Below are 57,043 nucleotides of genomic sequence, written 5' to 3'. Positions count from 1 at the left end.
GGCTCCGGGAGGCGTCCGGCCTCGGCGAGCTCGCGGTGCCGCTGCTCGTCGTCGTGGTCGCGGTCGCCCTGGCCACGCCGTTGACGGCCGTCGCCTCCGCCGTCGAGGAACGCGCCATGTTGAGCACCGAACTGCGGCTGCAGTCGATGCTGGCCGAGGCCGTCGCCCGGCTGGCGCCGTCCCGGCTCGCCGATCCCGCGGTGGCCGCCGAGGTGGAAGGTCACACCCACTCCGTCATCGACGCGGTCTCGCACGTCTACGGCCGGGTGGTCTCCGGGCTCGGTTCGGCGGCGGCCGCGGTCGCGGTGGTGATCACCGTCGCCTCGATGAGTCCGGTGGCGGCGTTGCTCGTCGTCCTGGCCACCGTGCCGGTGATCTTGGCCGGCCGGTACGTGAGCCGGGCGGCCGAACGGATGTGGGCGCTGCTCGGGCCCGCCTATCAGCGCGACCGGTATCTGCGCGAGACGATGAGCCGGCAGCGGTCGATCACCGAGCTGGCCAGCCTCGGCACGAGCCACCGGCTGGCCGCCATGGTGATCGCCCAACAGACCCGCACCATCGAGGCCCGGAACCTGACCGTACGGGCCCGGATCCGGTCCCAGCTGCTGGTCGGGCTGAGCGGCATCGTGCTGCTCGGCGCCGCCGTGCTGGCGATCATCGTCGGGCTCGATTACGGCCCGGACGCCGTCGCGGGCATCTACGGCGTGATCGCCGCGATGGGCGCGAGCGCGGCGGGCAGCGTGAGCCTGGCCGAGGTGCTGCAGTTCCTGCCCAGGACGACCGCCGTCCGCACCTTCCTGGCCGACGCCCCGCCGGCGCGGCCGCATCCCATCGCGACGTCGGCCCGGACGCTCCGGGTCACCGGACTGCGGCACCGCTACGCCGACCGGGACACCGACGCGGTCGCCGGGATCGGCTTCGAGGCCCACCGCGGCGAGATGATCGCGCTGGTCGGCGTCAACGGGGCCGGCAAGACGACCACCGTGCAGGCGATCCTCGGCCTGATCGAACCCACCGCCGGACTCGTCACGGTCGACGGGCGGACCCGGGTGGACCTCGGCGAGGCCGCCTGGCTCGGGCAGTTCGGCCTGCTGACCCAGGAATTCGGCCGGTACGAGTTCACGGTGCGCGACGCCGTCGCCCTCGGCCGGCCCGACGAGGACTTCACCGACGACGAGCTCTGGGCGGCCCTCGACGCCGCCCGGGCCGGCGACTTCGTCCGGACCATGCCGGACGGGTTGGACACCCAACTCGGCGAGCAGTGGGGCGGCGTCGGCATCTCCGGCGGGCAGTGGCAGCGCCTCGCCCTGGCCCGGATCCAGTTGCGCGCGGCGCCGATCTGGATCCTCGACGAACCCACCTCGGCGATCGACGCCGAGGCCGAGCAGGAGGTGTTCGCCGAACTCGGCCGCAACCGGGACGACCGGATCACCATCGTCGTGTCCCATCGAGCCTGGACCCTGCGGGCGATGGACCGGATCAACGTGATCGACAACGGCGAGATCGTCGAAGCCGGCAGCTACGCCGACCTGGTCGCCGCCGGCGGCAGGTTCGCGGCCATTTTCGCTGAGCAGGCCTGACCGCCCAGACGGTCAGGAATCGGCGGGTTCGATGTCGGTGTGGCCGAAGTCGTTGCCCTTGAACAGCAGTGGACGTTTCCGGCACTTGGCCAGGGCGTAACTGAAGCAATCGGCGTAATCGAGGCGGGCCGGTGACCCGGACCGCCGGCCATAGGTCAGGTAGGCCAGGCGCGCCGCGGCCAACTGATCTTCGTCGACCGATGCCACCGATGCACCCACCAGCCCGAGGAGTTTGTCCAGGGCGTTCTGCCGGGTTGGGCCGAGCACGATCGACGCCTCGAGGACGGTGGCCGCGGAGATCTCGATGCCCGCCGCCGAAGCCATCAGGTTGGCGAACCGCTCAGCCTCCGGCTCTAGTTGCAGGACGGCGACGACCGCCGAGGTGTCGAGGATCACCGCGGCAGCCCGTGCTCGTCATAGAGGTCGGCATCGGTCAGGATGTCGTCGGCGCGGGGGGTCAGCCGCGCGAGGGCCAGGATCTCCTGAGCGGTGGCCGCACTGGCACTCCGCTCCCGGCCGAGTGCTTCGGTGGGTCAGCCCTTCGTCGCGCCTGCGGTCATGCCGGCCACGATGTAGCGCTGGGTGAACAGGGCGATGATCATGATCGGTACGGTGATGATCACCGAGGCCGCCATCAGGCCGCCCCAGTCGATGCTGGCGTACGCGATGAAGTTGAAGATCGCCACCGGCAGGGTGCGGGTGTTCTCGCCGGACAGCACCAGGGCGAACATGAAGTTGTTCCAGGAGAAGATGAAGGCCAGGATGCTCGCGGTCGCGATGCCCGGGGTGGACAGCGGCAGCGTGATCCGGGCGAACGCGGCCAGCGGGGTCAGGCCGTCGACCTGCGCCGATTCCTCGAGCTCCTCGGGGATCTGGTCGTAGTAGCCGATCATGATCCAGACGATCAGCGGCAGCGTGACGAACATGTGCGACAGCACCAGGGCCGAGTAGTTGCCGACCAGCCGCAGGTTGGCGAACACGTAGAACCACGGCACCAGCAGGCTGACCCCGGGGATGATCCGGGCCAGCAGCACGACCCCGGCCGAGCCACCCATCCGGAACCGGCTCATCGCGTACGCGGCGGGCACGCCGAGCAGCAGCGACAGCAGGGTGGACAGGGCACCGACGACCAGGCTGTTGCCGATGAACGGCAGGAAGTTCTGCTGGCCGAACACGGTCCGGAAGTTGTCCAGCGTCGGCGTGAAGATCAACGTCTTGGACGGGTCGGTGATGTCGAGGCTGCTCTTGAACGCGGCCAGCACCATCCACAGCAGCGGTACGGCGAAGCCGATCACGATCACCGCCAGCGCAACGCCGCGGCCGATCCCGAGCCAACGCTTCCGGGTCATGGTGCCGCCTTTCCTCGCCGCAGCACGAGCACGGCGACCACCGCCACGATCATCAGGAAGAAGATGATCAACACCGCCGACGAGAGGCCGTACTCGTTGTAGTCGAAGCTGAGCCCGTACGCGTAGATGTTCAGGGTCTCCACCTCGTGCGCCGAACCGCCGCCCTTGCCCTTGGTGGCGTACAGGATGTCGAACGTCTTCAGGGCGTCGATGCTGCGCAACAGCACGGCGGCGATCACCGTCGGCGCGAGCAGCGGCAGCGTGACGAACCAGAACCGCTGCCAACCCGACGCCCCGTCCACCCGGGCCGCCTCGTCCGGTTCACCGGGCAGCGCGGTCAGTCCGGCCATCAAGATCAGCGTCACCATCGGCGTCCACTGCCAGACGTCGACGAAGATCAACGTCGGTAGGGCCTGGTCCGGATCGGAGATCCAGCCCTGGGCCGGGATCCGGATCAGCTCCAGGAACTGGTTCGCCGCGCCGATGGTCGGCTCGAAGATCAACAACCACATCATGCCGACCGCGACGGGTGTCGCTACCAGCGGCAGCAGGATCGCCACCCGGACCAGGCCCTGGCCGCGGAACGGCCGCCACAGCAGCAGCGCGATGATCATGCCGAAGATCACCTCGAGCGCGATCGCGCCGACCGTGAACAGCACCGTCCGGCCGACCGCCGGCCAGAACCGCTCCACGTCGGTCAGCACCTCGGCGTAGTTGGCCAGCCCGATGAACGTCTTGTCGGCCCGCACCGAGCCGGACGCGTCGGTGACACTGAGATAGAGCGTCCAGGCCAACGGGAACGCCAGCATCGCCACCACGAAGATCAACGCCGGACCGGCCAGCACCCACTTCCGGTGCCGGTTCAGGAACGCCGACAATCCGCCCACGCGCCCCGAGCTGCCGCCGCCCACGCGCCCTGAGCTGTCGCCGCCCACGCGCCCTGAGCTTGTCGAAGGGCGGTTCGACAGGCTCACCGCACGTTGATCACTCATCGGCGCTCCTTCGCCAGCAGTTCGTCGTACTCCTCGGCCGCCTTGGTCGCGGCGGCCGCGATGTCGCCGCCCTGCTGGCCGACGACCAGCGGGCCGCCGACGATGTCGCGGGCCTGCGGCACCTTCATCACCCGCGGCCGGTCATGGCCGACCGAGCCGTTGAAGCTGTCCTTGATCACCGAGACCAGCTCGGGCGGCAGGTCGGCGGTCGCGGACGGGTCGTCCCAGACCGAGGTCCGGGCGCTCGGCGTACCGGCCTGCTGCATCCGCAGCGTGATCTCCGGCGAGGTCGCCCACTGGATGAACCGCCAGGCGTTCTCCTGATGCTCCGAGACGTCGTTGATCCCGAGCGCCCAGGACGTCACGTTGTACGGCTTCGATCCGGCGCTGCCGGCCGGGAAGCGGGCGAACCCGACCTGGTCGGCGACCCGCGACTTCTCCGGGTCGGTCACGTTGGCGAACAGGCTGTCGGCGTCGGTGAGGAACGCCGCCCGGCCCTGCTGGAACACGGCGAACGCGTCCGGCCAGTTCATGTTGGAGGTGCCCGGCGGGCCGGATTCGCGGAGCAGGTCGGTGTAGACCTGGTAGGCCTTGACGGCCTCCGGCGAGTCGAGCGTCGAGGTCGTACCGTCGTCGAAATCGCCGCCGCAGGAGAACAGGTAGCTGGAGAACTGGGTCACCGCCGGCGACCGCTGGCCGCGGCTGACGAACCCGAACGTGTCCGGCACCCGCGCCTTGACCTGAGCAGCATCGGCGACCAGCTCGTCCAGCGTCTCCGGCGGACCGTCGATCCCGGCCCGCTGCAGCAGGTCCGCGTTGTAGTAGAGGATCTCCCGCTCGGTGATCAACGGCGCCCCGTAGGAGCGGTCGCCGTCGCTGACCGCGCCCCGGGCCGACTCCATGAAGTCGTCCCACCGGTAGGCCGGGTCGCCGGTCCGGTCGGTCACGTCGGCCAACCACTTGTTGTGGATGAACTGGCGGCCCTCCTGCAGCGGCCGGAACATCATCACGTCGATGTCGTCGGTGCCGGCGTTGAGCTTCACGTTGTACTGGTCGGACAACTGGCTCTCACCGAGGGTGCTCACCGTGACGTCCAGCCCGGTCTCCGCCTCGAACTCGCCGATCAGCTCCTGGATCGCCGTACTCCAGACGTGGTTGGCCAGCGTCACCTTGACCTGCTTGGCCCGGGCGGCGTCCTCGCCGCAGCCGGCCAGCGCAGTGATCAGCAGCAGCACCCCGAACAGGGCGGAAATGCGTGTCGTGGTCCGGCCCACAGTGCTCCGATCCTCGTCGATTCGGAAATTCCGGCCCCCGTACGGAATTCTTCTCGGATTCCTTACGTTCAACTAGCCTAGTGCCCTTGCCCCGATGGGGTACGCTCACGCCCGCGCCGCATCCGGCGCCCAGGGAATCCGGCATTCAGGAGCGAACCTTCCGCATGAGTGTTTCGTCCGCCCAGTCAGACCTCACCCAGTCCGAGATCACGCAATCCGAGATCGTCCAGGCCGAGATCGCCGCCGAACAGGCCCACGTCAGCACGCTCTACGACCGCCTCGATCACCTGCGCCGGCAGGCCGAGGAGCAGCTCGCCGGCACCATCCGCGCCGCGACCTCCGACACCGATCAAGGGGTACGGGAGCGCCAGCACTTCGCCGAGCGGCTGGCCCAGCGCGCCGCCGGCCTGACCGCCGCCGAGCGCGGCCTGGTGATCGGCCGGCTCGACACCGACACCGACGACCGCTTCTACCTGGGCCGGATCGGGCTCGCCGACGACGACGCCGAACCGATGCTGATCGACTGGCGGGCGCCGGTCGCCGCCGCTTTCTACCGGGCCACCCCGGCCGAGCGGCTCGGCATCCGGCGGCGCCGGCACCTCCACCTGCGGCAGCGCGAGGTGGTCGGGATCGACGACGACGTCCTGGACTTCACGGCCGTTGACGGCGACGGGCAGCTGGCCGGTGAGGCGGCGTTGCTGAACGCGCTGCGGCAGGCCCGGACCGGCCGGATGGCCGACATCGTCGCGACCATCCAGGCCGAGCAGGACAAGATCATCAGGTCCGGGCTGTCCGGCATCCTGGTGGTCGAGGGCGGGCCCGGCACCGGTAAGACGGTGGTGGCCCTGCACCGCGCCGCGTACCTGCTCTACACGCACCGGGATCGCCTTGCCGACAAGGGAATCCTGGTGATCGGCCCGAACCGTACCTTCCTCCGCTACGTCGAGCAGGTGCTGCCCGGGCTCGGCGAGACCGACGTCGTCCTCGGTTCGATCGGCGACCTCTACCCGCCGCTGCGGACCGCCGCGACCGACCCGCCGGCCACCGCCGTGATCAAGGGTGACCCGCGGATGGTCGACCTGGTCGCGGCCGCCGTCGTTGATCATCAGCGCTATTCCGAGGACGGGCTGACGGTCCGGGTCGGCGACGAGGAGCACAGCCTGGACGCGGACTTCTGCCGCACACTGCGGGACCGGGCCCGGGAGCGCGCCGAGCATCTGCAGCTGTCGCACAACCGGATCCGGCCGTTCGTGGTCGAGCGGCTGCTCGACGAACTCGTCGGCCGCGAGCTCGACCGGCTCGAGAAGATGATCGACGAGGTCGACGTACCGGAACTGATCGAGGGCGAGGAGGACCTGGACCTGCGCGGTTTCCTCGACCCGAAGGGCATGCGCGCCAACCTGGCCCAGTCCGAGGCATTCTCCCGCGCCGCCGACCTGATCTGGCCGGAGCTGACGCCGGAGCGGCTGCTGACCGAGCTCTACACCGACCCCGACTTCCGCAACCGGGTCGCGACCGTCCTCACCGATCCCGAACGCGCGGCCCTCGCCCGCCCGGAACCGACGCCTTCCCCGCGCACCGAGCCGACTTCTTCCGCGCGCACCGAGCCGACTTCTTCCACACGCACCGAGCCGATCTCTTCCACGCGCCCTGAGCCGACCGCTTCCACGCGCCCTGAGCCTGTCGAAGGGCCCGAGCCCGATTCCCTGCCGCACCCCGAGCCCGACTCGCCCACGCGCCCTGAGCTTGTCGAAGGGCCCTGGACCATCTCCGACGTACCCCTCCTGGACGAGCTCGCCGAACTCCTCGGCCCAGCCCAGGAACTGCTCGATCGCGAGGCGGCCGAGCGGCGCCGGGTCCAGGCGCAGCGCGACTCGGAGAGCCTCGAGCTGGACCTGGCCGCCGCCGAGGCCGCCGAGCTCGCCCTCGAATACGCCGACGAGGACCACGGCGAGATCATGATCGAGGGCTCCGAGGTGCTGTCTCGCTACTACGACGAGGGCATCATGGAGCCGCTCGCCGACCGTGCCCGCCGGGACCGCGAGTGGGCCTACGGCCACGTGATCGTCGACGAGGCCCAGGAACTGTCCCCGATGGCCTGGCGGATGCTGGCCCGGCGCTGCCCGACCGGCTCGATGACCGCGGTCGGCGACCTGGCCCAGGCCGCCGCCCCGGACAGCCCGCAGTCCTGGGCCGCCGCCCTGGACCCGGTCGCCGCCGGCCGCTGGCGCCGCGAGGCCCTCACGGTCAGTTACCGCTCGACCGGCCCGATCCTGGAGTACGCGAACGGCATCCTGGCCGCCGCCGGCTCCGACGCGACGGCCCCACGAGCCGCCCGCCCCGACGGCGACGAGCCGTGGACGTGGGCCTCCAGCGGCGATCGGCTCGGCCGAGATTTGCCGAACCTGCTCGCTCAGGAACAAGATCAACTTGGTGAGGGCACCATCGCGGTGATCACCACGGCGGACCGGATCGAGGAGTGCCGGGACCACTGTGGGGGAGCCGCGACGTTCGCCGATGAAGAGTTCCTCGACGCTCCGGTCGCGGTGCTCACCCCGGAGCAGGCGAAGGGCCTGGAATTCGACGGCGTCATCATCGTCGCCCCGGAAGAGATCCTGGTCGCCGACCGCCGCGGTGTCGCCGATCTCTACGTCGCCACCACCCGCCCAACCCGCCGCCTGGGCCTCCTTTCTCTTGCCGCTTTTTCCTTGTGAGGGTCCTGGGGAAGATTCGGCCGGGACTAACCGGCCGGATCTTCCCCACTGAGGGCGTGCGTCTCCGTTGTCGGAGCATATGGGCGCGGCTCTCCCTCGTTGAGTCCAGCCGCTGGCTTATCCGGTATAGCTGCAGCCGCTGCAGATCCGGCGAGAATCGGATAAGTACGACCCAGGCAATGGCCGCAGTGAGCCACATCAGACCGCCGTAGAGTGCGATGGCGATCATCAGTTCCACGCTGTCGCCTGCGGCGAAGGCGACGGGATATCCGGTGATCAAGCCAGCAGTCGCTACCGGGAGCAGCAGATTAGAGGCGATGCTGAGGACCTTCACGCCGCCGCTGGTACTGGCCTTGATCACTGCCATATCGACTGCGGCGGTGATCAGAACGACGAATGCAAGACCCTCGCCTAGCCCAGACAGGATGAGGAGTGCCGCCACCGGCCTTGCCTCGACATCTCCGCCACGCAGCCGGATGATCGCCAGCGGCACGACTGTCAGAAGTACGCCTACGACCACTCCCGCTATTCCCAGTCGGACCATGGGCATCGTCGGCTTGACCGTCCCCGGGTAGCCCAGCGCAGAACGCAGCCGGCTCTGAGTCGTCAGAAGCGCGATTATGGCGCGCTGATTCGCGTCGAGCGAGTAGCGAAGAGCCGTCGGCGTCGGCCGTGCGGCCACGACGAGTGCTGCGAACAGGAAGGCGATCATGACAAGAAATCCAGCAGCCGCGAACTCTGGCGAGCCTGACGTCATCTGTGTCCAGAAGATGATCCACGCGAGCACGGCAGTGGCCCACAGCGCGATCACGGTCAGCGATTCGAGCAGGATCCGCGGTGCGGCTTCGTCCTCGTGAACGACTGGTTCTCGGCGGGCATCATCAAAGATCATCGCGAGGAACAGACTTATGGCCACGGCCGCGGTGCCAGCGAGGTAGCCGCCAGGATCCCAACTCGGTGGAGGTTCGACCGTAAGAAGTGACCGGGCGATGTCGGCCGTAGGCGCTCCGTACCGTATGGACTTCCAGAATGCCCAGATGGACGTGCCAATCCAAAAGGAGAGGAAGATTGAGAGGAAGACGTGACCCCAGAGTTGCCGGAGGGCGTGGCTCATCTTCGATGGCTCGTACTGAGTGATTTCCGGCGCTGGTCGAATTCTTCGGAACCAGCGGTGCTCGGTGGCACTTGGCCTTGTCGAAGAAGTTGTTGACTTGTCCATCCGCTCAAGGATGAAGGCCGATCCGAGCCCATGAGGGGCGAAACGCCGAGTGCTCCGCTGGGAGACCTCGCCGGAATACCCGGTGACGCCTTTCCAGGGCATCGCCTCAGGCCGGTGGGCCCAGGACGGCTTTGAGCAGGCCCGGGAAGCGTTGCTCGAGGTCGTCCTGGCGGACCCGGATGATCCGCTTCCGTCCCTCGGCCACGGTGGAGGTGAGGCCGGCCTCGCGCAGCACCCGCCAGTGATGCGAGACGGTCGAGGCCGTCACCGGCATGCGACTTGCGATCGCGGCGCAGTCGATCGGCTCGCCGTTGGCGTACAGGTCGCGCATGATCTCGAGCCGGACCGGGTCGGCGAGGGCGCTCAGCACGTTGCTGAGGTCGATGGAATCGACCGTCGGCTGGGGGAGCCGGCGGCCGCGGGCCGGGGTCTCAGGTGCCTCAGAACTCTTTGACACTCATCGAACAATACTCTAGCTTGATCATGTGATTGTTCGACAAGCATCGAATAATGTTCGCGACTCGGGGGCTCCGCCGGGGATCGGCACCTTCCAGCTCGGGATGCTGGCGATCGGTACGTTCACGCTCGGCATGGACGGCTTCGTTCTGAGCGGCCTGCTGCCCGAGATCGCGGCCGACCTGCGGGTCGATGTCGCGGCGGCCGGGCAGTTGACCACGATGTTCTCCGTCGCGTACGCGCTCGGGTCGCCGGTGATCGCCACGGTCACGGGGCGGCTGGACCGGCGCCTGGTGCTGGGCGTGGGCATGATCATCTTCCTGGTCGGGATGATCGGCCAGGCGGTCGGGCCGACGTACCTCATCGTGGCGATCAGCCGGGTCCTGGCCGCACTGGGCGCCGCGGCGTTCCAGGCCAACGCCTACGCCGTCGCCGGCCTGCTCGCGGCACCCGGCCGCCGGGGTCGGGCGCTCGCGGCGATCGCTGCCGGTACGACGGTCTCGACCGTGATCGGCGTACCGTTCGGCGTCCTGATCGGGCAGTGGTGGGGTTGGCGCGGCGCCATGTGGGTGATCGCCGGGCTGGCCGTGCTGTCCGCGGTGGTGGTGCCGATCCTGCCCAAGGTGCACCTGCCGCCGACCTCGCTGCGGGACCGGGTCCGGGTGCTGGCCAAGCCGAACGTGCTGGCCATCCTGGGCGGCACGGTGCTGGTCCTGATCCCGGGCTTCCTCGCGTTGGCCTATCTCCCGGTGATCGTCGCGCCGGTCGCCACCGGGGTGGTCCTGGTGGTGCTGCTGGTGGTCCGCGGCGCCGGTCAGGTCGTCGGCAACCAGGTGGCCGGGCGGCTGGTCGATTCCCGCGGTGCGCTGCCGGTGATCTTGGTCGGTGCCGCCGTGTCGAGTGCGGCGTTCCTGATCTTGCAGCCGCTGACCCACTCGCTGCCCGCGGTGATCGTGATCATGCTCGTGATCGGCCTCGCGACCGGCGTCTCGATCGTGCCCCAGCAGCATCGGCTGTTCGCCGCGGAGACCGAGGCGCCGACCGTGGCCCTCGGGCTGAACGGTTCGGCGATCTACGCCGGTGCCGCACTCGGCTCCGGCCTCGGCGGCCTGGTCGTCGCGACCCTCGGTGCCGGCTGGCTCCCCCTGGCTGCCGGCCTCGCCGGCCTCGCCGCCCTCTCCCTGATCTGGTTCACGGCCCCCGAACGCCAACGTGGAAATCTCGGCCGGGTCTGATGCCTCGGAGTTTCCACACACGGAGCCTTGTCCTTGTCCTGCAGGCGGCGGGTGGGGTTAGCCTGCGCGCATGACGAACCTGACGACGGCAACGGCGCTGGTCGCGGCGATCGAGGCGGGCGCGGTCGGCGAGCGGTTGCGGCCGTACTTCCATCCCGACGCAGAACAGGTCGAGCACCCGTCGCCGATCACGCCGCTCGGCCGGACCCGGGAGCTGGCGGCGATGCTCGCCGCGTCGGTCGAGGGTGCCGAACTGATGGCGTCGCAGCGCTACGAGGTGACCTGGGAGGCTGAGCTCGGCGACCGGGTCGTGCTGCAGTTGGAGTGGACCGGCGTGCTCGCGAAGGCGCTCGGGGCACTGCCGGCCGGGCACGAGCTGCGGGCCGACGTGGCGATGTTCCTCACCTTCGACGAGGCGGGCTTGATCATCCGGCAGGAGACGTACGACTGCTATCGGCCGCTCGCTGCCTGATCAGAACAGCGTCGCCTGCGGATCCACGGTCGCGGCGGGCGCCGGAACGATCAGCTGCCGCCGGCCCGGCCGGTCGAAGCCGTGCCGCCGGCGCAGCGGAGCCACCTTGGCGGCAAGCGCCTCCCGGTAGTCCTTCGGTGCGTACGATCCGCGCCGGTACAACGCCCGGTAGCGCGGCAGCAGGTCGGGCCGGGTCCGCTCCAGCCAGCCGTAGTACCACTCCCGGACGCCGGGCTTGAGATGCAGGGCGCCGACGTGCAGGTCGGTGGCGCCGGCCTCGCTGAGCCGGCGCAGTGCGGTGTCGAGTTGATCAACTCTGTCGGTCAGGTACGGCAGCACCGGCATCACCAGCACCGTGCAGTCGAAACCATGATCACGAATCGCCCGGACCAGGCCCAGCCGGGCCTTGGTGGTCGGCGTCTGTGGCTCGACGGAGTCCCGGATCGCGTCGTCGTACATGGCGATCGACACGGCCAGGCTGACCGACACCCGCTGGGACACCTCTGCCAGCAGGTCGAGATCGCGTTGCAGCAGGGTGCCCTTGGTCAAGATCGACACCGGCTTGCCGTGGTCGGCGAGGCTGCCGATGATCCCGGGCATCAGCCGATAGCGCCCCTCGGCCCGCTGGTACGGATCCGTGTTGGTGCCCAGGTTGACCCCGCCGACCCGATCACCGAGCCGGCCGAGCTCCTGCCGCAGCCGCTCGACGATGTTGATCTTGACCACGATCTGGGTGTCGAAGTCGGTGCCGACGTCGAGATCGAGATAGCTGTGCGTCGGCCGGGCGAAGCAGTAGACGCAGCCGTGCTGACAGCCGCGATACGGATTGATCGTCCAGGCGCTGGGCATGATCGCGCTCTGCGCCGACACCTGATTCAGCGCCGACCGGGCGAGCACCTCGTGGAACGTGATCCCGGCGAACTCCGGCGTCCGGACGCTCCGCACCAGCCCGCTGAACTGCCCCAGGCCGGGCAGTGCGTGCTCGTCGACTGCATCCACCCGACGACCTTCCCAGCGCATTGATTGAGTCGAACACAAGTTCGAATCAATGTCAATCGTGCCGCTCGTCCTCGCGCAGGAAGGTGCGGATCGCGGTGAGTACGGTCGCCGCCGGATGCCGTCGTCGCGGCGGCTCGGTTACCGTCGACTCGGTCGCGCCGCGGACGGCCTCGGCCATCGCCGCATAGCCGGCCACGGTCGGATGCAGATGATCACCGGGGTCGAAGTCGGCCCGCAGCCGGGCCGGGTTGCGGCCGTCCCGGAGCACCGCGTCGAAGTCGATCACCGCGTCGAACGCACCGCCGGTCCGGATCCACCGGTTCGCCTGCCGTCGTTGGGATTCGCCGGCCCGAGTGAAGCCGCGCGAGTCGCCGTACGGCGTCAGGGTCGCCCCGATCACCAGCAGCCCCGCGGCCCGGGCCCGTCGGGTCAGCTCGGCGTACCCCTTGATCAACTGCGCCGAACGGACCGTCCCGCTGCTCCGGATCAGGTCGTTGATGCCGATCAGGATGATCACGGTACGAACGCCGGGCCGGGTCAGCACGTCGCGGTCGAAGCGGCTCAGGGCGCTCGGTCCGGAGCCGTCCCGGAGCAGGGCGTTGCCGCTGATCCCGGCGTTGAGGACGGCCAGCCGCTGGCCCGGCTCGCCGAACTGCTCGGCCAAGCGGTCCGGATAGCTGGTATCGGCATCGATCGACGCCTCCTCGCAGCAGCCCTCGGTGATCGAATCGCCGAACGCGACGACGGCGCCGGCGGACCGGGTCAGCACGTCGACCCCGGCCAGGAAGTACGTCGACGTACCCACGCCGGCGAACCGGTCGGCCCGCCGGTCCGCCCCGGCGTCGCCCGCGGCCAGGAAGGTGGTGGCCCAGCCGCGCCGATGCCAGGTGGCCGGCCCGGTGGGTTCCGGGAAGTAGAGGCTGACCAGCAGATGGGCCCGATCCGGTACGGCCAGCTCGACCGGGTCCGACAGCACCTCGACCCCGGCCGGGATCGTCGTCGTCCGCCGGCCGCCGAAGGTCAGCGGGACCGGCCGCCCAACCGTGGCGGCCCCGGACGGGCCGAGCCGGCGGGCGATCGACGCCGATCCGACGCGCAGCGGCCGGTCGCCGAACACGTTGGTCAACCGGACCCGGACCAGGTCGCCGCCGAGCGACAGGTCGACCACCTGGCGCAGGGTCTGGTCGGCGAAGCCGGTGGCCGCCGGGCCCTGGGTTCCGGGTTGTTCGGCGGCGGTCATCCAGCTGCCGACCCAGTCGTACTCGCTGCTGCCGGAGCTCGGCTGGCCGGGGATCTCGACGACCGCGGCCGTGGCGGTCGGGACGGCCCCGAACAGGAGGACAGCGAACGCGAAGACCGCCGTGGCGATGCGTACTGACACCCGAGGCATCGTGAACCCCCGTCCGGCCGTTCGGTCTCAAGCAGAACGATAAGTCGTCGACCCGCTAGCGCCAACGACCGGCGGATCAAGAAATGGTCACCGACCGACCGGCATCCGGTACGAGAGCCCGGCGGCGACGAAGATCAGCAGCGCGCCGACCCCGAAGGCGACCGGGTAGGAGACGTGGTCGGCCAGCACCCCGGCGACCAGCGGCCCGACGATCGCGCCGAGGTCTCCGGCCATGGAGAAGATCGCGACACCGCGCCCGGCTCGGCCGCCGGCCGCGTCACCGACAGCCGCGGCCGGAGCCGGGCCGAGGAAGGCGGCCCCGACGCCGTAGACGCAGAGAATGATCACCAGGCCCCAGACGTTCGGGGCGAACGGGATGGCGAGGGCCGAGGTGGCGGCGATCAGGCAGCCGGTGATCATGGCTGGCCGACGTCCGACGGTGTCGGTCATCCGGGCGGCCGGCAGGACCATGATCGTCTGAACCACCGAGGCAACGGCGAACGCGATCCCGGTCCAGGCCGGTTGCCCGTGCAGTACCTCGACCATCAGGACCGGGACCAGCGAATTACGGACGCCGAACGACGTCCAGCCGTGGGCCACATTGGTGAAGCAGGCGGCCTGGAAGCGTCGGTCCTTGATCAGGTCGGCGATCGGGACCGAAGCGCTTGCGCCGTCGGTCCTCCCAGTGTCGGAGGATCGGAGCAGGATCAACCCGATGGTGCCGGCCACGACCAGAGCGCCAGCGTAGAAGAAGAACGGGGCGGTGAGGGAGATGGTTGACAACCCGCCGCCGACCGCCGGCCCGGCCATGCTGCCGATCAGGAAGCCGCCCTGGAAGAACCCGGTCGCCCGCCCGCGCCGGTCCGGCGAGACCGACGCCAGCAGCAGGGTCATCGCCGACACGGTGAACATCGCCGAGCCGATCCCGCCGATCCCGCGCAAGATCAACAATTGCGGGTACGTCTGCGCCAGCCCGGCGAGTGCGGCCGAGATGGCGACCAGATACATGCCGGTCCCGAGCACCAGTCGCTCGCCGAACCGGACGATCAACCTGGCGCAGAACGGGGCACTGACTAGTCGCATCAGCGCGAAGGCGGAGAGCACCGCGCCGATCTCGAAGTTGCCGACCCCGAACGTCCGCGCGAACACCGGCAGGACCGGGATCAGGACGCCGAGTCCGACTGCGACGCAGAAGGCGATGATCCCGAGCACGATCACCGACCGGGGCAGGCGTGCGCCTCCGGCGGGTCTGGCTGGCGTCACCGGCAGGCCGTCGTCACTGGGGAGAAGAAATCACGCATCCCGCTGGGTCAGGATGATCGGGCCGTCCGCGGTGATCGCGATCGTGTGCTCGGAGTGCGAGCCGCGGGACCCGTCCTGGCTGCGCAGGGTCCAGCCGTCCTGGTCGGTGTAGATCTTGTCGGTCGTCTCCAGGAACCACGGCTCGATGGCGATCACCAGGCCGGCCTTCAGAGGCAGACCGCGGCCGCGCCGGCCGTTGTTGGGGACGTGCGGGTCGCCGTGCATGGTGCGGCCGACGCCGTGGCCGCCGAAGTCGGTGTTGATCTTGTAGCCGGCCTTGGTGGCGACCTGGGCGATCGCGTACGAGATGTCGCCGAGCTTGTTGCCGACGCGGGCCGCCTCGATCCCGGCGGCCAGCGCGACCTCGGTGGTCTCGATCAGCTTGAGGTCCTGCGGCCGGGGCATACCGACGACGACGGAGAGGGCGGAATCGGCCACCCAGCCGTCCACCTCGGTGGCGAAGTCGACGCTGAGCAGGTCACCGTCGGCGAGCTGGTAGTCGTGCGGCAGGCCGTGCAGGACGGCGTCGTTGACGGAGGTGCAGAGCACCTTGCCGAACGGGCTGGCGCCGAACGAGGGGTGGTAGTCGATGTAGCAGGACGTGGCGCCGCGATCCTTGATCATCTGGTGGGCGAGCTCGTCCAGCTCCAGCAGGTTGACGCCGACGTCGGCATGCTTGCGCAACGCGGTCAGCACGGAGGCCACGAACTGGCCCGCCGCACGCATCTGCTCGATCTCTGCCGGGGTTCGATACTCGATCACAGCCCGATTCTGCCTTGTCGGACGATTTCACGCCCGTCGGGGGCGGGTCAGAAGAAGAGCCGTGCGGCGCCCCAGGCCTTCCGGTACGGCCAGCCGCGCGGGATCGGCTCGATCGGGGGCGCCTCGGGACAGGGCTCGTCGGAGGAGCACCAGAACTCCTCGCCGTGCTGCAGGACGCGCCAGGCGCCGCACTCGCAGCGCTGATAGCACCGGCCCGACTCCGAGGTCGAGCCGTCGGACCAGCCGTGCGAACCGGCAGGGCGGGGGAATCTCCGCGGCGGGAACATGCCCCAAGGATCAGGTAAGCCCATTGTCTCAAACAACCCTTACGCGCCGTTCCCGGTCACGACCACGGGGTCACCGGCCGTGGCTGCGGGATCCCGTCGAGCGTGAGATCCACCCGCTCGTCGAAGAAGCAGATCAGGCCGCGCACCTCGACGGCGTCGGACAGCGGCTCCTCGTACGACCAGCACAGGTCCGGCACGACGCCGCCGGGAAGCCGGGCCGACCAGTAGCGGGCCGTTCCCTTGTAGGCGCATTCCGTACGCGTGTCCGAGGGGATCAGCAGGTCCTGCCGCACGTCCTCGGCCGGCAGGTAGTAGCGCGGCGGGATGTGGGTCTCGAACAGGAGCTTCGGCCGGCGGCTCTCGGCGAGCGGCTGCCCGTCCCGGCTGATCACAACGTGCCGCGAGCCCTGCCGGACGTCGATCCGCTTGAACGGGTCCCTGGGATGCGCGTAGATCCGGTCCTCTTCTTCGCGCCACTCGTCGAAGGCGGCGAAGTCGAGCACGACGTGGCCGGCCAGGTCGGGGTCTGCGCAGCGGAACGCGGCACCCGGCAGCTCACCGTCGTCCGAGCGGAGGGTCAGGGAGGTGCCCGGCGTCGTGTGCACCGTGAATGCCGTTCCCGGGTCGAGGACCGGCGGCCCGCCCTCGCCGAGCCGGATCGGATGCTCGGCCGCCTCGGTCGGGTCCGCCGGGATCAGGGTGCCGGCCAGGTCCGCGATCGGGACGGCATAGGACGGAACGACCCGTTTCGGTTCCCAGACCAGCACCGCACCACGGGTGTCGACCAGCGCCCGGCCGTGCGCGAACGCCCGGATCCGCTTCGGCGTGGGTTCGTACTGCAGTTCGCTGAGCTGCTCGATGACGCGGCGTCCGACCTGGAGGGCCATGGCCTCAATGTCCGCCCGGACCGGGGTTCGGTCAACCCAAATCAGCGGATTCGACCCGGCGCCGCGCAAACTCGATCACGTCGTCGAGGACCGCGTCCTGGTTGATCTCGTTGAACACCTCGTGCCGAGCCTCCGGATAGACGATCTCGGTCAGGTCGGTGCCGCGGAGCCGCTCGATCCCTTCCCGGGTGGGCCCGATCGGGACCAGCGTGTCCGCCTCTCCGTGCACCCACAGCGTCGGCAGGTCGCCCAGCTCGCCGCCGTCGTTGATCACTTCGAGGGTACGGGCGATCGACCGCAGCATCGGGCGCTTGAAGGGTCCGTGCCAGACCAGCGGATCGGCCGAATAGACGGCGCCGACCGCGTCGTCGCGGGACAGCGTCGAGGTGTCCAGCGGGTCGTCCGGAATCTCGTCCAGCTCGGCCAGCGCGGTCGGGTGCCAGGAGCCGAGCACCGGCCCGGACAGCACCAGCGCCAGCAGCCGATCCCGGTGCCGCTGGGCATAGCGGGCCGCGATCATGCCGCCCATCGAGTGACCGATCATGATCACAGGGAGGCCCGGATTCCCTGCCACGGCACGGGAAACGACCGCGTCGACATCGTCGACCACGGTCTCGAAGTCTTCGATCAGGACCCGGTCGCCGGCCGAGACGCCGTGCCCTTCATGATCAGGTCCGGACACGGTCGCGCCGGCCGCGTTGAGCCGGGTCGCGACGTGTGGGTAGCGGCCGAGATGCTCGCCGTACCCGTGCACCAGGATCGCGATCCAGCTCGGCTCGGCGACCGGCCAGTCGTGGACGGCGATGCTGCCGTGGCTGCCCTCGATCGTCGACACGGTCATCGGTCAGCAGGACCCGTCGTACTCGCCGATCGCGGCGACCTTGGCGGCCGAGGCCGACTCGGGGTCGAAGACGTACCCGAGCCATTCCCGGGCCAGTCGCCGGGCCAGTTCGATGCCGACGACGCGCTGGCCGAAGCAGAGCACCTGGGCGTCGTTGCTGAGCACGGAACGCTCGACCGAGAACGAGTCGTGCGCGGTCACCGCTCGGACGCCCGGCACCTTGTTGGCGCTGATCGCGACGCCGAGGCCGGTGCCGCAGACCAGCAGGGCCCGGTCGGCCTTGCCCTCGGTGATCAACTTGGCCGCCTCGACCGCGACGTGCGGATAGGCGGTGTGCTCGTCGGCCCCGACGCCGACGTCGATCACCTCGGTCACCCGGTCGTCGCCGGCCAGGTCCTGCTTCAGGATGTCCTTGTACTGCAGGCCTGCGTCGTCACAGCCGACGACCACGCGCCACTTCGGTTCGCTCATCATCTATCCCTATCCATTCCGGTACAGCTCAGCCACCACCGTGACACACCGGGCGAACGACACCGCGCCCGCGTCCGGCGTTCCGACACTGCGTTCGGCCAGCGGCCTGGCCCGGCCGACCTTCGGCCGCAGCTCGGCGGTCCGCCCGGCCGCCTCGGTGGCGGCATTCGCGCCCGCCGCCCAGGCCGCCCGCCAGTCCGCGCCGCGACCGATCTCGGCCTCGACGGTCTCGGTGAACGGGAGCCAGGCGTCCAGCATGGTCTTGTCGCCAGGCTGCGCCCCGCCGAGGTCGATCAAGGCCTGGTACGAGGCCCGTACCGCCTCCGCCAGCGCCGTTCCGTCCGGTCGTCCGGCATCGCCGAGGCGGGCACCGAAGGCGGTCAGCGCGGCGCCCCAGAGCACGCCGGAGGTGCCGCCGGCCCGGGCCGCCCACTGCTCGCCGGCCGCCCGCAGCACGCCGCCGGCTCCGGCCCCGGCAGCGACGGCCGCCCGGGCCGCCTCGCTCCCGGCGTGCGAACCCTTCACCATCCCGCGACCATGATCACCGTCGCCGGCCACCGCGTCGATCCGGCCCAGTTCCTCCTCGTCGGCCGCCATCGCCTCGGCGATCGCCGCCAGCGCCTCCGCGATCTTGGTCGCGACCTGCTGCGACTCCTCGTCACCCGCCACAATCTCAACGTGCGCAGGGCTTGTCGAAGCGTCCTGATCCCGGCGTGGTCCTTCGACAGGCTCAGCACGCGTGGTCCCGCGGCGGAAGGTCGGCGTGTCCGCCGGGGCGAGCCAGAGCCGTTCGAGTTCCTCGTCCAACCAGGTGATCGTCAGCGAGCAGCCGGCCATGTCGAGGCTGGTCACCAGCTCGCCGACCTCCGGCCGGACCACCTCGAAGCCGGCCTCGCGGAGCAGCCGGGCGGCGGTGCCCCAGACCACGAACAGCTCCTCGTACTTGGTCCGGCCGAGCCCGTTCAAGATCACCGCCAGCCGCCGCGGTACGTCGTCGGGCACCTCGGCCAGCACTCCGTCGACCAGCAGCCTGGCCAGTTCGTCCGCCCTCGGCAGCGCCTGCTCGGAGACGCCGGGCTCGCCGTGAATGCCCAGCCCGACGCCCATCTGGCCGTCCGGCACGGTGAACAGCGGCTGCTCGGCGCCGGGCAGGGTGCAGCCGGCGAAGGCGACGCCGAGGGTACGGGTCGCGGCGTTGCTCGCCTCGCCGACCCGGAACACGTCGTCGATGCCGTACCCCTCCTCGGCGGCCGCCGACATGATCTTGAAGACGGTGAAGTCGCCGGCGATGCCGCGCCGCTTGTCGTGCTCGTCCGGGCCGGCGCTGGCGATGTCGTCGGTGACCGCGAGGTAGCGGGCGTCGATCCCGTCCGCGCGCAACTGCTGCACGGCCAGGCCGAAGTTGAGCACGTCGCCGGCGTAGTTGCCGGTGGTCAGGATCACGCCCGCGTCGCCGTGGGCGGCCCGCGCGACCGAGGCGGCCTCGGCGGCGGACGGTGAGGTGAACACGTTGCCGATCACCGCGCCGTCGGCGAAGCCGGGCCCGACCGTTCCGCAGAACGCCGGGTAGTGCCCGGAGCCGCCGCCGGTGACCACGGCCACCTTGCCCGGCCGGGTCGCGGTCGCCCGGACCACGCCGCCCGGCACGCCGACCACGTAGTCGGCGTTCGCATCGAGGAACCCGGCCACCAGGTCCTCGGTGAACGTCGCCGGATCATTCCACAGCTTGGTCATGCCACCACTCCCCAAAGTTCCGGCTGTTGATCAACGGATGCGTTCCGACGTGTCCGGATGGAACAGGTAGATCCGCTCGGGCGGTGCCGTCAGCCGGACCTGGTCGCCGACCGCGTACATCTCGGCGGCGGGCGTCTGGACGATCACGTCGCCGATGTCGCCGGCCAGATCGAGCGTCGCCTGGCCGAACTCCATCAGATGCTCGAAGTACTGCACGGTCACCTCGATACCGGCGCCTTCCCTGGCCAGCAAGGCGTCCTGCGGCCGGACGCCGACCAGCACCCGGTCGCCGTCGGCGCCGCCGGTCACGGCCACCGGCAGCTCGCCGTCGCCGACCCGGACCGCGCGCCGATCACCGGAAACGATCAAGGTCCCCTCGACGATGTTGATCTGCGGCTCGCCGACGAACCGGGCCACGAACAGGTTGGCCGGGTCGTCGAACACCTCGTCCGGAGTCCCGAACTGCTGGATCACGCCGCCGTCCATCACGGCCAGCCGGTCGGCCAGGCTGAGCGCCTCGACCTGATCATGGGTGACCACGATCGTGGTGTAGCCGAACTCCCGTTGCAGCAGCTTCAGTTCCCGCCGGACCCGGTTCCGGGCCGACGCGTCCAGGTGCGACAGCGGCTCGTCGAGCAGCAGCACCGGAGGGTTGCGGACCAGGGCCCGGGCCAGCGCGACCCGTTGCTTCTGCCCGCTGGACAGGGCGGACGGCCGCATCCCCAGCAGGTCGGTCATCTCCAGCCGCTCGGCGATCTTGGTCACCAGGTCGGCGGCGCCGGGCACCTTCCGTGCCTTGAGCCCGTACGCGAGGTTCTCCCGGACCGACAGCGGCGGATAGAGGGCGTACGACTCGAAGCCGACCCCGATCCCGCGCTTCCCCGGCGGCAACTGGCTGATCTCCCGCTCGCCGATCCGGATCGAACCGCTGGTCACGGTCTCGAGCCCGGCGATCATCCGGAGCGTGGTGGTCTTGCCGCAGCCGGACGGGCCGAGCAGCGCGATCAGTTCGCCCGGCTCGATGTCGAGGTCGATGCCCTTGACGGCATGGAACTCGTGCCGGCCCTGCGGGTTGTAGATCTTGTTCAGCGAGCCGAGGGTGAGGCTCTGTGCCACCTGGGTGGCCGTTGCGGTGCTCATGATCAGGACTCCTTCCGGCGCGGCGCCGGCGCCGCGCTGCCGAGTCGGGCCGTGTCGCCGTCACCGGCGGCGAACAGGTGGACGTGCTCGAGGTCGACCCGGACCGAGACGTCGACGCCTTCCTCGGCCAGCGGGCCGCCGGGCGACAGCCCGATCAGGGTCGCGCCGCCGAGGTCGACCGAGACCTCGATGTTGCGGCCCAACCGCTCGGCCAGGATGACCCGGCCGGGCACGGCCAGCTGCCCTTCGGCAGGCTCAGGGCGCGTGGGTTGGGTCAGCTCAAGATCACTGGGCCGGATGCCGATCCGTACCTGATCGCCGGCACCCAGTCCAAGATCACCGGGCACCGGAATGGCGAACTTGGTGTCCGGGATGATCACGTTGCCGCCGTCGACCACCCCGTCGACCAGGTTGATCTCCGGCTGGCCGAGCGCCCGGGCGACGAACGTGTCGGCCGGGTGGTGCCAGATCTCCGCCGGGGTGTCGACCTGGATCAACGTCCCGTTCCTGATCACCGCGATCCGGTTGCCCAGCGCGAGGGCCTCCTGGTAGTCGTGGGTGACGTAGACCGTCGTCGTGTTGGACATCGCGCTGAGCGTCTTCAGCTCGGCCCGCATCTCCGCCCGGAGCTTGGCGTCCAGGTGGCTCAGCGGCTCGTCCAGCAGGTAGACGTCGGCCGGCCGGACCAGGACCCGGCCGAGGGCCACCCGCTGCCGCTGCCCGTTGGACAGTTCCCGCGGAAGACGATCTTGCAGGTGGTTGACGCCGAGCGTCGAGGTGACCTGGTCGATCCGCTCCTGCTGCTGCGCCGGCGTGTACCTGCCGGTCCGGCCGGACTTCAGCGGCGAGGCGAGGTTCTCCCGGAGCGTCTTCTGCGGATAGAGCGCGTACGACTCGAAGGCCATCGCCACATTGCGGTGGTACGGCTCCACCCGGGTCATGTCGGTGCCGCCGATGTGCACCGTACCGGCGTCGATCTCGAGCAGTCCGGCGATCGACTTGAGCGTCGTGGTCTTGCCGGCACCGGACGGGCCCAAGATCACGAAGAACTCACCGTCGCCGATCTCCAGCGAAAGATCATCGACGCCCACGGTCTTGCCGTAGTGCTTGGTCAGGTTGGCCACTTCTACGGTTGCCATCAGGACTTCACCGCCCCAAACGAGAGGCCCTGCACCAGGTAGCGCTGGATGGTCAAGGCCAGCACCAGCGGCGGCAGGGCGCCGATCACCGCGGCTGCCGCGGTGAGGTTGTAGTAGGCCTGGCCGCCGCCGCCGAGGAACTTGGTGATCGCCACCGTGACCGTGCTGGCCGCGGTGTCACTCAAGATCAACGGGAAGACGTAGTTGTTCCAGGCGAAGATGAACGCGAGCAGGGCGGCCGCGGCGATGCCGGGCCGGACCAGCGGCAGCGCCACCATGACGAACGCCTGCCGACGGGTGTAGCCGTCCAGCAGTGCGGCCTGCTCCAGGTCCTCGGGAAGGTCCTGGAAGTACGACCGCAGGATCCACACCACCAGCGGCATGGTGACCAGCTGCAGGACCCAGATCATGCCGACCTGGGTGTCGAACAGGCCGACCTGGTTGTAGATCACGAACAGCGGCACGATCACCATCAGCTCCGGCGCGAACCGGAAGGACAGCATCTGGAACATCAGGTCGTTGGAGCCGCGGTACTTCCAGCGCCCCGCCGCGTAGGCGGCCGGGATGCCGATCAGCAGCGAGACGATCACCGCGCCGCCGCAGTTGATCAGGCTGGTCAGCAGCGCCGTCTTGTAGTCGACGCTGGTCAGGTCGGTGCCACGCTGGGACAGCACGGTGGCGAAGTTCTCCAGGGTGGGGGAGAAGACGAAGAACGTCGTGGTCTGCTCCGCCTCGGTCTTCAAGGACAGCAGCACCATCCAGAAGATCGGGAACAGCGAGAACAGGAACCAGCCGAGCAGGATCAGGTCACCGCCGATCCCGGCGGGGGTGAACCGGCGCTGGCCGGGCAACAGCTCGCGAGCCATGACTCAGCCCTCCGATCCGGCGGCGCGGGCCTGGGCCTTGCCCAGCACGCCGACCAGGTAGCGCGCGGTGATGAACACGATGATCCACAAGATCAACATGTAGGTGGAGCCGCGCGAGTAGTCCATGTTGGTGATCGAGTCCTCGAAGGCGCCGATCTGCAGCGTCCGGGTGGCCACGCCGGGCCCGCCGGAGGTGAGCACGTAGATGTGGTCGAAGACCTTGAGGTTGTCCATGAACCGGAAGATCACCGCGACCAGGATGTACGGCCAGATCATCGGCAGCATCAGCCGGCGGAACATGTAGAACCAGTTCGCCCCGTCCACGTCGGACGCCTCGAACGGTTCCTTCGGCAGCGACCGGATCCCGGCCAGCACCAGGATCGCCACGAACGGCGTGAAGATCCAGATGTCGACCAAGATCACCGAGGCCAGCGCGTTCTGCCGGCTCAGCCAGTCGAACGTCGCGCCGAGGCCGAAGATGTGGTTCAGCACCCCGAACTGCGGGTTGAACATCAGCTTCCAGATCACGCCGGCGATCACCGGGGCGATCATCAGCGGCAGGATCAGCACCTTCTCGAAGATCCGGCCGATCAGACTCGACCGGTTGAGCAGCAGCGCGATGATCACGCCGATCACGGTCTCCAGCGCGGTGGCCGCGACCGCGAACAGCAGGGTCACCCCGGCACTGCCCCAGAACTTGGTGTCGGTGAGCACCGACTGGAAGTTGGCCAGGCCGACGAAGCGCGGGTTCGGGTTCACCGCCGCGTAGTTGAGCACCGTGTAGATGGCACCGATCGCGAACGGGTAGAGGATCCCGATGATGATCGCCACCGCAGGCACGGACAGCAGATAGGGGCGCAGCTTGCGGCGCCAGTCCGGCACCTCCGGCGGAGCAGGCCTGGCGGCCCGTTGCGCCGGGGCGTCGGGAGGAGTTTCGGTCGTCGTCATTGTCGCGTCCTCCCTCAGAGATTGATCTTGGATGTGTTGGTGTTGGCGAGGCTGTCCAGCCGGGTCCGGGCGTTCTCGCCGCCGTAGATGTCCTGCAGCGCGACGGCCCAGTCCTCGGTGGTGCCGAAGAACTTCTTCTGCGGCGAGAACTGGATCTTGGACTCCTTGATCACCGTCTCGAACGCCTCCAGATAGCCCGGCTGATCACTCAGCTGGCTCTTGAAGACCGAGTCGAAGACCGAGGCGCGGACCGGATCGGCGAAGCTGCCGCTGCCGACGGCCTTGCCCAGCGCCTCCTTGCCGGTCGCCCACTGGATGAACAGCCAGGCGGCGAGCTTGTTCTTGGCCTGGGAGTTGATCGCCCAGGACCAGGTCCACAGATTGGTCTTGTAGTTGCCGTCCGGTCCGGCCGGACCGGCATACCAGCCGAGGTTGCCGGACTCCTTGGAGACCCCCGGCCGATTCTTCGGATAGGTCGCCGAGTCGGCGTCGTAACACATCATCGCGACGCCGTCACCAAGATCACCGGTGGCCTGCGGATATTCGTACGTGGTCCACGAGGTGGGTCCGGCCCGCCGCATCAGCTCGATCCACTTCTCGTGGAACGCGACCGATCCGTCCGCGTTCATCTGGGCCTTGAACTGGCCGTCCTCGTAGAGGTAGTCGACGCCGCCCTCACGGCTGAACTGGGTCATGAAGCCGGGATGGATCGTCGCCCACGACTTGGAGCCGCGAGCGGCCACGCCGTAGCGGTTCTCGGTCCGGTCGGTCAGTTCAATCGCCAGCTGGATGAAGTCGTCGAACCGGTCCGGCAGGGTGATGCCGCGCTGGTCGAAGACCTTCTTGTTGTAGGTGACGACGTTGTTCTCGAACCCCCACGGGATCGACCACTGGCCACCGGTGCCGAGCGGGCTGCCCTGGTTGAAGTCCCACTGGGTCGACTGGCGCAGGCCTTCGTAGATGTCCTCGAAGTCGTACTCGTCGTTGGTCGCCGAGGAGTTCTCGATCCACGGCTTGAGGTCCTCCAGCCAGCTCGGCGGTCCGTACTGCCAGATGAAGTAGGCACCGAGCATGAACGCGTCGTGCTTGCCGGTGCCGCCGGCCAGTTCGGTGTTGAGCTTGGTGAAGTAGCTGCTCTCCGGCACCAGGTCGGTGATCACCTCGATGCCGGTGAGTTCGCTGAACTCCTTCAGCAGCGGCTGGAAGGCCTGCTGGTACGGGTGCGGCGTCTGCAGCAGCTTCAGCGTGGTGCCGGACGCCTTCTTCCAGTCGAAGCCGCCGCTCACCGCCGACGCTCCGTTGATCGCCTCCGGAGCACCGCCGATGCCGCAGGCGCTCAGCAGCGGGGTCGCGGCCGCCGCGGCGCCGAGCCCGAGCGCCGCGCGCCGGGTCAGTCTGTGATCAGCCATGCTTCTTGCCTCTCCGTTGAGTAATGCCACACGCTCCCTGAGCTTGTCGAAGGGCCAAGCCCCATGAGGCTCAAGGCCCTTCGACAGGCTCAGGGCACTGCAGGGTCAGGGAATCAGGGAGACCTTGATCGACGACGTCCCGTCGCCGACCAGGTCGAGGCCCTTCTGGAAGTCCGCGAGCGGCAGCTGATGGGTGCAGATCTTGTCCATCGGCAGCCGGCCGGACTGGATCAGCCGGATCGCCGCCGGCCAGCAGTTCGGGCCGAGGTGCGCGCCCAGCACGTCGAGTTCCTTGTCGTCACTGATGATCGACCAGTCGACGGTGACGTCGTCGCGGAAGACGCCGTACTCGACGTAGGTGCCGAGCTTGCGGAGCAGGTTCAGCCCCTGCAGGACGGCCGCCGGGTGCCCGGTGCCCTCCAGGTAGACGTCGGCGCCGTAACCGTCGGTGAGGTCCTTGACGATCTTGTCGGCGTCCTCCTCGGCGATGTTGATCACCACGTCGGCGCCGCACTCCTTGGCGATCTCCAGCTTGTGCGGCGCCATGTCCAGCGCGACCACCTTGGCTGGGTTCTTCGACTTGGCGCCGGCGATCATGCCGAGGCCGATCGGGCCGCAGCCGGCGACCACGACCACGTCGTCGAAGCCGATGCCGGCCCGCTCGACGGCGTGCAGGGAGCAGGACAGCGGCTCGGCGAACGCGGCGTGGTGGGCCGGGATCTCGTTCGGGACCTTGTGCACCAGCGCGTCGACGCCGTAGATCATGTACTCCGCCATCGCGCCCGGGGTCCGGCGCTTGAAGCCGTAGATGTCGTGCGGGCCGCACATCCAGTACTGGCCGCGGAGGCAGTAGCGGCACTTCCAGCAGGGCACGATCTGCTCGCTGACCACCCGGTCGCCGACGCCGACCTTCCAGCGCTCGGCTGCCGTGTCGTCGAGCTGAACAACCGTTCCGGCGAACTCATGGCCCGGGATCACTTCGGTCTCGGCCCAGGCCGGCCGGGACGCGTCGCCCCAGAACTTGGCCGCACCGTGGTAGCACTTCAGGTCACTGGCGCAGATGCCCACCGCGTCGACCTTGACCAGTGCCTCGCCGGGGCCCGGAGTGGGGACCGGAACCTCTTCCAACGTGTAATTCTCGGGGCCGTGACAGATGACGGCCTGCATGGATTGCGGGATCTCCGCGGGGTTCGACATCGAGCTCCTCCAAGTCATAGCCAACTCCGGAGAGCCACGCTCCGGCGTGCTAGGACGACTGTAAGCGAGCTCCGTACATATGTCCAGAACAAAGTTGCACGAATGAGAGAGTTGTGCACATCCGTTCAGATTCAGGAGGGATGTGGGTCATACTGTCCGCATGGCGATGACCAACGGGTCCGAGCCGCCGGCGGAGCGGCCGGCGGAGTTGGGGCGCCGTGGCAGCCCCGGCCACCGCACCAACGAGGCCAGCCACTTCCCCGCGTCGCTGCTCTACACAGCGGCGAAGATGTACTACGACGACGAGGCGACCCAGGCCGACGTGGCCAGCCGGCTCGGCACCAGCCGGGCCACGGTCTCCCGGATCCTGGCCGAGGCCAGGCGGCGGGGCATCGTCCGGATCGAGATCATCCCGCCCGGCGAGGACTCCGACGAAGGGCTGGCCGACCGGGTGGCCGCGGCCCTCGGCCTGGAACGGGTCTACCTGTCTGCGTCGCTGCGCGGGGCGCCGCCGGTCGGCGACACGCTCGGCCCGGCACTCGCCCCGGCGGTGAGTACGGCGCTCGCCGAGGCGAACCTGGCCTCCGGGGACGTGCTGCTGGTCTCCTCCGGCCGGACCGTCTACGAGGTGGCCCGCTGCGAGCTGCAGCAGTTGCCCGGTGTGGTCGTCGCGCCGACCGTCGGCGGCCAGGACCAGCCCGAGGGCTGGTACCAGACGAACGAGATCACCCGGATGATCGCGGCCCGGATCGGCGGCCGGGCGACCTATCTGTTCGCACCCGCGCTGCCCGGGCCCGACCTCTACAAGACCTTGATCAAGGACCCGTCGATCCAGCGGGTGCTGCACCTGTGGCCGCGGGCGCGCTGCGTGCTGACCGGCGTCGGCGCGCCGCCGATGGTCCGCTCGGACATGCCGCTCTTCGTGCCGGCCGGCGCCGCCTCGCTGGTCGACGCGGTCGGCGACGTCTGCTCCCGGTTCTACGACCGCGAGGGCCGGCCGGTCCCGTACCCGGGCAGTGAGCGGCTGATCGCCCTGTCCCTGCAGGAGTTGCAGCGGATCCCGATCTCGATCGCCGTCGCCTCCGGCCCGGACAAGGTCAACCCGATCGTGGCCGGTGCCCGGGCCGGCTACTTCAAGCGACTGGTCACCGACCCGGCCACGGCCGAACGGTTGATCGCGGCGGTCGGCTGACCCGGTCCTGCCCGCGCCGCCGCGATGCCTGCCATGATCATCGGGTGACCAAGCTGCTGCTCGACGTCGACACCGGCATCGACGACTCGTTCGCCCTGCTCTATCTGCTCGGCTCGCCGGACGCGGAGATCCTCGGCATCTCCGGCACCGCCGGCAATGTCTCCGCCCGGCAGGTGGCGCTGAACAACCTGGCCTGGCTGGAACTCGTCGGGGCACCGGAGATCGAGGTGTGCCTCGGTTCGGAGATCCCGCTGATCCAGCCGTTGAAGACCTCCCCGGAAACCCATGGCCCGCAGGGAATCGGCTGGGCCGAGCTGCCGGCACCGACCCGCCAGGTCTCGGACCGGCACGCGGTCGAGCTGTGGAGCGACGTGGCACGCCGCCATCCGGGGGAGGTGGTCGGGTTGATCACCGGGCCGCTGACCAACCTCGCGCTCGCCGTACGTAAGGATCCGGAGCTGCCCGGACTGCTGAAGCGGATCGTGATCATGGGCGGCGCCTTCGATCACCCGGGCAACACCACGCCGACCTCGGAGTGGAACATCGCGGTCGACCCGGATGCCGCCAAGATCGTCTTCGACGCATTCAGCGGGCTGCCGGAGGACCGGCGTCCGATCGTCTGCGGTCTCAACGTCACCGAGACCATCGTGTTGCGGCCCGAGCACGTGATCAGGCTGGCCGAGGCGGCCGGGTCGACGCCGGCCGAGGCGCCCGCGCCGGACCAGCCGGACGGCACCCGGTCGACGGCCGGCAACCCGCTGATCAAGCACCTGACCGACGCGACCCGGTTCTACTTCGAATTCCACCGGGACTGGAACTGGGGCTGGTTCGCCCACCTGCACGACCCGTTGGCGGCCGCCGTCGCCCTTGATCAGGACTGGGCCGAACTGCGCGCCGCGACGGTGGACGTGGAGCTGGCCGGCGCGTTGACTCGCGGTACGACGATCGCGGACTGGGGCGGCAAGTGGGGCCGGGAGCCGAACGCCTGGGTCGCGGTCCGGACCGATCCCGAGCGGTTCTTCGACGTGCTCATCGGGCGGATCGGCGGACTGGCCCGCCGACTCGACCGGCCGGAGCCGGATCCGGGCTGACCCGGACCGGCCAAAAGCTCCCTCGAGGGTGGGCGGGGGGCCCAGCCCTCGAGGGAGCGGCTCTTGGGCCTACCAGGTGACGGTCACGGTCGCCGAGTCGGCCACGACCTGGCGACCGTTCGGATGGACCGGCACCAGCTGCACGACCGCGGTGTCCTCCTGGCCGAGCCTCGGCAGCGCGTCGAGGTAGTAGCAGTCCAGCGTGATCCGGCCCAGCCAGGTCAGGCCGGCGGTGCTGTCCGGCGTCCGTCGCCGGTACAGGTCGTAGTAGGCGACGCTCGGGTCGAACGTCCAGGTCAACCGCAGTTCGGCGCTGGTCCGAGCGGAGTTGATCTTGACGGCCTCGATCGCGAAGTCGGCCGGAGCAGCCGGGGCCCGCCGTTGCGCGGACAGGCTGGAGACGACCAGCTCGCCGATGTTGATCTTGTACGACGAGGCCCGGGTGGTGTTGCAGCCGACCGAGAGGGTGGAGATGGTCCGACCGGCGAACCGGTGCAGGCCGACGACCGCCTGCGACCAGCCGGTCGAACCTCGGCGGCTGCGCCAGCCGGCCGCCCAGGCGCCCTCCGTCTGGGGCCAGCCGCCGTCCTCCCAACCCCCGGAGCCGGTTCCGTACCCCCAGTCGGTTCCCCAGCCCGGGTTGGATTTCAGGGCGTCGACCCGGATCCAGAGCGGCTCACCCGGATCGTCCTCGAACTCCAGGCCGATCATGAGCCGGCTCGGCTCGTCGCCGTCGATCCGGTAGGTCAGGCTCAGCCAGGACGCCTCGTCGGCCGGGACCGGCAGGGACGTCTGGTAGAGCCGTACCTCGGTCGCGGTGGCCGGGTCGCGGTCGCTCTTGATCATGAGCGAACTGCCGCCGTTCCACGACGTGGTCAGGTCGTAGTCGACCGAGAGCAGGCCGGCCGTGATGGCGCTGCTGAACAGGTCCTTGGTCCACCACTGCCAGGTCGGCAGGAGGTCCTGGGCCCCGAGATTGAACCAGGGCCGATCGCTGGACCTGTCGCCGTCGATGAAGAAGGCGTCCGAGGTGCCGGTGTTGAAGCGGGTCACGAAGGGCAGGGTCCCGATCACCGAGCGTTCGGCGACATAGTTGGCCATGCCGTACGACTCCCGGCCCGACTCGTCGTTGTCCTGAGCCGGATTCTGAGTCTTGCCGGACCAGAACGTCCTTTCGGCGGCATAGACGGCGGAGCGGAGGGTGGGCAGGTCGGGGAGCTGACCGCCGTTGGCCTCCTTCGCGGCCTTGATCCCGTACTGGACGGTGGGACCTGCAGGGTTGAACAGGGCGATGCCGCCCACGGCCGGCCCGCTGCCGTTCGGTGGGACAGCGCTGCTGATGTTCGATCGGGACGTCACCGGTGCGAGGGAGCGTCGGTACCCCTCCAGCTCGATGCCGAAGAGCACCTGTCGGTTCGCATCCAGGTCCAGCGCCTCGATGGTGGCCTTGGTCTCGTTGAGATAGACGGAGAACGCCCAGTTGTAATCGAGGAAGTAGCTGTCCGCCGCGTCCGGGGTGGTGAGCCATTCCGCGGCGCTCGGGTCGATGCTCTGCCAGCTGTCCGGTGACGGCCCGTAGATCTGCAGGTAGAGATCGACTCCGCGGCTGCGGGCGCGTTTCGTCATCGCCTGGAACATCGTGAAGGCCAGCTGCTTGTCCTCGGCGGAGATGTAACCGGCCTCGGCATCGAACATGTAGCCGTCGAAGCCGAAGTAGAGCGCCAGATCGACGAGTTTGTTGCCGTAGATGAACTCCCCGTCGGCGTCCTGCCGGAGCAGATGATCAGCATCGAGGTTCGAGGCGTTGTCGTTGAACATGAACGCGATGCAGCGGCCGCCGTTGCGGTGCACGGCGTCGGTCAGCGCCGGATTGGGGATCGAACGCCAGACCTGCCAGTAGCCGACCACGTCGCGCTGCTGGAAGCGGGACAGGTAGAGGTTGGCGGCCGATCCGTACCTCGCCTCGGTGGCCCGGTCGGCGCCGCCGTCGAAGGCGTTGTAGAAGATCGAGAAGTCGGCGAGCTGCGGTTCGGGGTCGATCGCCGGGTGGGCCTGGGTTTCCCGTAGCGCGGGGAGTTGCTGCGCCCGGGGCACCACGGACCGGAAGTACTTGGCGTCGGGATCGTCCGCGGGGTCGTAGTCCGGCAGGATCGCCAGCAGCGCCGCCTGGCCGCCGTCGATGTAGAGGTTCAGGCCCTCCACGGTGGCGAACTTCGGCGCGATGGAGGTGGTCTCCGCCGCCGCCTCGCCGGCCGTACCGGTGCCGATCACGGCCGCCAGTCCGGCCGTTGCGGCGGCACCGCCGGCGGCCCTCATGAACTCGCGCCGATCGAGCCGGACCAAGGGCGGTGGGCCGGCGAGCGGTCCGGCGCTCGCCAGGGGTTCGTCGCTGAAAGCCTCCATGGCAGTACTCCCCGAGGTGAGCCGATGTCCCGCCGGGCGGCCCTCGCGAGGGTCCGCAGTCGCTGCGCTGGCGGGTACTGTATCGGTTTAGTAAGAGCTTGGAATCGGAGCGTATGGCAGATCTCGATCACTGGCAAGGGCAAAGCGAAACTCGGTGTGGAGCGTGCAGAATGACCCGGTGAGTTATGCCGAGCCGCCCCGCAGCTTCTACCCGATCATCACCGCCCTGTTCACGGCGACCTTGATCATCTCCAACGTCGCGGCCAGCAAGGGTGTCAGCTTCTTCGGTGATCAGTCGCTCGCCCTCGGGCCGCTGCAGATCCTGCCGATCAACACCGACGGCGCGTTCTTCCTGTTCCCGCTGGCGTACGTCCTCGGCGACGTGCTCAGCGAGGTGTACGGGTTCCGCGCCGCCCGCCGTACCGTGATCACCGGCTTCGTCACCCTGCTGCTGGCCTCGGCCTGCTTCTGGATCACCATCCAGCTGCCGGCCGCGTCGTTCTACGAGAACCAGGCCTCGCTGGAGGCCGTGATCGGCGTCGTCCCGAGGCTGGTGCTGGCGGGTGTCATCGCCTACCTGGCCGGCCAGCTGCTGAACTCAGCGGTGCTGGTCTGGATCAAGAACCGGTACGGCGAGCGCCGCCTCTGGGTCCGCCTGATCGGCTCGACCGTGGTCGGCGAGTTCGCCGACACACTGATCTTCTGCAGCATCGCCGCCGGCGCGATCGGCATCACCACGGCCGCCGACTTCATCAACTACGTGATCGTCGGCTTCCTCTGGAAGACCCTGGTCGAGGTCCTCGTCATGCCGATCACCTACCGCGTGATCGCCGTCCTCAAGCGCCGCGAACCCACCTACACCGACCCCGACAAGGTCCCGACCCCCGCCTAACCCCGAGCGCTCCCGACCCCTCACTCCTCGAACACCGCCGACTGGGCACAAAAGCAGGCTTCCTGGCGGCGTGTCGCTGCTGAACTGCCCAGTCGACACCAGGGGGTCGGGGTCAGTCGTCGGCCCACTCGGCGGCGTCCCGGCCGAACCGTCGGCCGACCCAGGCGAACTCGCTGGGACCTCCGTCGATCCGGAACGCCGGCCGCGACTGGCGGACCAGGCCGAGCTCCGTCGGGGTCTCGACGAGCCACGGCTCGGGGTGATCAACGGGCTGGGCCGGGCCGTCGAGCGCGTCGGTGCGCAGCAGCCAGTGGGCTGTCCGGGCCAGGTGGGCGGAGATCCGCCAGGTGCCGCCCTGCTCGGCCCGGAGCCGCAGGGCGCTGAGCACTCCGGCGGCCAACAGGTATCCGGTCGCGTGGTCCAGCGCCTGGGCCGGCAGGGCCCCGGGGCGGATCCCGTCGGCCGATTCGATCATGGCGATGCCGGTGGCCGCCTGCACGATGCTGTCGAAGCCGCGCCGGTCTCCCCAGGGTCCGCTCGGCGTCCAGGCGGAGAGGCCGGCGTGGATCAGCCGCGGATGGGTCCGGGCGAGGTGATCGGCGTCCAGCCCGTAGGCCGCGAGCGCGCCCGGGCGGTACCCGGTCACCACGACGTCGGCCCGATCGAGCAGTGCGTGGACGCGCCGGCGCGCGTGCTCGTCGTGCAGGTCGACCAGGGTGGACCGCTTGCCGGCGTCGGTGTCGAGGTGCTGGGCCTGCAGCTCGGGCATCCAGGGCGGATCGATCCGCAGCACATCGCAGCCGGCGAAGGCGAGCGTGCGGGTGGCCACGGGTCCGGCGATGACGCGGGTCAGGTCGAGGATCCGGGGGCGTTCCGGCACCGGCACGGTCGGCCCCTCGAACGGCAGCCGGTCGACCGCCAGGACGGGATGCTGCTCGACGGCCGATGCCTGCTCACCCGCCAGCCACTCCGGCCGGGTTCGGACCCGCACGCAGATGCCGTGGTCGGCGGTGATCACGTCCTCCAGTTCCTGGGCCGGGCGCCCAGCGATCACCGCGGCCACGGCTTCCCGGTCGGCGTCGTGCGGCAGGTCGAGGGCTCGGGCGAGCCGGTCCCGGTGGTGCGGGTAGTTCGCATGCGTACGGACCCAGCCGTCCCGGGCCGGGAAGAACCCGGACATCGGGGCGAAGGCGGGCTCCCGCTCGCCGTCGACCGTCTGGAGTTGATCATTGCGGAACGCGACCGACACCTGGCGGGGGTCGACGTGCACCCGCTGCCGGTCGCCGCGCAGCGCCGTGGCCGCCAGAGCGGCCAGCGCCACCGAGCCACAGGCGAGCGTGTTGACCGGCAGCGCGGCCGGCAACGCACTGCCCGCCGCGAGGTCGAGGTGCCCCGCAGCCGTCTCCGCCAGGCCCAATGTGGGCAGGAGTTCCTGCACGAGACGGTTCATCACAACCGGACCAGGGTTCGGATCCGCTTGGCGGTCTGTTCGGGCGCGAGCTCGGTCACGTCGATGACATGATCATCGACGGCGGCCCGGTCCAGGATCTCGGTGAGCTCGCCGACCCGGGCCAGGTGCCAGTCCCGGCCCTCCGGGTCCTGCTCGTGCCGCTGTCGGATCCGTTCCTTGATCAACTCCGGGTCGGCACGCAGCCGGACCAGGTGCAGCTGGCCGCCGACCGCCTCGGCGAAGCGTCGCCGCTGGTCCAGCGTCTCCACCACGCCGGCCATGATCAACTTCTCGGCGCCGGCAGCCCGGGCGTTGGTGGAGAGATCACGCAGGTTCGCCAGGGTGAAGGCGAGGTTGAATCCGTCGCCGGGCGGGTTCGGCCAGAGCCGGCCCAGCTCGTCCAGATCGGCCGCGGCGCCCGGAATCCCTTCGGCGGCGAGGTGATCGCCCAGGGCGTCCAGCACCGTCGTCTTGCCGACCCCGACGGTCCCGTTGATCAACACGGCCTCGTACCCGTTGCTCATGGAGACGAGCCTACTGTTGCGGCCGGAACCCTCTCAGCCGCTGTACGGCGAGCGCCAGCAACCCGGCGATCGCGCCCCAGATCGCGTCGCTGATCAACACCGCGACGATGGTCCAGGGCATGGCGAGCGGGCCCTGGAGTTCACCGCTGAGGACCGGCGACATGATCCCACTGAGTACGGTCTCGAAGGCGCCGTAGCTGAGCCCGGCGAAGATCAGCGTGAGCACCGGGTGCCGGACCCGGGTCAGCCCCACCACCGCGATCCAGACGATCGAGATCACGATCGCCAGCCCGGCCCGCACCGGTGGCACCGCGGGCATCCCGCTCGCGCTCGTGATCATGCCGACCAACGGCTGAACCAGCGCCAGCGCGGCCAGGCCGAGGATCAGCGGCCAGTGCAGTTTCTTGATCACGTCCATGCTTCGAAGGTACGGATCCGGACCGGCGCGGGCATCCGTCGAGAAGCGTCTCCGGGGGTCGCTTCTCGACGGATGGTGCCGCTCACGCGCGCGTCATCGTGGAGTCATAGCCGCCCCCGCCGGGGTACACCCAGGCGCCGTCCATCACGCTGTCGTCGGCGTTGAACGAGCCGCGGAAGTAGGCCGGGCTGCCCTTGGCCCCACCCCAGATGGTCAGGGTGTCGCCGTCGAGTTCGTACACGTAATCGAGGGTGTTGCCGAGCGAGTCGTAGAACCGGGAATGGACGTCCTGGCTGGCCGGTTCGCCGAACGGTCGCAGCTGGCCGATCACCTCGAAGCCGCTGATCTGCTGGCCGCCGCTGACCATCTCGACGTGCTGGATCAGGAAGAAGCCGCCCGGCCCCCACTCGTACCGCACAGTGCCTTCGGCGCCGCCGGTCACGGTCCAGGTGCCGATCAGTCGGTCCAGCACCCGGACGGCATCGCTCGGCGCCGGCTGGGTCTCTTCGGTGGTGTTGGTGGTGTTCATCGTGGTCTCCTTCTCGGTCGTTCGCGGCCTTCCCGCGACACTGCTACCTCGGAGTCGACCGGCCGGCCTTGACGTCCACCGCGTGTGACCTGCGCCACTACACTCCGGATAAGGGGACCTGGCTACCATCGTCGCGACCACGCGCATCGCCGACGAGACGGAGTTCATGATCATGAAGTACCTGCTGCTGGGCTACACGCCCGCCGCCGCCTGGGACGCCGCGGTGCCGGACAACGAGAACGAGGAGGCGCTGGCCGCCTTCGCCGCGTACCAGAAGTTCGAGGCGGAGCTCCGCGCGACCGGCGAGTTCGTTTCCAGCGAGGGTCTCGGCCACCCGGCGGTCAGCGTGACGGTCCAGAAGTCGGGCGACGGGGTGACCGCGACCGACGGCCCGTACGTCGAGCTGAAGGAGGTGCTGGCCAGCTTCGCGGTGATCGACGTCGCCGACCAGGAACGCGCGGTCGAGATCGCGGGACGGATCGTGCAGGTGCTCGGCGAGCCGATCGAGATCCGGCCGATCATGGGCGATGACTTCGCCTGACCGGACCGTCGAGGAGCTGCTGCGCATCGAGGCGCCGCAGGTGCTCGGCGCGCTCACCCGCCGGTTCGGCCGGTTCGACATCGCCGAGGACGCCGTCCAGGAGGCCCTGCTCACGGCGAGCCGGCAGTGGTCCGAGTCGGGCCTGCCGGACGAGCCGCGGGGCTGGCTGATCCGGGTCGGCTACCGGCGGATGGTCGACCTGCTGCGGGCCGAACAGGCCCGGCAGCGCCGCGAGTCGGAACTCGGCGCGACGGACCTGGCGATGCAGGAACCGGCCCGGGCCGCGGAGGTCGCCGACACCGACGACAGCCTGCAGGTTCTCTTGCTGTGTTGCCATCCGGCGCTCACCCCGGACTCCCAGGTCGCCCTCACGCTGCGGGCCGTCGGCGGGCTGACTACCGCCGAGATCGCGCACGCGTACGGCGCCACTGAGTCGACCCTGGCCAGCCGGATCAGCCGGGCCAAGCAGCAGCTGCGGCAGGCCGGCGCCCGGTTCGCGCTGCCGGCGCCGGACGAGCGGGAGCAGCGGGTGGCGACCGTGCTGCGGGTGCTCTATCTGATCTTCAACGAGGGCTACACGGCGAGCGCCGGCGACCGGCTGGCCCGGGCCGAGCTGACCCTTGAGGCGATCCGGTTGACCCGGATGTTGCACCGGCAGCTGCCCGACGATCCCGAGATCGCCGGCCTGCTCGCGCTGATGTTGATCAACGAATCCCGTACGGCGACGCGGACCGGACCCGACGGTTCACTGGTGCCGTTGGAGGAGCAGGACCGATCGCGGTGGGACCGGACCATGATCAACGAGGGTACGGCGATCTTGGACCGGGCCTGGTCCGGCCGCACCGTCGGGCCGTACCAACTGCAGGCGGCGATCTCCGCCGTCCACGCCCAGGCCGGCACCGCCGCCGAGACCGACTGGCCGCAGATCGCGACCCTCTATCTCTGGCTGGAGCGGGCCCAGCCGACGGCACCGGTCCGGCTGAGCCGGGTGGTCGCCGTCGCGCAGGCGTACGGAACCGAGCGCGGGCTCGCCCTGCTGGCCCGGCTCGAGGCCGAGCACGGGCTGCTGGACGACCGGCTGGTCCGGCAACGGGTGTTCGCCGTCCGGGCCCATCTCCACGAACGCGGCGGCGCGACCGAAGCGGCGGTGGCCGACTACCGTGCCGCCGCCGAACTCACCGACAACACCGTCGAGCGCGGCTACCTGACCCGGCGCGCCGACAACCTGGCGCCGTCCTGAGCCCAGCAAGGGTGACGGTTCAGAGCCGAGCTCGGGTCATCGGTCGGGGCAGCGGATCCAACGCACCGAGGTCCCGGAGCCGCTGGTAGGCGTCGACCACCGCGGTCGCGTCGGTGAGGCGAAGCACGACGCCGCCGTCCGGTAAGGACTCGGCCGAGAGCGCATCCGGGACGAGGGCCGCGCGGCTCGGCGACAGGTAGCCGACCCGTCCGATCACCGGGTCGCCGACGGACCAACCGGCGTCCTCGAGTGCGTCGAGCACGTCGTCGTCGGTCACGTCGCCGAAGTCCGGATCCCAGCTCGACGCGAGCGGCGCCAGCCAGTCGTCGGCCAGGCCGGCCGCCCGGTCGTCGGGCGCTTCGACGGTGATCACGAAGGACTGGAGCAGCACCTCGGGACTGCCGCCGGCCAGTCCGCTGAGCTCCAGCCGCCAACCCGCCGGGTCGGTGCCGATCAGCCGCAGGCCGGTACCGGTGCGATCGGACCAGTCCGCGTCCTGCCGGGCGGTCTCGAGCACGCGCAGCAGCGTGTCCAGGTCCGGATCGATCGTGGTCGCGGGCCGGTCGGGGTGGACCTGGCTCCAGGAGGTCACCGCCGGAAGCAGATCGAGACTCTGCCGCCACCGCCCCGCCAGTTGCTCGGTCGACTCGGGCCGCGGCCCCCAGAACCCCCGCACTAACCGGCGCACGGCCACGGTCCGCCTACCCGTCCTGAACTGATCACGCAGGCAGGCTACCCGCGCTCGGGCACCCTCGCGTCGACCGTACGGCCGAGGTCGATCAGCCGGTCGCAGCGCCGGGCCACCCGCGGATCGTGGGTGATCATCAGGACCGCGACGTCGGCGGCGAGCCGGTCCAGGTCGGTCAGCAGGCGTTCCGCGGTCGGGGCGTCCAGGTGCTCGGTCGGTTCATCCAAGATCAACACGTCGGGCTCGGTCAGCAGCACCCGGGCCAGCGCGAGCCGGCGCGCCTCGCCGCCGGACAGCCGGGTGCCGTGCACGCCGACCAGCCGGTCCAGGGCCAGGTCGAGCCCGACCCGGCGGAGCATCATGATCAACTCCTGGTCGTCCGCATCGCGACGGCCGAGCCGGAGGTTCTCGGCCACCGTCGTGTCGAACAGGTACGCGTCCTGGGCCAGGTAGCCGACCCGGCCGCGGGCGTCGACCGTGCCCGCCCGGGCCGGGATCAGGCCCATGATCGTCGCCGCGACGGTGGTCTTCCCGCTGCCGCTGGGCCCGACCAGACCGACCCGGTCGCCGGTCGTCAGGTCGAGGTCGAGGCCGGTCGCGACGACGGGACCGTCCGGCCAGCCGGCCGTGACGTCGCGCAGCGTGACGCCGGTCGTGTCGGTGGGGACCGGCTCCGGCCGGTCGCCGGCACCGACGGCCGGCGCCTCGATCACCTGCCGGACCCGGCCGAGCGCCGCCCGGGCCCGGGCCAGGGTCTGGACCGCGGGCGGGATCGCGGCGATCACCTCGGCCAGGGCGAGCGGGGTCAGCACCAGCACCGCCAACTGCACCGGCGGTACGGTTCCGGCGGCCAGCCCGGCCGAACCGAGCAGCAACGCCCCGATCACGGCGGCGCCGGTGCCCAGCGTCTGACCGGCGGCGGCGACGCCCTGGGCCAGCGCGGCCCGCTGCTCGGCCTCCCGCAGCCGCCGGTCGGCGCCACGGATCCGGTCCAGGGCGACCTGCGGGCCGTACGCGATCAGGTCGGGCGCCGCCTCGGCCGCCTCGGCGACGGCCTCGGCCAGTTCGCCGCGGAACACGGCGACGCGACGGTCCAATCCGGCCGAGAGCCGGGCGGCCAGCAGCGGGACCAGACCGGCGGCCACCGCGACACAGGCCAGCGTGGCCAGTCCGGCGGCCGGGGCGATCACGGTGATCATGGTCTGAGCCCCGATGATCACCAGCGCGGCGCCGCTGATCGGCACGATCACCCGGACCACGACGTCCTGCACCGCCTCGACGTCGTTGATCATCCGGGACAGCAGGTCACCGCCGCGGCGGCCCAGCCAAGTGGTCCGGGCCAGCGCCCGGAAGCTGTCCAGCCGGAGCGCCGCCTGCGCCCGCAGCGCCACCTCGTGGCCGACCAGTCGCTCCAGGTAGCGGAACACGCCCCGGCCCAGCCCGAGAGCCCGGACCGCGACGACCGCGACCAGCAGATAGAGCACCGGTGGATGTTCGGCCGCCCGGGACAGCAGCCATGCCGACGTCGCGAGCAGCCCGACTGCCGCCCCTTGCGCCAGCACGCCGAGCGCTACCGCCCCGGCCAGCCGCTTCCGGTCAACGCTGATCATCAGCCGCACCGAGAGCATCGCTCCCCGAGCCTGTCGAAGGGCGAGCAGCCAGTCCGTTCCCTGAGCTTGTCGAAGGGCGAGCCCCATGATCACCCATCGACCCGCCGGCCAACACGACGATTCGGTCCGCGGCGTCCAGGACGGCGGCCCGGTGACTCACCACCAGTCCGCCGACCCCCAGCTCCCGCAGTCCGGCGATGGCGGCCACCTCCGTGTCCGGATCCAGCCCGGCGGTCGGTTCGTCCAGCAGCAGCCACCGGGCGCCGCCGCAGTCGATCTTGAGCAGGGCCCGGGCCAGCGCGACCCGGCGCAGTTCGCCGGCGGACAGTTCGGCGCCGGCCGCCGGCAGCGGCCGGTCCGGGGCGAGGTCACCGGCTCCGGCCCGGGCCAGGGCGGCCCGGATCCGTCCCGGCGGTGCGCCCGGCGCGCCCAGCTCGACGTTCTCGGCGACCGTGCCGCTGATCAGGGCCGGCTGCTGCGGCACCCAAGCCAGCTGGGCCCGCCAGTGATCTTGCTCGAGCGCGGCCAGCGGGGTGCCGCCGACGCTGACCGTACCCGCGGAGGGTCGGCGGAATCCGAGCAGAACCTGAAGCAGGGTGGACTTCCCGGCCCCGCTGGGCCCGGCCAGCGCGACCAGCTCGCCGGGGTTGATCACCAGGTCGGCGTCCGACACCGCGGGACGGTCCGCGCCCGGGAACCGCACCGCGACGCCGTCCAGGTGGATGGTCGAGGCGTCGAGGGATACCGACCGGCCTTGCCCTTCGACAGGCTCAGGAGACGGTCGGTCGATGATCGCGAAGGCCTGCTCGACGGCGGCCACCCCGTCGGCGGAGTCGTGGTAGTGGGCGCCGACCAGCCGCAGCGGCAGGTACGCCTCCGGCGCCAAGATCAACACGAACAGCCCGATGGTCAGGGTCAGGTCGCCCTCGACGACGCGGAGCCCGATGCCGACCGCGACCAGGGCCACCGACAGCGAGGCCAGCAGCTCCAGCACCAGGGCCGACAGGAGCGCGACCCGCAGCGTGCGCAGGGTCTCCCGCCGGTGCAGCTCGCCGGACCGGCGCAGCCCCTCCGCCTGGGCCCGCGCCCGGCCGAAGACCTGCAGCGTCGGCAGCCCGGCGACCAGGTCGGCGAAATGGTGGGCCAACCGGGACTGGGCGGCGAACCGGCGCCGGGTCAGGGCCTGGGTCATCCAGCCGACCAAGATCATGAACAGCGGGATCAGCGGCAGCGTGAGGGCGACGATCAGCGCCGAGACCGGGTCGGCGGCCAGCACCGCGACCCCGATGATCAACGGCACGGTGACCGCGAGGACGAGTTGCGGCAGATACTTGGCGAAGTAGCCGTCCAGCGCGTCGAGGCCGCTGGTGATCATGGTGACCAGGCGCCCGGCCGGGACCTCCGGAGTGTCCGGTGCGGAGAGTCGCGTGGACATGATCTCCAACCGCAGTTGGGACTTGACCGCGGCGGCGGCGCGGGCGCCGACGGTGTGGGTGAGCCAGTTCAGGCCGGCCCGGGCCATGATCACGGCGGCGAGCCAGGGCAGCACGGCGAGGGCCGGGGCCAGGCTCCGCTCGGCGAAGCCGGAACCCACGGCGGACGCGATCAGCCAGGCCTGCCCGACGATCGCGGCGGCGGTCGCGGACCCGATCAGGACCGCCAGCACCAGGAACCGGCGGACCGGCCGGGCCCGGCGGAGCAGCCGCGGGTCGACCGGCCCGCGAGCCCGGACCGACCCCGCCGTGGATCCGGGTTCAGTGGGCATGCTGATCCTCCGGGATCGAGGCGACGGTGAGCCGCTTCCGGAACACCCAGTACGTCCAGCCCTGATAGGCCAGCACGACCGGCGTCGCGATCAGCGCCGCCCAGGTCATGATCGTCAACGTGTACGGCGTCGAGGCGGCGTTCGTGACGGTCAGGCTCCAGGCCGGATCGAGACTGCTCGGCATCACGTCCGGGAACAAGATCACGAACAGGTTGCTCACGGTGGCGATGATCGCCACCGCGGTGCCGAGAAAGGCCCAGCCCTCCCGTCCGGCCGCGTTGGCGAGCAGGCCGCCGATCAGCCCGGCCGCCGCCACTCCGGCGAGCACCCAGCCCGCGACCGACTGCCCCTCGAGATTCGCCCAGATCAACATCACCGCGGCCAGGACGACCGCGACCACTCCGGACCGGGTGGCGAACCGCCGGGCCCGGCCGCGGATCTCGCCGTCGGTCTTCAGGGCCAGGAAGACGGCCCCGTGAGTGAGGAACACGGTCAGGGTGACCAGCCCGGTGAGCAGGGCGAACGGGTTGAGCAGCTCGACCAGCCCGCCGACGTACTCCCCGGACGCGTCGATCGGCACACCGCGGACGATGTTGCCGAACGCCACGCCCCAGAGCAGGGCCGGCAGCGCGGAGCCGGCGATGATGCACCAGTCCCAGCGCCGGCGCCAGGCCGGATCGGTGCGCTTGCCGCGGTAGTCGAAGGCGACGTTGCGCAGGATCAGCGCGACCAAGATCACCAGCAGTGGCAGATAGAACCCGGAGAACAGCGTCGCGTACCACTCCGGGAAGGCCGCGAAGGTGGCCCCGCCGGCCACCAGCAGCCAGACCTCGTTGCCGTCCCAAACCGGGCCGATCGTGTTGATCACGAGCCGCCGTTCGCGGTCATTCCGGCCGAGCAGGCCGACCAGCATGCCGACGCCGAAGTCGAATCCCTCCAGGACGAAGTAGCCGACCCAGAGGAACGCGATCAGGCAGAACCAGAGTGTGGTGAGTTCCATGATCGACTCCTAGTAGGCGAAGGTGAGCGGCGCTTCCTCGCCGTCCTTGGCTTCCGGTGGGGTGACATCGGGCAGCCCGGCCCGGATGTAGGTGAGCAGCAGCCGGACCTCGATCACGGCCAGTGCGCCGTAGAGCAGGGTGAAGGTGGTCAGCGAGATCGCCACCTCGGTGAGCGTGGTGCCGGGCGAGACACCGGCCGCCGTCGGCAGCAGGCCGAACACCAGCCAGGGTTGTCGCCCGGTCTCGGTGAAGATCCAGCCGAAGCTGTTGGCGAACAGGGGAAGCAGCGGCAGGGCGACCAGGACCGGCCCCCAGAACCGGGCCCGGGGCACCCGGTCCCGCCGGGTCACCCAGAGCAGCAGCGCCCCGATGCCGACCGCGGCCATCCCGAGCCCGATCATCAGCCGGAACGTCCAGTACGTGCTCGGGATGATCGGAGAGTAGCTGCCCGGCCCGTACGTCTCCTCGTACGTGCGCTGAAGTTCGCGGATCCCCTTCACCTCGCCCTGCGGGTCGCCGGTGCTGAGGAACGACAGCAGGTAAGGGATCCGGATCGAGAACAGCTCGTGCTGACCGTCCAGGCTTCCGATCGTCAAGATCGAGAAGGAGGCCGGCCGCTCGGTCTCGTAGAGGGCCTCGGCGGCGGCCATCTTCATCGGCTGCACCTCGACCATCACCTTGCTCTGCGCGTCGCCGCTGACCGCGACCCCGGCCCCCGCGACGATCATCACCGCCGCCCCGATCCGCAGCGCCGACCGGAACGCACGATGATCATCGCCCGCCGGCTTCCGCCAGAGGTGCCAGCCGGCGACCGCCACCAGGAAGGCGCCGGCGACCAGGTAGCAGGCGAAGATCTGGTGCGGGAAGGTCACCAGCACCACCGGGTTGGTCAGTACGGCGACGAAGTCGGTCAGCTCGGCCCGCTCCGTCACCGGGTTGTACGTGAAGCCGACCGGGTTCTGCATGAACGAGTTGGCGGCCAGGATGAAGTAGGCGCTGAACACGGTGCCGATCGCCGCGATCCAGATGCAGGCCAGGTGGATCCGCTTCGGCAGCCGGTCCCAGCCGAAGATCCACAGGCCCAGGAAGGTCGACTCGAGGAAGAAGGCGAGCAGTCCCTCCAGGGCCAGCGGGGCACCGAAGACGTCGCCGACGAACCGCGAGTAGGAACTCCAGTTCATCCCGAACTGGAACTCCTGGACGATCCCGGTGACGATGCCCAGCGCGAAGTTGATCAAGAACAGCTTGCCGAAGAACTTGGTCAGCTTGAGGAATGCCTCGTTGCCGCTGCGGTGCCAGATCGTCTGCAGCACGGCGACCAGACCCGACAGTCCGATCGTCAGCGGCACGAAGAAGAAGTGGTAGACCGTCGTGATCCCGAACTGCCAGCGGGCCAGGGTCAGTGCGTCCATGGGTGGCCTCCTCGTTCCGCAATCTACTACCGAGTGTCGTACTAAGCAAAGTAGTACGAACGTGAGTAGTAGGATGACAGGCGTGGCACTCGGAGAACTCGAACGCAAGGTGATGGAGCAGCTGTGGGACGCGACCGGCCCGCAGTCGGTCCGGGATGTGCACCACGCGCTGAGCCAGGACCGGGAGCTCGCGTACACGACCGTGATGACGGTGCTGGACCGGCTGGCCAAGAAGGGTGTCGTGCGGCGCGAGCGGGATGGCCGCGCCTATCTCTATCTACCGGTGCAGGACCGCGAGGAGATGGTGGCCGAGCTGATGCACTCCGCACTCGAATCCGGCCAGGACCGGACCGCCGCGCTGGTCGCCTTCGTCGGCCGGGTCAGTGACAGCGAGGCCGCGGCGATGCGGGCGGCCCTGGACTCCCTGGAGACGTCGGGAGGCGAGCCCGCCACCGGGCGGCGCAAGGCGTCGCGCACCCCCAAGGGTTGAGTGATCATGGGGATCACGCTCGCGGCGGCAGCGCTCGGCCTGCTGACCGTGATCCTGGTCGGGCCCGGTCCGCTCTGGGTCGGGCGCTGGCACTTCCTGCAGCAGGTGCCCCGGGCGGCGATCGTGCTCTGGCAGGCCGGCACCGTCGCGGCCCTGGTGTCGGTGATCGGAGCGGGTGTGTTGATCACGCTTCCGCTGCTGGCCGATCCCGCGCTGTTGACCAGGATGCCGCCGGCCGAGGCCGTGATCACCGCGCTGGTGGCGGCGTTCACGGCGGTCGTGATCGGCCGTCTGGTCTGGTCGTTGATCAAGGTCGGCGCGGACACCAGTGCGCGGCGGCGCCGGCACCGGCTGGCGGTCGACCTGCTCGGCCGGCCGGACGACTCCCGTTCCGTACGGGGTCTGCGGATCCTGGCCGAGAAGCTGCCGATGGCGTACTGCCTGCCCGGCGTCCGGGAGTCCCGCGTGGTGCTCAGCGCCGGTGCGCTGGACCGGCTCACCGAGGAGGAGATCACCGCGGTCCTGGAGCACGAGGCGGCCCACGTCCGGGCCCGTCATGATCTTGTCCTGGACGGCTTCCAGGCCCTGCACCGGGCGTTCCCCGTGATGGTGCGGAGCGAGATGCCGTGGCACCGGTCCCAACTGCTGGTGGAGATGCTGGCCGACGACGCCGCCCGCCGCCGGACCGGCCCGTTGCCGCTGGCCCGCGCCCTGGTCGCCATGGCCGGCGCCCCGAGCCCGGCCGCCGCCCTGGCCGCCGGCGACCGCGACATCGCCCTCCGGGTGATCCGGCTGGCCGAGCCGGGCCTGCCGCCGGCCCGCCGCCGCGCCCTGGCCGCCCTGGTCTACCTGCTTGCCGCCGCCCTCGTCGCCCTCCCCCTGATCCCCGTGCTGGGTCTCCACCTCCGCTAGCCCCGCCGACCGGGCACAAACGCAGCCGTTTTCGCGGCGTGTCGCTGCGGAGGTGCCCGGTCGGCGATTGGGTTTGGGTCAGGACCGGCCGGCAGTGGGGTCGATGATCAGCTCGTACAGGACGGTCGAACTCTCCCTGCCGTGGCCGGCGGCGATGGCGCGCCGATACAGATCCCGTACGGCAGCGGGCAGGCCCGGGTCGAGGCCGGCCTCGACGCTGGCGTCGGTGATGTGCTCCATCCCGGCCGCCATCATCGCCGTGTTGCCGCCCTGGTCGGGGTAGCTCCGGCCGGTGATCTCGGCCTCCATACCCTGCATGAAGTACGGCAGCTGCCCGATCAACTCCTGCGCGTACGGGAAGAAGTGCTTGGCCGGCACACCGGCGGCGCCGACCAGGGCCGCGGCGTGCGTCGTGCTGGCCAGGATGGTCATGAAGAGGTCGAGCATGGCCTGATACCAGGCCTGGGCGAGTTCCGGCGGCTCGCCGCGATAGTCGACCCGGCCGAGCACCTCGAGGGTGGCCCGATGCCGTTCGACCGCCTCGGACGGCCCGCTGTAGAAGACGTACGAGCCCTCCTGGCCGACCATCGGCGGGTTCACCATCACCCCGCCGGTGACGAACGTCGCACCGTGCTCGGCCGCCCAGGCGGCGGCCCGGGTCGAGGCGCTCGGGGTGTCGGAACTGAGGTTGACCAGGGTCTTCCCGGCCAGGCGGTCGACGGCGGGGCCGAGCAGGTCGTACATCGCCTGGTAGTGGGTCAGGCTGAGGATGACGACCGGGCTGGCGTCGAGCGCCTCGGCGGCCGTCTCGGCACGCTTCGCCCCGTCGGCCACCAGGGCGTCGGCGCGGCTCGGTGTGCGGTTGAACACAGTGGTCGGGTGACCGCGGTCCAGATAGGCCCGGGCCATCGCCCTGCCCATCGGGCCGAGGCCGATCACGGTCACGGGGGTGGGGTCGGACATGGGCTCACTTTCGTTGTACGGATGGGATCTGCGGCGCCGTCGAGGCCAAGCTTCACCCCGGGCGGGAGGTCTCACAAGTACGCACTTCACAGTGGGTCACCCACCTTGAAGTCAGCGTCCGGCCGCGCTTGACTCTGATACCCGGCAGGGGTATACATTGAGACAAGAGTTACCCCTAGGGGGTATCAAATTCTGACGAAAGGAACCGAGATGACTGTCGCCGAATACCAGGTGAGCGGAATGTCCTGCGCGCACTGCGAGGCGGCGATCCGGTCCGAGGTGGAACAGCTCGACGGGGTCCAGGGCATCGAGGTCAGCTCCGCGACCGGTCGCCTGGTGATCACCTCGGCCGCGCCCCTCACGGCGGAGCAGGTCCTGGCCGCCGTCGACGAGGCCGGCTATTCGGCCGTTCCGGCATCGTGAACGCGGCCGTCAAGCTCGGCGGCTTCGCGGCGGCGCTGGTCCTGCTGGTCGGGGGCAGCTTCGCCGCGGGCCGGATCCTGCTGCCGGAAGACCCCGCGCAGCAGGCGGCGCCGACGCCGACGATGTCGGGTCACGGTGGCGGCTCCGAGCACGGCGGCGAGGAGCCGGGCGAGACGCCGGCCCCGGGCGAGTCCGACGGCCACGGCGGTCACGAATCCGGCGGCTCGGGCGAGGTCCGCGGACTGTCGCTCGAGCAGGACGGGTTCCGGCTGTCGCCGCCGACCGCACCGGCCCGGACCGGGCAGCGGGGCACCCTCGAGTTCATGATCATGGACGCGGAGGGCAAGCCGGTCACCGCCTTCGACGTCTCGCACGAGAAGAAGCTGCACCTGATCATGGTCCGCACCGACGGGCGGGAGTTCCGCCACGTGCACCCGACCATGGCGGCCGACGGCACCTGGTCGATCGCGTGGCAGTGGCCGACCGCCGGCACCTACCGGATGTTCGCCGACTTCGTGCCGACCGCGTCCGGTGACCCGACCACCCTCGGGTACGCCTTCGACATCCCGGGCGAGCTCCGTCCGGAGCCCGCCACCAAGATCAAGACGACCAGCACCGTGGACGGCTACCAGGTGAAACTGTCCGGCGACCTGGCCGCGCACGGCGAGTCCGAACTCACCGTGACCGTGACCAAGGACGGGAAGCCGGTGACCACGCTGCAGCCCTACCTGGGCGCGTACGGGCACCTGGTGATCCTCCGTCAGGGCGACCTCGGCTACCTGCACGTACACCCGGAGGGGGCGGAGCCCAAGAAGGGCGAGACGTCCGGACCCGAGGTGACCTTCATCGCGCAGGCGCCGACCGAGAGCCGGTACCTGCTCTACTTCGACTTCCAGGTCGACGGGAAGGTCCGCACCGCGGAGTTCGTCCTCGGCGGCGACGACAGCCACGAACAAGATCACGAATCCGACGATTCCGATGATCATGGACACGATTCAGGAGAACAGGAAGAGCGATGACCACCACCGAGTCTGAGCCGATGCGCGCCATCGAACTCGAAATCGGCGGGATGACCTGCGCCTCCTGTGCGGTACGGATCGAGAAGAAGCTGAACCGCCTGGACGGCGTGTCGGCCACGGTCAACTACGCCACCGAGAAGGCAGCGATCACCGCACCCGCCGGCGTAGAGCCGGCCGCCCTGATCGACGTGGTCGAGCAGACCGGCTACTCAGCGACGGTGCCCGCACCGCCGGCCGGCCGGGACGCGGACGACCGTCCCGACCCGGCCGACCTCGAGTTGACCGCGCTGCGGCACCGGCTGATCGGATCGATCCTGCTCGGCGTACCGGTGATCGTCCTGGCGATGGTCCCGGCGCTGCAGTTCAACTACTGGCAGTGGGCCTCGCTGGCCATGGCCGCACCCGTGGTGATCTGGGCCGGCTGGCCGTTCCATCGCGCGGCCCTGCTCAATCTGCGCCACGGTACGGCGACGATGGACACGCTGATCTCGGTCGGCACGCTGGCCGCGTTCGGCTGGTCCCTGTATGCGCTGTTCCTCGGTACGGCAGGGATGCCGGGCATGAAGCACCCGTTCCGGCTGGTGATCGAACTCAGCGACGGTGCCGCCAACATGTATCTCGAGGTCGCGGCCGGCGTGATCATGTTCGTGCTGACCGGCCGCTACCTGGAGAAGCGCTCCAAGCGGCAGGCCGGGGCGGCGCTCCGGGCCCTGCTCGACCTTGGTGCGAAGCAGGTGTCGGTGCTCCGGAACGGCGCCGAGACCTTGATCGACATCGGCGAGCTGGCGGTGGGCGACCGGTTCGTGGTCCGGCCGGGCGAGAAGATCGCGACCGACGGCGTGATCGTCGAGGGTCGCTCCGCGGTGGACGCGAGCATGCTCACCGGTGAATCGGTGCCGGTCGAGGTCGCCGAGGGTGACCCGGTGACCGGCGCGACCGTGAACGCCGGCGGCCGGCTGGTCGTCCGGGCGACCCGGGTCGGCGCCGACACCCAGTTGGCCCAGATGGCCCGCCTGGTCGAGGATGCGCAGTCCGGCAAGGCCGCGGTGCAACGCCTGGTGGACCGGGTCTCCGGGGTGTTCGTCCCGATCGTGATCGGGATCTCGGCGATCACGCTGGGTTTCTGGCTCGGCGCCGGGTCCGGTCCGGCCGGCGCGATCACCGCCGCGGTGGCGGTCCTGATCATCGCCTGCCCGTGTGCGCTGGGGCTGGCCACGCCGACCGCACTGCTGGTCGGCACCGGCCGGGGCGCCCAGCTGGGCATCCTGATCAAGGGTCCGGAGGTGCTGGAGTCGACCCGCCGGGTGGACACCATCGTGCTGGACAAGACCGGGACCGTGACCACGGGGAAGATGGCGCTGCAGGGTGTCGTCGCCGCCGAGGGTACGGATTCGGACGAGGCGCTCCGGCTGGCCGGGGCGGTGGAGGACGCCTCCGAACACCCGATCGCCCGGGCGATCGCGGCCGCGGCCGCCGAAGCCGGCGAGCTGCCGACGGTCTCCGACTTCGCCAACGTCGAGGGCCGGGGCGTCCGCGCCACGGTCGACGGCCGTGAGGTCCTGGTCGGCCGGGAGTCCTTCCTGGTCTCGGAATCCGCGACGGTCCCGGATGAGTTGATCAAGGCCCGCGAGGAGGCCGAGCAGGAAGGCCGGACCGCGGTCCTGGTCGCCTGGGCCGGTCAGGCCCGAGCGGTGTTGATCATCGCCGATTCGATCAAGCCGACCAGTGCCGAGGCGGTGCGCCAGTTCGTCAAGCTCGGCCTGACCCCGGTGCTGCTGACCGGCGACAACCGGGCCGCGGCCGAACAGGTGGCGGCCGAGGTGGGCATCGACCGGGTGATCGCGGAGGTGCTGCCGCAGGACAAGGTGGACGTGATCACCAAGCTGCAGGGCGAGGGCAAGGTCGTCGCGATGGTCGGCGACGGCGTGAACGACGCGGCGGCGCTGGCCGCGGCGGACCTCGGGCTCGCGATGGGCACCGGGACCGACGTGGCGATCGAGGCGGCGGACCTGACCCTGGTCCGTGGCGATCTGAGGGCCGCGGCGGACGCCATCCGGCTGTCCCGGCGAACCCTGTCCACGATCAAGATCAACTTGTTCTGGGCGTTCGCGTACAACACGGCGGCGATCCCGCTGGCCGCCTCCGGCCTGCTGAACCCGATGCTGGCCGGAGCCGCCATGGCGGCCTCCAGCCTGTTCGTGGTCGGCAACAGCCTCCGGCTGCGCAGCTTCCGCTGACCGAACGCGCACTGAGCCTGTAGAAGTGCCAAGCCTGATCGGGCTTGCCCTTCGACAGGCTCAGGGAACGTTGTGGCCAATAGGCTGGGCTGTCATGGGGGACCACCGCGACACTCCGGCCGAGCGGGTCGCCCATGCAGTCCGGCAGTGGGGGCCCGACCGGGTTGTCCGGGTCGCGGGGGAAACCCTGGCCACGGACCCGGCCGAGGTCGTCTCCGGCGAGCCGCTCGAGTTGATCACCCTGCTCCGGACCGACATCGTCTCCGGGATCGCCGAAAGATCCGAGACCCGGGACTGGCTGGCCGGCGGCAAACCACCCGGCCACCGCTACTGGGCCCGGGTCTGGGCCTGCCGGGCCTTCCTCTACGTCTGGGACGACAGTGCCGGGCCGGCCGTGGTCGCGGCGCTAGACGATGATCACTGGCGGGTACGGGAGCTGGCCGGCAAGGTGATCGCCCGGCGCGAGGTGCCGGACGCGGCCGACCGGCTGGCCGAGCTGGCCGCCGGCGACCCGGTGCCACGGGTCCGCGCCGCCGCCTGCCGGGCCCTCTCCGTGGTCGGCGAAGGTGAGCACCTCCCGGTCCTGGCCGCAGCCGCAGACACCTCCGACCGGCTGGTCGCCGCCGCAGCCGAACAGGCCCTGGACCGGATCCGTCGCCGCCTCGACCGCGACCCCTGACCCAAGATCTTTTGTCGTAGAACGACACGTTGATCACAGATCTTGTAAATCCTTGACATGCTCGCTTGCCGGACCCTACGGTCACTCAATACCCTGCCGGCAAGCTGCGGCGACGAGGAGAAGATTTCGGCCATGAGACGACGGCCCACGAACAAGCGACCCCTGACGCTCCACCTCAGGGTGGCTGCCCTGGCCGGCGCTGCGGCGTTGATGATCACCGGTTGTAGCACCGGTGGCGCCGGTGGCCAGCAGCCCGGCCAGAACGGCGGGGAGCAGGCGGTGCTCAACGTGCACGCCAGCTCGACGCCGACGTACCAGGCGAACTTCAACCCGATCTCGGTGACGTTCCTGCCGGGCACCCGCGGTCTGATCTACGAGCCGTTGATCGCGTACACGCCGATGAAGCCCAACGAGGGCCAGCCCTGGCTCGCCGAGAAGGCCGAGTTCAACGACGACGGCACCGAGCTCACCCTCGACCTGCGGGCCGGGGTGACCTGGTCCGACGGTGAGCCGTTCACGGCCGACGACGTCGCGTACACCTTCAATCTGTACGTCGAGGATCCCGCGACCAACACCGGCGCGCTGCCCGTGAAGTCGGCGAAGAAGGTGGACGACGACACCGTGACGGTGACGTTCACCGAGCCGGCGTTCGCCCGGATGCCGAGCATCGGCAACACGACGCCGCTGCCGGAGCACGTGTTCGGCCAGGAGAAGCCGGTCGAGTTCACCAACGAGAAGCCGATCGGCACGGGGCCGTACACGCTGAAGTCGTTCAGTGATCAGGTCTACACGCTGCAGAAGAACCCGAAGTACTGGGATGCGGAGTCGATCAAGGTCGAGCAGATCGCCTTCCCGGCGTCGACGACCCAGACCTTCACCACCAGCCTGCAGCAGGGCAAGCTGGACTGGTCCGGCGGCTTCGTCGCCAACATCGACCAGATCTTCGTGGCCAAGGATCCGCAGCACAACAAGTACTGGTTCCCCGGCGACGGCTCGGTCAACCTGCTGGTCAACCAGCAGAAGGCACCGTTCGATGATCTTGAACTGCGCAAGGCGATCAGCCTGGGCGTGGACCGCCAGGTGCTGTCGGACACGGCGATGCAGGGTTACACGCCGCCGGCGCACCCGACCGGCCTGGTGCTGCCCGCGTTCGAGTCCGCGATGGATCCGAAGTACAAGGACGCGAAGTTCGTCCATGATCCGGCGCAGGCGAACAAGATCTTGGACGAGGCCGGCTACCCCAAGGGTGAGGACGGCATCCGGACCTCGCCCGACGGCAAGAAGTTGAGCTTCGACCTGGTCATCCCGTCCGGGTACGTGGACTGGGTGGCGATGAGCAAGCTGCTGCAGGAGCAGCTGAAGGAGATCGGGATCGATCTCAAGCCGCAGGGCGTCGCGACGCAGAACTGGTCGGAGAACCGGAACCTCGGCAACTACGACATCACCATCGCCTCGGTGGCCGGCGGCACCGCGCCGTACTTCCTCTACCGGTCGATGATGAGCTCGGAGTTCAAGGTGGCCGAGGGCAAGCCGGCGTCGTCGAACTACAGCCGTTGGTACGACAAGGAAACCGACGCGCTGTTCGCCGACTACGAGGCGAGCAACGACGCCGCGGCGCAACAGCAGGCGATCGCCGGGATGCAGCAGATCGTAGTCGACGAACTGCCGCTGATTCCCTTGCTGCAAAGCCCGAACTGGTTCCAGTACCGGACGGTCAACTTCGACGGCTGGCCGACGAAGGAGGACCCGTACGCGCTGCCGGCGCCGTACTCGTACCCGGACAACCTGCTGGTGATCAAGCAGCTGAAACCGACCAAGTAGCCTGCGTCCTCGATGCGATATCTGCTTCGCAAGATTGCGCTCTACCTGTTCATCGCGTGGTCCGCGATCACGCTCAACTTCCTGATCCCGCGGCTGATGCCGGGCGATCCGGTGGACCTGCTCACCGAACGGATCGAGGGCACCCTCGATCCGGCGGCGATGGAGGCGCTGCGTGAGGCGTACGGGCTGACCGAGACGAACCTGCTGTTGCAATACCGGGACTATCTGTTCGCCTTGTTCCGTGGCGATCTCGGCCTCTCGATCGGCTTCTACCCGGTGCCGGTGGCCAAGATCGTCGGCGACGCGATGCCGTGGACGATCGGGTTGATCGGGACGACGACGGTGATCAGCTTCCTGATCGGTACGTTGATCGGGGTCCTGCTGGCCTGGCGACGGGGCAGTTGGACCGATCACCTGCTGCCGGTGCTCACCTTCCTCAACGCGATCCCGTACTTCTGGCTGGCGTTGATCTTGGTGCTGGTGTTCGGGGTGACACTGGGCTGGTTCGAGATCGCCGGTGGCTACGACCCGGCGATCACGCCGGGCTGGACCGGCGAGTTCATCGGCTCGGTGCTCTACTACGCGGCGCTGCCGGCGATCACGATCGTGCTCGCGTCGTTCGCCGGCTGGGTGATGGGCATGCGCAACATGACCGTGACGATCCTCGGCGAGGACTACGTCACGCTGGCCGAGGCGAAGGGTCTGCCGAAGCGGATGGTGATGCTCGGGTACGCGGCCCGCAACGCGATCCTGCCCTCGGTCACCTCGTTCGCCCTGTCCCTCGGCGCGGTCGTCGGCGGCTCGATGCTGACCGAGGTGATCTTCAACTACCCCGGTGTCGGCTACGCCCTGTTCACCGCCGTGCAGAACCAGGACTTCCCGCTGATGCAGGGCATGTTCCTGGTGATCTCGTTCGCGGTGATCATCGCCAACCTGGCCGCCGACGTGGTCTACGTCTTCCTCGACCCGCGCACCCGGCAGGAGCAAGCATGACCGGACGCACGCGCCCTGAGCCCAACTCCACGCGCCCTGAGCCCAAATCCACGCGCCCTGAGCTTGTCGAAGGGCCAAGCCGGATCCGCACCGCCGTCGGTCGCCTCTGGCCGGAATCCGGCAAGGTCCGCGCCGGTCTGATCATCGCGATCTTCTTCGTCCTGTTCGCCGGGTTCGGCCCGCTGCTGGCCCAGTACTCGCCGGACGCAACCAGCCGTGACCTGCTCCAGCCGCCGTCGCCGCAGCACTGGCTCGGCACCACCCAGATCGGCGAGGACGTCTTCGCCCAGTTCGTCTACGGGGCCCGGGTCTCACTGGCCGTCGGCGTCTTCGCAGCGATCATCTCCAAGATCATCGCGGTGCTGATCGGCGTGATCGGCGGCTACGTCCGCGGTGTCACCGACGACCTGCTCTACATCCTCACCGCCGTGTTCCTGGTGATCCCGGGGATGCCGTTGCTGATCGTGCTCACCGGCTACCTGCCCAACCGCGGCATCCAGGCGGTGGCCGTGGTGATCGCGATCACCTCCTGGGCCGGCTCAGCACGGGTGCTCCGGGCCCAGACGATGTCCTTGCGCAACAGGGATTTCGTCGAGGCTGCCCGGGCGACCGGCGAGTCGCGCTGGCGGATCATCTTCACCGAGGTGATCCCCAACGAGCTGCCGTTGATCGCCTCCGGCTTCCTGTTCATGGTGATCGGCGGCGTGATGGCCGAGGCCGGCCTGTCCTTCCTCGGGCTCGGCTCGCTGACCACGGTGAGCTGGGGCTCGATGCTCTACTTCGCGCAGAGCTCGCAGGCCTTCCTGTACGGCGCCTGGTGGTGGTTCGTGCCGCCGGGTCTGGCCATCGCCCTGCTCGGCGCCGGCCTGGCCTTGATCAACTTCGGCATCGACGAGTACGCGAATCCGCGGCTCCGGACCGGCAAGCGGCGGGCCAGGGCGACGGTCGGTCGACGCGCCGCGGCGCTGGATCTGGCCGCGGGCAGTGCGCCGGCCGGTGCCGCGCCGGCGCTGACTGACCCGGTGGCGGACGGTGAGCCGGTGGTCGAGACCGCCCGGGAGGCGGACCGCCGCGAGTTCGCCGAGGCGAAGCCGGTGATCCGGGACCGGCCCGGCCGGGACGGCGCCCCGGTGATCGAGGTACGCGACCTGAGCGTCGACTACCCGACCGATCATGGTCTGGTGCACGCGGTCCAGGGCGTCTCGCTGACCCTGCACCGCGGCGAGATCCTCGGCCTGGCCGGCGAGTCCGGCAGCGGCAAGACGACCCTGACCAACACGGTGACCCGGCTGCTCCGGGCGCCGGCGCAGGTGGTCGGCGGCACCGTGACGTACCACCGCCGGCCCCAGACGGCCCGAACGTCCCCTGAGCTTGTCGAAGGGCGAGCCAGACGTGACGTGACCACCGCCATCGACGTGCTGGGCCTGTCCCAGCCGGAACTCCGGTCGCTGCGCTGGTCGGAGATCGCGATCGTGTTCCAGTCGGCGATGAACGCGCTGAATCCGGTCACCACGGTCCGGGCCCAGTTCGACGACGTGCTCCGGGTGCACCGGCCGCGGATGTCGCGGGCCGAGCGGACCGAGCTGGCCCAGCAGATGATGATCAAGGTCGGGATCGAGCCGGACCGGGTGCACAACTATCCGCACGAGCTGTCCGGCGGGATGAAGCAGCGGGTCGCGATCGCGCTCGCTCTGGTGCTCGATCCGGACGTGATCATCATGGACGAGCCGACCACGGCCCTCGACCTGCTGGTGCAGCGGGAGGTGCTGGACCAGATCATGGCGTTGCGGGACGAGTTCGGCTTCGCGATCATCTTCACCACCCACGACCTGGCCCTGCTGCTGGAGATCAGCGACTCGATCGCGATCATGCGAGCCGGGCGACTGGTCGAGTACGGCCCGTCCGTCGAGGTGTACGCCGAGCCGGGGCATCCGTACACCCGATCCCTGCTGACCTCGCTCGCCGATCTGGGGGCCCGCCTGTGACCGAGTACGTCCTCGAAGGCCGGAACCTGATCAAGGAATTCCGCCGAGCCGGCCGCCGGGTCGGATCCGCGGCCCGCTTCCGGGCGGTGAACGACGTCTCGGTCGGCCTCGTGCCCGGCCGGGTGACGGCACTGGTCGGCCAGAGCGGCTCCGGCAAGAGCACGGTGGCCCGCTTGATGGCGCAGCTGCAGCCGATCACGTCCGGCGAGATCCTGCTCGACGGGGAACCGGTGCGGGCGCTCGGCGGGAAGGCGTTCACCCGCTACTGCGGTTCCGTACAGATGATCTTGCAGGACCCGTTCGCCTCCTTGAACCCGCTGCACCGGATCAACCACGTGCTGGGCCGGGTGCTGAAGATCCACGGCAAGGCGTCGACCGCGGAGGAGATCCGGGAACGTTCGCTGGACCTGCTCCGCCGGGTGAACCTGGAGCCCGCCGACCGCTACCTTGATCGTTTCCCGCACGAACTGTCCGGCGGCGAGCGGCAGCGCGTCTCCTTCGCGCGGGCCCTGGCCGCCGAGCCCCGGGTGCTGCTCGCCGACGAGCCCGTGTCGATGCTGGACGTCAGCATCCGCAAGGAGATGCTCGACCTCCTCGACACCCTGCGCCGCGAGGAGAACCTGGCCATCCTCTACATCACCCACGACCTGGGCAGCGCCGAGGCCTACTCCGACGAGACCCTGGTCATGTACCACGGCGAGGTCGTCGAACGCGGCCCGAGCCGCCAGGTGATCGCCGACCCCCAACACGAGTACACCCAACGCCTCCTAGCCGCCGCCCCCGACCCCCGCCGCCGCCTCCCCACCCCCTAACCCCCCAAAAGACCCGCCGACCGGGCACAAAAGCAGGCGTTCTGGCGGCGTGTCGCTGCGGAGGTGCCGGGTCGACGAGGGGGTGGAGCGGGGCAGGCAGGGCGCTCCAACTGGCGGAAGGTGCCCGGCCCGCATCATCGACACCCGAGGTCCTACTTGGCCGTCGGGTGTGGGAGGGGTAGTTGCTGACGGGCCGTCGACCCAAGGCCCGCGTGGTGTTGGCGTGGGCCGGGCGGATTCCGCCGGAGACGCGATCAGGAAGCCAGCTTGGCGTTGTCCGTGGGAGGGCCGCCTGTTGTCGGGCACCGCCCCGGGCCTGCTGACCGTCGGGTTCGGAGGCGAGGTCTCGCCTGTGTTCGAGTGCTCGTGCCGGGGTCTCGCCCTGGCCTCGGACCCCGACCCGAGGCTCGCGGCCGCGCCGGCGGGCTGGTGAGCGTGTCGAAGTCGGGGGTCGCTTGCCGTTGGGCGTCAGACGGGGCGCGCCATATCTCTCCGGCGACTCGGGCCGAGGTCTCGCCTGTCTCCGGGCACTCGGCTTGAGGTCGGGCCAATCTTCGGGCATCCGGCTTGAGGTCGCGCCAATCCTCGGGCATCCGGCTCGAGGTTCGCGTCCTGCCAACCGCGACCGTTCCCCCATGCGCGATCGTCGTAGCGGTCGCGGTTCGGAGGAATGGTCGCGGCTGTGCTGGCGGACCGGTGAGCGTGCGGAATGGGGGCGGGCCGTTGGGTGTCGCGGGGCTCGCCTGCTCCGAAGACTCGGGGCGAGGTCTCGCCTGCTCCTGGGCATCCGATTCGAGGTCCTGCCGATCTCCGGGCGCCCGACCGAGGCCCGAAATCCTCGCAGCCGCGGCCGTTCCACCCGGCCGCGATCGTTGCAGCAGTCGCGGCTCGGAGGAATGGTCGCGGCTGCGCCAGAGGGTGGAGCGGTTGGGGGTGGATGCGCTTCTCGTTGAGTGTCGGAGGTGGGGCCGGTGGCGATCAGCTGAACTGACGGTGCACCCGGGGCTTCGCGCCGGGTTCGCAGAGGTCGCGCAGCCCGGTGACGTACGCGGTTCGGGAGGCGTCGTCGAGGCCCGCCCTGCTCCGGCGACTCGGGCCGAGATCTCGTCTGGCTCCGGGCATCCGAGTCGACGTCGGGCAATTCCCGGGGCATCCGAGTCGAGGTCGGGCCAATCTCCGGGCATCCGGCTAGAGGCCCTGCGCCTGTCTCCGGGCACCTCCCCGAGGTCCGCACCTTCCGCAGCCGCGACCGCTCGACCCAGCCGCGACCGCTCGACCCAGCCGCGACCG

Annotated in this window: 50 protein-coding genes (1 of these 50 running past the window's edge); 19 read left to right on the top strand and 31 right to left on the bottom strand. The window is 69.8% G+C overall.

Going from position 1 to position 57,043, the window contains the following annotated elements; all coding sequences use genetic code 11:
* On the top strand, window positions 1-1,580 hold the 3' portion of the coding sequence (locus ACFQU4_RS04680; RefSeq protein WP_377487555.1) for an ATP-binding cassette domain-containing protein. The gene continues 166 nt to the left of window position 1, outside the view; the window shows 1,580 of its 1,746 coding nt (coding positions 167-1,746); its start codon lies off the left edge, out of view; it ends in the stop codon at window positions 1,578-1,580.
* A 12-nt stretch (window positions 1,581-1,592) separates the two neighbouring features.
* Here the strand turns inward: ACFQU4_RS04680 and ACFQU4_RS04675 are convergent, their stop codons facing one another.
* The 4 genes from ACFQU4_RS04675 to ACFQU4_RS04660 form a co-directional block, all read right to left on the bottom strand.
* A complete protein-coding gene (locus tag ACFQU4_RS04675) occupies window positions 1,593-1,976 on the bottom strand; it encodes a type II toxin-antitoxin system VapC family toxin (RefSeq protein WP_377487553.1) in 384 nt (127 codons plus the stop codon).
* Between the two features lie 137 nt (window positions 1,977-2,113).
* Entirely contained in the window at window positions 2,114-2,929 is an 816-nt protein-coding gene (locus ACFQU4_RS04670; protein ID WP_377487551.1) for a carbohydrate ABC transporter permease, read from the bottom strand.
* Complete coding sequence (locus tag ACFQU4_RS04665) at window positions 2,926-3,816, bottom strand: carbohydrate ABC transporter permease (RefSeq protein WP_377487549.1); 891 nt, start codon at window positions 3,814-3,816, stop codon at window positions 2,926-2,928. Before ACFQU4_RS04665 ends, ACFQU4_RS04670 begins: the two co-directional genes overlap by 4 nt.
* Window positions 3,817-3,917: 101 nt before the next feature.
* Window positions 3,918-5,195, bottom strand: a complete 1,278-nt coding sequence (locus ACFQU4_RS04660; RefSeq protein WP_377487547.1) for an ABC transporter substrate-binding protein — start codon at window positions 5,193-5,195, stop codon at window positions 3,918-3,920.
* A 164-nt stretch (window positions 5,196-5,359) separates the two neighbouring features.
* Here ACFQU4_RS04660 and ACFQU4_RS04655 point away from each other — a divergent pair, with 164 nt between their 5' ends.
* Complete coding sequence (locus ACFQU4_RS04655) at window positions 5,360-7,909, top strand: hypothetical protein (RefSeq protein WP_377487545.1); 2,550 nt, start codon at window positions 5,360-5,362, stop codon at window positions 7,907-7,909.
* Between the two features lie 1,325 nt (window positions 7,910-9,234).
* Here ACFQU4_RS04655 and ACFQU4_RS04650 read toward each other — a convergent pair.
* Window positions 9,235-9,585 (bottom strand): ArsR/SmtB family transcription factor, encoded by a 351-nt coding sequence (locus tag ACFQU4_RS04650; RefSeq protein ID WP_377487543.1) that lies wholly within the window; start codon window positions 9,583-9,585, stop codon window positions 9,235-9,237.
* A 28-nt stretch (window positions 9,586-9,613) separates the two neighbouring features.
* On the opposite strand from ACFQU4_RS04650, the gene ACFQU4_RS04645 reads away from it, so the two are divergent.
* Window positions 9,614-10,819, top strand: coding sequence for an MFS transporter (locus ACFQU4_RS04645; RefSeq protein ID WP_377487541.1), 1,206 nt, complete (start codon window positions 9,614-9,616; stop codon window positions 10,817-10,819).
* A gap of 70 nt (window positions 10,820-10,889) precedes the next feature.
* Window positions 10,890-11,291 (top strand): nuclear transport factor 2 family protein, encoded by a 402-nt coding sequence (locus ACFQU4_RS04640; RefSeq protein ID WP_377487540.1) that lies wholly within the window; start codon window positions 10,890-10,892, stop codon window positions 11,289-11,291.
* Here the strand turns inward: ACFQU4_RS04640 and ACFQU4_RS04635 are convergent, their stop codons facing one another.
* The 15 genes from ACFQU4_RS04635 to ACFQU4_RS04565 all read right to left on the bottom strand — a co-directional run bounded on the left by ACFQU4_RS04635 (window position 11,292) and on the right by ACFQU4_RS04565 (window position 26,663).
* Window positions 11,292-12,311: an Rv2578c family radical SAM protein gene (locus tag ACFQU4_RS04635; protein WP_377487539.1), complete on the bottom strand. Its 1,020-nt coding sequence runs from the start codon at window positions 12,309-12,311 to the stop codon at window positions 11,292-11,294.
* Between the two features lie 31 nt (window positions 12,312-12,342).
* Window positions 12,343-13,671, bottom strand: a complete 1,329-nt coding sequence (locus ACFQU4_RS04630; protein WP_377487537.1) for a GDSL-type esterase/lipase family protein — start codon at window positions 13,669-13,671, stop codon at window positions 12,343-12,345.
* A gap of 96 nt (window positions 13,672-13,767) precedes the next feature.
* Complete coding sequence (locus tag ACFQU4_RS04625) at window positions 13,768-14,943, bottom strand: MFS transporter (protein WP_377487535.1); 1,176 nt, start codon at window positions 14,941-14,943, stop codon at window positions 13,768-13,770.
* Window positions 14,944-14,973: 30 nt separating this feature from the next.
* Window positions 14,974-15,744 (bottom strand): type I methionyl aminopeptidase, encoded by a 771-nt coding sequence (map, locus tag ACFQU4_RS04620; RefSeq protein ID WP_377487533.1) that lies wholly within the window; start codon window positions 15,742-15,744, stop codon window positions 14,974-14,976.
* A gap of 47 nt (window positions 15,745-15,791) precedes the next feature.
* Window positions 15,792-16,031: a hypothetical protein gene (locus tag ACFQU4_RS04615; protein WP_377487531.1), complete on the bottom strand. Its 240-nt coding sequence runs from the start codon at window positions 16,029-16,031 to the stop codon at window positions 15,792-15,794.
* Between the two features lie 56 nt (window positions 16,032-16,087).
* The gene (locus ACFQU4_RS04610; RefSeq protein WP_377487529.1) at window positions 16,088-16,918 is read right to left on the bottom strand and encodes a DUF427 domain-containing protein; all 831 of its coding nucleotides are present in this window, start codon (window positions 16,916-16,918) and stop codon (window positions 16,088-16,090) included.
* A 31-nt stretch (window positions 16,919-16,949) separates the two neighbouring features.
* Window positions 16,950-17,759: an alpha/beta fold hydrolase gene (locus tag ACFQU4_RS04605; RefSeq protein ID WP_377487527.1), complete on the bottom strand. Its 810-nt coding sequence runs from the start codon at window positions 17,757-17,759 to the stop codon at window positions 16,950-16,952.
* Between the two features lie 3 nt (window positions 17,760-17,762).
* Window positions 17,763-18,230, bottom strand: coding sequence for a ribose-5-phosphate isomerase (locus ACFQU4_RS04600; RefSeq protein WP_377487525.1), 468 nt, complete (start codon window positions 18,228-18,230; stop codon window positions 17,763-17,765).
* Between the two features lie 9 nt (window positions 18,231-18,239).
* Complete coding sequence (locus ACFQU4_RS04595) at window positions 18,240-19,964, bottom strand: dihydroxyacetone kinase family protein (RefSeq protein WP_377487523.1); 1,725 nt, start codon at window positions 19,962-19,964, stop codon at window positions 18,240-18,242.
* A 30-nt stretch (window positions 19,965-19,994) separates the two neighbouring features.
* Window positions 19,995-21,104, bottom strand: a complete 1,110-nt coding sequence (locus ACFQU4_RS04590; protein WP_377487521.1) for an ABC transporter ATP-binding protein — start codon at window positions 21,102-21,104, stop codon at window positions 19,995-19,997.
* A 2-nt stretch (window positions 21,105-21,106) separates the two neighbouring features.
* Window positions 21,107-22,243, bottom strand: coding sequence for an ABC transporter ATP-binding protein (locus ACFQU4_RS04585; RefSeq protein ID WP_377487519.1), 1,137 nt, complete (start codon window positions 22,241-22,243; stop codon window positions 21,107-21,109).
* On the bottom strand, window positions 22,243-23,109 hold the full coding sequence (locus tag ACFQU4_RS04580) for a carbohydrate ABC transporter permease (RefSeq protein ID WP_377487517.1): 867 nt from the start codon (window positions 23,107-23,109) through the stop codon (window positions 22,243-22,245). Before ACFQU4_RS04580 ends, ACFQU4_RS04585 begins: the two co-directional genes overlap by 1 nt.
* A 3-nt stretch (window positions 23,110-23,112) precedes the next feature.
* The gene (locus ACFQU4_RS04575; protein ID WP_377487515.1) at window positions 23,113-24,057 is read right to left on the bottom strand and encodes a carbohydrate ABC transporter permease; all 945 of its coding nucleotides are present in this window, start codon (window positions 24,055-24,057) and stop codon (window positions 23,113-23,115) included.
* Between the two features lie 14 nt (window positions 24,058-24,071).
* On the bottom strand, window positions 24,072-25,466 hold the full coding sequence (locus tag ACFQU4_RS04570; RefSeq protein WP_377487513.1) for an ABC transporter substrate-binding protein: 1,395 nt from the start codon (window positions 25,464-25,466) through the stop codon (window positions 24,072-24,074).
* Window positions 25,467-25,571: 105 nt separating this feature from the next.
* Window positions 25,572-26,663, bottom strand: coding sequence for a zinc-binding dehydrogenase (locus tag ACFQU4_RS04565; RefSeq protein WP_377487511.1), 1,092 nt, complete (start codon window positions 26,661-26,663; stop codon window positions 25,572-25,574).
* A 160-nt stretch (window positions 26,664-26,823) separates the two neighbouring features.
* Here ACFQU4_RS04565 and ACFQU4_RS04560 point away from each other — a divergent pair, with 160 nt between their 5' ends.
* Window positions 26,824-27,855: a sugar-binding transcriptional regulator gene (locus ACFQU4_RS04560; RefSeq protein WP_377487509.1), complete on the top strand. Its 1,032-nt coding sequence runs from the start codon at window positions 26,824-26,826 to the stop codon at window positions 27,853-27,855.
* Between the two features lie 44 nt (window positions 27,856-27,899).
* Window positions 27,900-28,946, top strand: a complete 1,047-nt coding sequence (locus ACFQU4_RS04555) for a nucleoside hydrolase (protein ID WP_377487507.1) — start codon at window positions 27,900-27,902, stop codon at window positions 28,944-28,946.
* A 69-nt stretch (window positions 28,947-29,015) separates the two neighbouring features.
* On the opposite strand, the gene ACFQU4_RS04550 is transcribed toward ACFQU4_RS04555, so the two are convergent.
* Complete coding sequence (locus tag ACFQU4_RS04550; RefSeq protein WP_377487505.1) at window positions 29,016-31,349, bottom strand: hypothetical protein; 2,334 nt, start codon at window positions 31,347-31,349, stop codon at window positions 29,016-29,018.
* Window positions 31,350-31,527: 178 nt separating this feature from the next.
* On the opposite strand from ACFQU4_RS04550, the gene ACFQU4_RS04545 reads away from it, so the two are divergent.
* Window positions 31,528-32,241 carry a queuosine precursor transporter gene (locus ACFQU4_RS04545; RefSeq protein ID WP_377487503.1) on the top strand — a complete coding sequence of 238 codons (714 nt, stop codon included), beginning with the start codon at window positions 31,528-31,530 and terminating at the stop codon, window positions 32,239-32,241.
* A gap of 112 nt (window positions 32,242-32,353) precedes the next feature.
* Here ACFQU4_RS04545 and ACFQU4_RS04540 read toward each other — a convergent pair whose 3' ends face one another.
* From ACFQU4_RS04540 to ACFQU4_RS04525, 4 genes are all read right to left on the bottom strand, one after another.
* Entirely contained in the window at window positions 32,354-33,691 is a 1,338-nt protein-coding gene (locus tag ACFQU4_RS04540; RefSeq protein ID WP_377487501.1) for a CoA transferase, read from the bottom strand.
* Window positions 33,691-34,215: an AAA family ATPase gene (locus ACFQU4_RS04535; RefSeq protein WP_377487499.1), complete on the bottom strand. Its 525-nt coding sequence runs from the start codon at window positions 34,213-34,215 to the stop codon at window positions 33,691-33,693. The genes ACFQU4_RS04540 and ACFQU4_RS04535 overlap by 1 nt, the downstream gene beginning before the upstream one ends.
* 10 nt (window positions 34,216-34,225) lie before the next feature.
* Window positions 34,226-34,633, bottom strand: a complete 408-nt coding sequence (locus ACFQU4_RS04530) for a hypothetical protein (protein ID WP_377487497.1) — start codon at window positions 34,631-34,633, stop codon at window positions 34,226-34,228.
* An 82-nt stretch (window positions 34,634-34,715) separates the two neighbouring features.
* Window positions 34,716-35,162, bottom strand: coding sequence for a hypothetical protein (locus ACFQU4_RS04525; protein WP_377487495.1), 447 nt, complete (start codon window positions 35,160-35,162; stop codon window positions 34,716-34,718).
* 166 nt (window positions 35,163-35,328) lie between these two features.
* Here ACFQU4_RS04525 and ACFQU4_RS04520 point away from each other — a divergent pair, with 166 nt between their 5' ends.
* Window positions 35,329-35,703: a YciI family protein gene (locus tag ACFQU4_RS04520; RefSeq protein WP_377487493.1), complete on the top strand. Its 375-nt coding sequence runs from the start codon at window positions 35,329-35,331 to the stop codon at window positions 35,701-35,703.
* Entirely contained in the window at window positions 35,690-36,943 is a 1,254-nt protein-coding gene (locus tag ACFQU4_RS04515) for an RNA polymerase sigma factor (protein ID WP_377487491.1), read from the top strand. Before ACFQU4_RS04520 ends, ACFQU4_RS04515 begins: the two co-directional genes overlap by 14 nt.
* Window positions 36,944-36,962: 19 nt before the next feature.
* Here the strand turns inward: ACFQU4_RS04515 and ACFQU4_RS04510 are convergent, their stop codons facing one another.
* The 5 genes from ACFQU4_RS04510 to ACFQU4_RS04490 form a co-directional block, all read right to left on the bottom strand.
* The gene (locus ACFQU4_RS04510; RefSeq protein ID WP_377487489.1) at window positions 36,963-37,535 is read right to left on the bottom strand and encodes a hypothetical protein; all 573 of its coding nucleotides are present in this window, start codon (window positions 37,533-37,535) and stop codon (window positions 36,963-36,965) included.
* Window positions 37,536-37,675: 140 nt separating this feature from the next.
* On the bottom strand, window positions 37,676-39,241 hold the full coding sequence (cydC, locus tag ACFQU4_RS04505; protein ID WP_377487487.1) for a thiol reductant ABC exporter subunit CydC: 1,566 nt from the start codon (window positions 39,239-39,241) through the stop codon (window positions 37,676-37,678).
* Window positions 39,228-41,006 (bottom strand): thiol reductant ABC exporter subunit CydD, encoded by a 1,779-nt coding sequence (gene cydD / locus ACFQU4_RS04500; RefSeq protein ID WP_377487485.1) that lies wholly within the window; start codon window positions 41,004-41,006, stop codon window positions 39,228-39,230. Before cydD ends, cydC begins: the two co-directional genes overlap by 14 nt.
* Window positions 40,996-42,006 carry a cytochrome d ubiquinol oxidase subunit II gene (gene cydB / locus ACFQU4_RS04495; protein WP_377487483.1) on the bottom strand — a complete coding sequence of 337 codons (1,011 nt, stop codon included), beginning with the start codon at window positions 42,004-42,006 and terminating at the stop codon, window positions 40,996-40,998. The genes cydD and cydB overlap by 11 nt, the downstream gene beginning before the upstream one ends.
* A gap of 9 nt (window positions 42,007-42,015) precedes the next feature.
* Window positions 42,016-43,419: a cytochrome ubiquinol oxidase subunit I gene (locus tag ACFQU4_RS04490; protein ID WP_377487481.1), complete on the bottom strand. Its 1,404-nt coding sequence runs from the start codon at window positions 43,417-43,419 to the stop codon at window positions 42,016-42,018.
* 82 nt (window positions 43,420-43,501) lie between these two features.
* Here ACFQU4_RS04490 and ACFQU4_RS04485 point away from each other — a divergent pair, with 82 nt between their 5' ends.
* Both ACFQU4_RS04485 and ACFQU4_RS04480 read left to right on the top strand, forming a co-directional pair.
* Window positions 43,502-43,909, top strand: coding sequence for a BlaI/MecI/CopY family transcriptional regulator (locus tag ACFQU4_RS04485; RefSeq protein WP_377487479.1), 408 nt, complete (start codon window positions 43,502-43,504; stop codon window positions 43,907-43,909).
* Between the two features lie 6 nt (window positions 43,910-43,915).
* Window positions 43,916-44,821 (top strand): M56 family metallopeptidase, encoded by a 906-nt coding sequence (locus ACFQU4_RS04480; protein ID WP_377487477.1) that lies wholly within the window; start codon window positions 43,916-43,918, stop codon window positions 44,819-44,821.
* A 78-nt stretch (window positions 44,822-44,899) separates the two neighbouring features.
* Here ACFQU4_RS04480 and ACFQU4_RS04475 read toward each other — a convergent pair whose 3' ends face one another.
* Entirely contained in the window at window positions 44,900-45,784 is an 885-nt protein-coding gene (locus tag ACFQU4_RS04475) for an NAD(P)-dependent oxidoreductase (protein ID WP_377487475.1), read from the bottom strand.
* A 210-nt stretch (window positions 45,785-45,994) separates the two neighbouring features.
* Between ACFQU4_RS04475 and ACFQU4_RS04470 the strand changes: the two genes are divergently transcribed.
* The 8 genes from ACFQU4_RS04470 (at window position 45,995) to ACFQU4_RS04435 (ending at window position 55,753) form a co-directional block, all read left to right on the top strand.
* Window positions 45,995-46,207 carry a heavy-metal-associated domain-containing protein gene (locus tag ACFQU4_RS04470; protein ID WP_377487473.1) on the top strand — a complete coding sequence of 71 codons (213 nt, stop codon included), beginning with the start codon at window positions 45,995-45,997 and terminating at the stop codon, window positions 46,205-46,207.
* Window positions 46,204-47,226, top strand: coding sequence for a heavy-metal-associated domain-containing protein (locus ACFQU4_RS04465; RefSeq protein ID WP_377487471.1), 1,023 nt, complete (start codon window positions 46,204-46,206; stop codon window positions 47,224-47,226). Before ACFQU4_RS04470 ends, ACFQU4_RS04465 begins: the two co-directional genes overlap by 4 nt.
* Window positions 47,223-49,463, top strand: coding sequence for a heavy metal translocating P-type ATPase (locus ACFQU4_RS04460; protein ID WP_377487469.1), 2,241 nt, complete (start codon window positions 47,223-47,225; stop codon window positions 49,461-49,463). The genes ACFQU4_RS04465 and ACFQU4_RS04460 overlap by 4 nt, the downstream gene beginning before the upstream one ends.
* A gap of 94 nt (window positions 49,464-49,557) precedes the next feature.
* On the top strand, window positions 49,558-50,142 hold the full coding sequence (locus ACFQU4_RS04455; RefSeq protein ID WP_377487467.1) for a HEAT repeat domain-containing protein: 585 nt from the start codon (window positions 49,558-49,560) through the stop codon (window positions 50,140-50,142).
* Window positions 50,143-50,274: 132 nt separating this feature from the next.
* The gene (locus tag ACFQU4_RS04450; protein WP_377487465.1) at window positions 50,275-51,963 is read left to right on the top strand and encodes an ABC transporter substrate-binding protein; all 1,689 of its coding nucleotides are present in this window, start codon (window positions 50,275-50,277) and stop codon (window positions 51,961-51,963) included.
* 12 nt (window positions 51,964-51,975) lie between these two features.
* The gene (locus ACFQU4_RS04445; protein ID WP_377487463.1) at window positions 51,976-52,956 is read left to right on the top strand and encodes an ABC transporter permease; all 981 of its coding nucleotides are present in this window, start codon (window positions 51,976-51,978) and stop codon (window positions 52,954-52,956) included.
* Window positions 52,953-54,941, top strand: coding sequence for a dipeptide/oligopeptide/nickel ABC transporter permease/ATP-binding protein (locus tag ACFQU4_RS04440; protein WP_377487461.1), 1,989 nt, complete (start codon window positions 52,953-52,955; stop codon window positions 54,939-54,941). The genes ACFQU4_RS04445 and ACFQU4_RS04440 overlap by 4 nt, the downstream gene beginning before the upstream one ends.
* The gene (locus ACFQU4_RS04435) at window positions 54,938-55,753 is read left to right on the top strand and encodes an ABC transporter ATP-binding protein (protein WP_377487459.1); all 816 of its coding nucleotides are present in this window, start codon (window positions 54,938-54,940) and stop codon (window positions 55,751-55,753) included. Before ACFQU4_RS04440 ends, ACFQU4_RS04435 begins: the two co-directional genes overlap by 4 nt.
* Window positions 55,754-57,043 lie beyond the last annotated feature (1,290 nt).

The sequence above is a fragment of the Microlunatus sp. GCM10028923 genome, assembly GCF_042666975.1.
Classification (GTDB): Bacteria; Actinomycetota; Actinomycetes; order Propionibacteriales; family Propionibacteriaceae; genus Microlunatus.
The sequence above is the reverse complement of the archived record's forward strand: the minus strand, read 5'-3'. Positions and strand labels throughout refer to the sequence as shown.

What these genes read in the sequence shown, in the direction of transcription:
- ACFQU4_RS04670 (WP_377487551.1), bottom strand. Translation starts at nt 2,929, where the DNA reads ATGACCCGGAAGCGTTGGCTCGGGATCGGCCGCGGCGTTGCGCTGGCG.
- ACFQU4_RS04655 (WP_377487545.1), top strand. Translation starts at nt 5,360, where the DNA reads ATGAGTGTTTCGTCCGCCCAGTCAGACCTCACCCAGTCCGAGATCACG.
- ACFQU4_RS04640 (WP_377487540.1), top strand. Translation starts at nt 10,890, where the DNA reads ATGACGAACCTGACGACGGCAACGGCGCTGGTCGCGGCGATCGAGGCG.
- ACFQU4_RS04635 (WP_377487539.1), bottom strand. Translation starts at nt 12,311, where the DNA reads ATGCGCTGGGAAGGTCGTCGGGTGGATGCAGTCGACGAGCACGCACTG.
- ACFQU4_RS04615 (WP_377487531.1), bottom strand. Translation starts at nt 16,031, where the DNA reads ATGTTCCCGCCGCGGAGATTCCCCCGCCCTGCCGGTTCGCACGGCTGG.
- ACFQU4_RS04610 (WP_377487529.1), bottom strand. Translation starts at nt 16,918, where the DNA reads ATGGCCCTCCAGGTCGGACGCCGCGTCATCGAGCAGCTCAGCGAACTG.
- ACFQU4_RS04605 (WP_377487527.1), bottom strand. Translation starts at nt 17,759, where the DNA reads ATGACCGTGTCGACGATCGAGGGCAGCCACGGCAGCATCGCCGTCCAC.
- ACFQU4_RS04600 (WP_377487525.1), bottom strand. Translation starts at nt 18,230, where the DNA reads ATGAGCGAACCGAAGTGGCGCGTGGTCGTCGGCTGTGACGACGCAGGC.
- ACFQU4_RS04595 (WP_377487523.1), bottom strand. Translation starts at nt 19,964, where the DNA reads ATGACCAAGCTGTGGAATGATCCGGCGACGTTCACCGAGGACCTGGTG.
- ACFQU4_RS04590 (WP_377487521.1), bottom strand. Translation starts at nt 21,104, where the DNA reads ATGAGCACCGCAACGGCCACCCAGGTGGCACAGAGCCTCACCCTCGGC.
- ACFQU4_RS04585 (WP_377487519.1), bottom strand. Translation starts at nt 22,243, where the DNA reads ATGGCAACCGTAGAAGTGGCCAACCTGACCAAGCACTACGGCAAGACC.
- ACFQU4_RS04580 (WP_377487517.1), bottom strand. Translation starts at nt 23,109, where the DNA reads ATGGCTCGCGAGCTGTTGCCCGGCCAGCGCCGGTTCACCCCCGCCGGG.
- ACFQU4_RS04575 (WP_377487515.1), bottom strand. Translation starts at nt 24,057, where the DNA reads ATGACGACGACCGAAACTCCTCCCGACGCCCCGGCGCAACGGGCCGCC.
- ACFQU4_RS04570 (WP_377487513.1), bottom strand. Translation starts at nt 25,466, where the DNA reads ATGGCTGATCACAGACTGACCCGGCGCGCGGCGCTCGGGCTCGGCGCC.
- ACFQU4_RS04565 (WP_377487511.1), bottom strand. Translation starts at nt 26,663, where the DNA reads ATGTCGAACCCCGCGGAGATCCCGCAATCCATGCAGGCCGTCATCTGT.
- ACFQU4_RS04560 (WP_377487509.1), top strand. Translation starts at nt 26,824, where the DNA reads ATGGCGATGACCAACGGGTCCGAGCCGCCGGCGGAGCGGCCGGCGGAG.
- ACFQU4_RS04550 (WP_377487505.1), bottom strand. Translation starts at nt 31,349, where the DNA reads ATGGAGGCTTTCAGCGACGAACCCCTGGCGAGCGCCGGACCGCTCGCC.
- ACFQU4_RS04540 (WP_377487501.1), bottom strand. Translation starts at nt 33,691, where the DNA reads ATGAACCGTCTCGTGCAGGAACTCCTGCCCACATTGGGCCTGGCGGAG.
- ACFQU4_RS04535 (WP_377487499.1), bottom strand. Translation starts at nt 34,215, where the DNA reads ATGAGCAACGGGTACGAGGCCGTGTTGATCAACGGGACCGTCGGGGTC.
- ACFQU4_RS04530 (WP_377487497.1), bottom strand. Translation starts at nt 34,633, where the DNA reads ATGGACGTGATCAAGAAACTGCACTGGCCGCTGATCCTCGGCCTGGCC.
- ACFQU4_RS04525 (WP_377487495.1), bottom strand. Translation starts at nt 35,162, where the DNA reads ATGAACACCACCAACACCACCGAAGAGACCCAGCCGGCGCCGAGCGAT.
- ACFQU4_RS04520 (WP_377487493.1), top strand. Translation starts at nt 35,329, where the DNA reads ATGATCATGAAGTACCTGCTGCTGGGCTACACGCCCGCCGCCGCCTGG.
- ACFQU4_RS04515 (WP_377487491.1), top strand. Translation starts at nt 35,690, where the DNA reads ATGACTTCGCCTGACCGGACCGTCGAGGAGCTGCTGCGCATCGAGGCG.
- cydC (WP_377487487.1), bottom strand. Translation starts at nt 39,241, where the DNA reads ATGATCAGCGTTGACCGGAAGCGGCTGGCCGGGGCGGTAGCGCTCGGC.
- cydD (WP_377487485.1), bottom strand. Translation starts at nt 41,006, where the DNA reads ATGCCCACTGAACCCGGATCCACGGCGGGGTCGGTCCGGGCTCGCGGG.
- cydB (WP_377487483.1), bottom strand. Translation starts at nt 42,006, where the DNA reads ATGGAACTCACCACACTCTGGTTCTGCCTGATCGCGTTCCTCTGGGTC.
- ACFQU4_RS04490 (WP_377487481.1), bottom strand. Translation starts at nt 43,419, where the DNA reads ATGGACGCACTGACCCTGGCCCGCTGGCAGTTCGGGATCACGACGGTC.
- ACFQU4_RS04480 (WP_377487477.1), top strand. Translation starts at nt 43,916, where the DNA reads ATGGGGATCACGCTCGCGGCGGCAGCGCTCGGCCTGCTGACCGTGATC.
- ACFQU4_RS04475 (WP_377487475.1), bottom strand. Translation starts at nt 45,784, where the DNA reads ATGTCCGACCCCACCCCCGTGACCGTGATCGGCCTCGGCCCGATGGGC.
- ACFQU4_RS04470 (WP_377487473.1), top strand. Translation starts at nt 45,995, where the DNA reads ATGACTGTCGCCGAATACCAGGTGAGCGGAATGTCCTGCGCGCACTGC.
- ACFQU4_RS04460 (WP_377487469.1), top strand. Translation starts at nt 47,223, where the DNA reads ATGACCACCACCGAGTCTGAGCCGATGCGCGCCATCGAACTCGAAATC.
- ACFQU4_RS04455 (WP_377487467.1), top strand. Translation starts at nt 49,558, where the DNA reads ATGGGGGACCACCGCGACACTCCGGCCGAGCGGGTCGCCCATGCAGTC.
- ACFQU4_RS04450 (WP_377487465.1), top strand. Translation starts at nt 50,275, where the DNA reads ATGAGACGACGGCCCACGAACAAGCGACCCCTGACGCTCCACCTCAGG.
- ACFQU4_RS04445 (WP_377487463.1), top strand. Translation starts at nt 51,976, where the DNA reads ATGCGATATCTGCTTCGCAAGATTGCGCTCTACCTGTTCATCGCGTGG.
- ACFQU4_RS04440 (WP_377487461.1), top strand. Translation starts at nt 52,953, where the DNA reads ATGACCGGACGCACGCGCCCTGAGCCCAACTCCACGCGCCCTGAGCCC.